This is a genomic window from Azospirillum soli (assembly GCF_017876165.1).
GTDB lineage: Bacteria > Pseudomonadota > Alphaproteobacteria > Azospirillales > Azospirillaceae > Azospirillum > Azospirillum soli.
Genome location: NZ_JAGINQ010000001.1, coordinates 563,734 through 620,930, shown reverse-complemented (window position 1 = coordinate 620,930; position 57,197 = coordinate 563,734). Strand labels below are relative to the sequence as shown.

Sequence of the window (57,197 nt, the reverse complement as noted above, 5' to 3'; positions counted from 1 at the left end):
GAAGGCTGGGGATCGCCGTACGAATGCGTCGCGTCCCAGAATGCGTCGCGTCCCAGCACGCGACCACGGCGGCCGGTCATTGACCGTTGGAAGTGGGCGCGACGCAGTTGCGTACGATGGGCGCGCAGTCGGACAGCCACGCGTCGGCCGGGTAGGCGACCTGCTCGACCGCTTCGTTGCTCAACACGATGCTCACCACGCAACTGCCCCCACCGCCGGCGACCAGCGGGGGATCGAGGTCGATTCCCAACGCCACGCCGGTGGAACTGCGCCCTCCATCGGCCAAGCTGGCGGATGGATCGAGGGCGCCGCTGGCTCGCCGCCGGTAGGTGAAGTATTCCTTGCCGTTGCGGGCGGCCCGATGATCCGGATATCCGGCGCAGGTCAGCAGCTGCTGCTTCGGCAGCCCGATCATCGCGCTCTGCGCGCGTTGCGCCACCTGAAGGTCGGCCTCCGTGGTACAGGATGTGGCACAGGACATGAGAAGCCCGCCGCACAAGACCTTGAGAACAGCGGCTTTCATCCGCATCCCCGGCATCGGCCAACCCTCCCTGGTGCACGGCCCCCCGAAACACGGTCTGAAACACGGTCCGCCGTGGCGAGATGAAGGGCGGATCGTGGTCAGTAGCCGGGGGGCGGGTTCACCGTGACGTAGGTGACGTTGTCCCCCACATAGCTGCGATTGTACCAAGTGCCGCCGCAGCCGTAGTAATTGACGCCACTCGCGACCACGACGTTCGGCGTGCAGGGAAGCACGGTCACATAGTTCGGAGTGGCCGTCGCGGCACCGGCGATGAAGCCTGCGGTCGCGCCGACCGCGGCACCGGCGAGCGCCCACCCCCAATCATTGTCATCATCGTCGTAGTAATGATGACCGTCCCAGTCGTTTGCGATGTTCTGCGCCGCGTAGGAGCGCGCTTCGGTCCGTTCCGTCTGGCCTTGCTGGCGGGCCTCGGTGCGCTCCGTCTGGCCCTGTTGCCGTTCGGACTGCCGTTCGGTCCGTTCCTGCTGCCCAGACGTGCGCGCCTCGGATCGTCCTTCCGAGCGGGTCTGCCGCGTCTCGGCACGCTGGCCCGAACGCTCCGTGGAGCCGAACTGGCGGCTGGCGGTTTGCGCGGTGGCCGCCCTTTGTCCGGATCGTTCGGTGGCTCCGGCCTGCCGGAAGCCCGCCCCGGCCGCCGAGGCGGAGCGTTGCGGGGCTGCCCGTTGCGAGGAGAAGCCGCCACCCGCTGCCGGGCCCGAGCGGGAAAAACCGCCTCCTCCCCCGCCGCCCGAGCGGGAGAAGCCGCCACCGCCACCTCGGCCTCCACCTCCGCCGCCGCCCCGGCCTCCACCGCGAGCGTAGGCATCCGCCACGGAACCGGCCACCAGAAGCATGGAGGCGGCGATCGAAAGCGCAATGCGTGTCGAGCGGGAGATCATTTCGGCGCTCCTTCCGTGTTGCCGGAAGTTCCTGAGGTTCCATGCGCCGCATCACCGGCCGCATCACCGGTTGAGGGCGTGGTGGCGGCCCGGCGGACGCGGATCATGACCGGAATCCGTTCGGCGCCGTCCGGCGGATGAAAGGCCAGCTGCGCCGGGACCACGTCGGGATTGAGGTTCCAATCGGTGAGGTCAGCCCGAAACTGCGGCTCGCCCTCGTCGTTCTTGTAGGTGATGGTGATGCGCTGCGGCAGAGGCGTGTCGTCCGTGGAGATCCAGACCTGGAAGTCCACGTCCTCGGCCTGTCCCACCAGATGGTCGGTGGGCACGGCGGTGAGGGTGTCGCGCTCCACAAAGGCAAGGCCTTGCAGGCGCTGTTCGAGTTCGTTCGGCAGCGTGCTGACCAGCAGCAGCGCCAGCGGCAGCCGTACGCGAAGATCCAGCGCCAGATAGCGGACCACGTCGTCCACGTTGCCCGCCTTCTCAAGCTGCGCGTAGACGTTCTCGGCCGGGTTGAACACGGTGATGGCCTTGCCGTCGAAAGTCACCACGGTGCGCTTCCCGTCGCTTTCCTGGGATTCGACCCGCAGCCCGTCAGGGCGGCTCAATGTGACGTTGCGCCGCTCGCCGAATTCGATCTTCTCACCGGTTTCCTGCACCACGTCGTAACTGGCGCGGATGGTGACGCTGAAGCGTTGCGCCCGCGCCAGGGTGTCGGCCATGCGCATCAGGGTGTCCATCGCCTCGGGCTCGATCGCCACGTCGTCGTCCGGAGCGGCCTCTTCCGCCGCCTGTGACGCCGCCTGTGACGAGGTGTCGGTTGCCGGTGCCTCCGCGCTCCACGCTGTTCCGGACAACAAAAAGGCGCAGAGCACCGGCCCGGTCAGCCACGTCAGCCTGCTCATCGATCGTCCTCCATGCCGAACCGGCACGTTGCTTCGCATGACTCAGAGAGTCATTGAGCCGCAGAATCGGGGAAGTTTAGAAGTAGCATCGGGCCAATTTCCGGCGTGCTACGGTAGCATCGCGCAGTGCTTGGAGAATAAATCACTCGAAAGTGGATCCCTCCATCTTTCGAGTGCCGCGCCATACCAAACGTTTGTTGCGGTATCGTAGGGTTTTCCGGCTGTTACGGTATCGCGGTCAACTGTTGCGCACTTTTGGGCGGTCGGCGGGCTAGGGCAGGATTTCCTCAGCCAATTTGCGCAAGAGCCCTCATTCTGGCCCTCATTCTGGATGAAACGTGACCGGAGATTGACCGCTTTCCCTAGTGATCGGCCCCAGCGATTGGGCCCAGCAGTTGGCCGGGCGATTGGCGCGGGTCATTCCGGCGTGCTCCGCCGTACGACGCGCGGCCCGCCTCTGAGCGGCCTTGATTATGCACCCGAAAAGATACGGCACGGACGAGGGCGTACACAAAAAGAGGACGCGTTATGAAAAACCGGCGTCAGCAGCCCCTGACGATGCAGCAGCCCCTGATGACTTGGCTTTCCGCCTGGAGCTCGGCATTTCCCTTCCTTGCGCCCCCCGACGACGGCAGCGGCCACCTTCCCGGCAAGGAGGATAAGGAGGCAACGGCCGGAGCACCGACTGCCGGATCACCAACGGATGGCTCCCCGACCTTTGCTTTTCCCTTTCCATTTGCCAATCCGGTTCAGGACGCCTTCGACTACGGCATCGACGCCATGCAGCGCTGGGTCTTGTTCCTGGACGTCCTGCGCCGCCGGGGGGACCAGTTCATCGCGCACGCCGAAAAGGGCAAGCCGCCGGTCCTGAGCTTCCCGCATGAAGTCCTGATCGACGGGCGCAAGCTGAAGCGGCCGTGCAACTACATGCTGCTGCGCATCCTGCCGGACCCCGCCGTCGGCACGGATCCGACCAAGCGCCCCTTCGTGATCGTCGATCCGCGCGCCGGCCACGGGCCGGGCATCGGCGGCTTCAAGCCGGACAGCCAGATCGGTGCCGCTCTGCGCGCCGGTCACCCCTGCTACTTTATCGGCTTCTATCCCGAACCGGTGCCGGGCCAGACCCTGGCCGACGTGGGCGAGGCCGAGGCCTTCTTCATCGAGCATGTCGGAAAGCTGCACGACGACGCGGAGGGCAAGCCGTGCGTCATCGGCAATTGCCAGGCCGGCTGGGCGGTGATGGCGCTGAGCGCGGTCCGGCCCGACCTGATGGGGCCGATCATCATCGCGGGCTCCCCGCTGTCCTACTGGGCTGGCGTGAAGGGGCAGAACCCGATGCGCTATCTGGGCGGGCTGTACGGCGGCGCCTGGCTTTCCGCCCTGGCCAGCGATCTCGGCAACGGCCGGTTCGACGGCGCCCATCTGGTCGGCAACTTCGAGAAGCTGGACCCGGCCAACACCTATTGGAGGAAGGCGTACAATCTGTACGCGTCCATCGACACGGAAGCGGAACGTTACCTTGAGTTCGAAAAGTGGTGGAGCGGCTTCTTCCTGATGAACGGGGAGGAGATCGAGACCATCACCGACGAGCTGTTCGTCGGCAACAAGCTGACCAGCGGCGGCATCGTCCGGAACGGGCGCCGGCTGGACCTGCGGAACATCCGCTCGCCCATCCTCGTCTTCGCGTCCTTCGGCGACAACATCACGCCACCGCAGCAGGCGCTGGGCTGGATCCTAGACCTTTACACCGACGTGGAGGACATCCGCGCCCACGAGCAGACCATCGTCTACAACCTCCATCACGACATCGGGCACTTGGGCATCTTCGTGTCCGGCCGCGTCGCCCGGAAGGAAACGTCGGAGTTCGTGGAGAACATCGACTTCATCGACCTGCTGCCGCCCGGCCTCTACGAAATGATCCTGCAGCCGAAGGATCCCAACGTCCCCGGCGCCGATCTGGTCGCGGGCAACTACGTCACGCGTTTCGAGCCGCGCACGCTCGACGACATCCGCGGGCTCGGCGGCAACACGCCGGAGGATGACCGGCGCTTCGCGACGGTGGCCCGCATCTCCGAGATCAACAAGGGCCTGTACGCCACCTTCGCTCGGCCCTTGATCCAGGCCGCCGTGACCGAGCCCTTCGCCGAATGGCTGCGGCTGACGAATCCGGCGCGCGGGCAATACTACCTGTTCTCGCACCTCAACCCCTTCATGGCGCCGGTCGAGCAAATGGCCGACTGGGTTCGCGAACACCGTCGCCCGGCGAGCGCCGAAAACCCGTACCTGAAGGCGCAGAAGCGGGTTTCCGACGAGATCGTGCAGGGGCTCGACCGCTATCGGGACGCGCGCGACGGCGCCGTCGAGCGCCTGTTCATGGGCCTCTACAACGCGCCGCTGCTCCAGGCTCTGGTCGGGCTGGCGGCGCCGGGCGAGGAAGCGCGGCCCCCGCACGTCCGTGACGAGGCGTTCGACGCGCTGGTCGAGAAGCGGATGGCCGAAATCCTGGCCCGTGTGGAGGAAGGCGGCCTGCGGGAAGCGCTGGTCCGCGTCCTGATCCACGCGCGGCGGGGCGAAGGCGCCCTCGACGAGCGCGCCTTCCAGATGCTGCGGAAAATTCGGGAGGAATACCCAGAGGCCCAGCACCTGTCCGTGGACGAGTTCCGCGCGGTCTTCCGCGAGCAGGTCTTCCTGATGCTGATGGACGAAGCGACGGCTATGACCGCGCTGCCCAAACTCCTGCCGAACGAGAAGGATCGCAAGGAGGTGATGGCGCTGGCCGAGCGCGTCCTGGAGGCCTCGGGGCCGCTGACCCCCGACCAGCGCGCCCGCCTGCGGCAGGTGGAAGCCCTGCTTCAGGACAAGGAAGAACGGATCGACGCCGAGCGCGAACCGCCCCTGCGCGTGCTGCCGGGGCCCCCCGGATCATCGACCGGCAAATCATCCCTAGCCAAGGCCGCGTCCGAAATCAGCAAGACAGAGCGGCGGCGGAGGGTGGCGCGCGCCGTAAAGGCCAAGTGAGGCTGACAAAAACAAGAGGAACACATCATGAGCAACGTCGATCAGACCAAGCCGGCCACGGCCGCTCCCGACATCGGTGACGACCTGATCACGCCCGACGAACTCCGGAAACTGACCGAAGAGCATGAGATGGCGCTGCTCCGGGAGGCCCAGGAGCGGGAAAAGAAACACATGAAGGAGCAGGACTCCGTCCGCGAAGCCTTCATGCATCAGCACATCCGCCCCGACGCCAAGGAGCGGTTCACGCGGGCGGTGCGCGACGCCGCCGCGCGCGGGGTGAAGGAAATCCAGGTGGCCCGCTTCCCCAGCAGCTACTGCACCGACGGCGGGCGGGCGATCAACAATTTCGAGCCGGACTGGCCGAACTCCCTGACCGGCTACGCCCGCGAAGCCTACGAGGTCTTCGACAAGAACCTGAGGGCGAAGGGCTACAAGCTGCGCGCGCAGATCCTGGACTATCCCGGCGGGATGCCGGGGGATGTCGGGCTCTACCTGCGCTGGTGAGGAGGGGGCGCCATGACCGACAGCCAAGCCCCGCCAGCACCCCGGCATGAGAAGTACGAGCGGCTGGTCGCCGCCTGCCGCGACATCTCCCCCGTCCCCACGGCGGTGGCCCACCCCTGCGACACCACGTCCCTCAGCGGCGCCGTCGATGCGGCCCGGCAGGGCTTCATCGCCCCGATCCTGATCGGGCCGGCCGCGCGCATCCGGGCCGTGGCGGACGAGGCCGGTCTCGACATCGCCCCTTACGAGATCGTGGACGTGCCGCACAGCCATGCCGCCGCCGCCACGGCGGTGGAACTGGTGCGCCAGGGGCGCGCCCAGCTTCTCATGAAGGGCAGCCTGCACACCGACGAGCTGCTGCACGAGGTCGCGCGGAAGGACACCGGGCTGCGCACCGAACGGCGCATCAGCCACGTCTTCATCATGGACGTGCCGACCTATTCCAAGCCGCTGTTCATCACCGACGCCGCGGTGAACATCGCCCCGTCGCTGGAGGACAAGCGCGACATCATCCAGAACGCCATCGATCTGGCGCGGGCGCTGGGGAACCCGCTGCCCAAGGTGGCGATCCTGTCGGCGGTCGAGACCATCAACCCGAAAATCCCGTCTACGGTGGAGGCCGGCGCACTCTGCAAGATGGCCGACCGGGGGCAGATCACCGGCGGCCTGCTCGACGGCCCGCTGGCGCTCGACAACGCCATCAGCCCCGAGGCGGTGAAGATCAAGGGCATCAAGTCCCCCGTCGCCGGACAGGCCGACATCCTCGTCGTGCCGGATCTGGAGGCGGGCAACATGCTCGCCAAGAACCTGACCTTCCTGGCGAACGCCGATGCGGCCGGCGTCGTGCTGGGCGCGCGGGTGCCCATCGTGCTGACCAGCCGGGCCGACAGCGTGATGACGCGCATGGCCTCCTGCGCCGTGGCGGCGCTGTACGCGCACCGCCTGCGGACGGCAGAGCCGGTGAAGGGATAAGCGCCATGGGCGAAACGCTTCTGGTCATCAACGCCGGCTCCTCCAGCATCAAGTTCCAGCTGTTCGCTCTGGCGGAGGACACGATGCCGGTGCGCCTGCGCGGCCGGATCGAGGGGATCGGCACGAACCCCTGGCTGATCTCCGACGACGAGAGCGTGCCCTTGCCCCCCGAAGCCGGCACCGGACTTTCCGGCGGCGTCCCCGGCGCGCTGGCCTTCCTCGGAACGTGGCTGCGCGAACGGCTGGGCGGCGCCATGCCGGTGGCGGTCGGGCACCGGGTGGTCCACGGCGGTCCGGTCTACGACACCCATGCGGCGGTGGACGATGGGGTGATCGCGACGCTGGAAAGCTACGTCCCGCTCGCCCCGCTCCACCAGCCGAACAATCTGGCGCCGATCCGGGCGATACGACGGCTGATGCCGGGCGTGCTCCAGGTGGCCTGCTTCGACACCGCCTTCCATCGCAATCATTCCGAGCTGGCCGACCGCTACGCCATCCCGGACGCCCTCTACCGGGACGGCGTGCGGCGCTACGGCTTTCATGGCCTGAGCTACGAGTACATCGCGCGGCGCCTGCCCGATCTCGCCCCAGAGGTCTCGGGCGGGCGTGTCGTCGTCGCCCATCTGGGCAGCGGGGCAAGCATGTGCGCCATCCAGAACGGGCGCAGCGTGGACAGCACCATGGGCTTCACCGCGCTCGACGGGCTGCCGATGGGGACGCGGCCGGGGCAGCTGGACCCCGGTGTCGTGCTGTACCTGATGGACAAGGGCATGGACGCCCGCGCCATTGAACGGCTGCTCTATCACGACTGTGGCCTGAAGGGCCTGTCCGGCATCAGCAACGACGTCCGCGACCTGCTGGCCAGCAGCGACCCGCGCGCCAAGCTCGCGCTGGATTGCTTCGTCTACCGGGCGAGCCTCGCCATCGGGTCTCTGGCCGCCGCCATGGGCGGCATCGACGGGCTGGTCTTCACCGCCGGAATCGGCGAGCGGGCACCGGCGATCCGCAAGGCCATAGCGGAGCGGACGCGCTGGCTCGGCCTTGATCTTGATGAGGCGGCCAACGGGGCGGGCGCGCTGTGCATCACGACGCCGGACAGCCGGGTCAGGGGCTACGTCATCCCGACCGACGAGGAACGGATGATCGCGCTCCACACCCGCGACATCCTCCGTCGGCAACGCTCCGCGTGAAACGGCCCCGAGAAGGAGAGAGGCGCCATGTCTTGGTCATCCAGGTCTTGGGTATCCAGATCGGCGGTCGTTGCCAGCCTCCTGCTTCTCGGCTGCGAGCAGCCAACGCCACCGCGGGCCGAGGCGACGCTGATCCGCGCGCTGCCGGTGCAGGTAACTCAGTTCGACCGCACCGCCGCGCTGACCGGCGAAATCCAGGCCCGCCATGAAAGCAACCTCGGCTTCCGCGTCAGCGGCAAGGTGGTCGAGCGGCTGGTGGACGTGGGGCAGACGGTCACGTCCGGCCAACTGCTGGCTCGGCTGGACAACCAGGACCAGACCAACGCCGTAAAGTCCGCCGAATCCGACGTGGGGGCGGCGCAGGCCGCCGTCGAGCAGAGCCGGACGCAGGAGGAGCGCCAGCGATCCCTGCTCGCCAACGGCTTCACCACCAGGGTCCAGTACGACAACGCCCAGAAGCGCTACCAGCAGGCGCAGGCCGAACTGAACTCCGCCGAGGCGCAACTGCGCTCGGCCCAGGACACGCTGTCCTACACCGAGCTGCGGGCCGATCGCGACGGCGTCATCACGGCGAAAGCAGCGGAGCCCGGCCAAGTGGTCGCCGCCGGCCAGATGGTGCTGCGGCTGGCCGATCCGGGAGAGCGGGAAGCGGTCTTCCAGGTGCCCGGCGCGAGCATCCGGCTGGAGGGGCAATCGGGCCTGCCGCCGGTCGAGGTGCGGCTGGTCAACGATCCGAAGGTCGTGGCCGAAGGAACGATCCGGGAGGTTTCGCCGGGGGTCGATCCGGTGACCCGGACCTACACCGTGAAGGTCTCACTCCCCAACGCCCCCGATGCCTTCCTGCTGGGGTCCTCCATCGTCGGGCGCGCCAAGCTGCCGGCGCGGCCGGTGGTCAATCTGCCGTCCTCGGCCCTGTTCCAGACGGGGCACGGCGAACCGGCGGTCTGGGTCGTGGCGAAACCGGCGGACACGGTGAGCCTGCGCCCCGTTTCCGTCGTGCAGTACGACACCGGCACGGTCACCGTTTCCAGCGGTCTCAACAGCGGCGATCTGGTGGTGGTCGGCGGCGTCCAGAAGCTGCGGCCGGGCCAGAAGGTCACCATCAAGCAGGGGAGCGGCGCATGACCCGCATCGCGCGACCCATCATGCGGCGGACACCCGCAAGCCCGCTTTCCATCGTGCTGCTGGCCCCGGCCCTGGCTTTGGCGTTGGCGGCCTGCGAGCCGCAGGGCGGGCATCAGGCGGACGCGGCGCCGGTGATCCGTCCCGTGCGGACCATCACCGTGGAGCCGGTGACCTTCCGGATGGCCGCCTCCGCCACCGGCACCATCGAGGCGCGCGCCGACGCCGACCTTGGGTTCCGCATCGCCGGCAAGCTGATCGAGCGCAAGGTCGATGTGAGCGATCAGGTCAAGGCCGGCGACGTGCTCGCCCGTCTGGACGACCAGGACCAGCGCAACGCGCTGCGGACCGCCGAGGCGAACCTCGCTTCCGCGCAGGCCGATCAGGTGCAGGCGCGCAACGAGGAGGCCCGCAAGCGGGAACTGCTGGCCAACGGCAACACCCCCCAGGCGCAGTACGACGCGGCGCTGCTGGCGATGCGCACGGCCGACGCCAAGGTCGTCGCCACGCAGGCGGCGCTGCAATCGGCCCGCGACCGGGTCGGCTACACCGAGCTGACGGCGGACCGGGACGGCGTTGTGACCACCGTCGGGGCCGAGCCCGGACAGGTGGTCGAGGCCGGCCAGATGGTGGTGCGCGTCGCCCAGCCGGAGGAACGGGAGGCCGTCTTCAACGTCCCCGAAACCGGCATCCGGGCCGCACCGAAGGATCCGGTGATCGAAGTCTCGCTGGCCGGCGCGCCGGACATCACGGCGGTGGGCCGCGTCCGCGAGGTCTCGCCCCAGGCCGATCCCGTCACCCGGACCCACACCGTCCGGATCGCGCTGGACAATCCGCCCGACGCCCTGCGCCTCGGCGCGACGGTCGTCGGGCGCCTGAAGCAGCCGCCCGCCCCGGTGGTCGAGCTGCCGGGAACCGCGCTGTTGGAGGATGCGGGACGGAGCTTCGTCTGGGTCGTCGATCCGAAGGCCCAGACCGTCCGGCGCCAGCCGGTGGTCATCCGGCCCAGGGAAGGTGACGGCCCGATTATCGTCACCGAGGGGCTGGCCCGTGGCGACGTCGTCGTGTCCGCCGGGGTGAACAGCCTCAGCGAAGGCCAGCGGATCCGGTTCAACCAGAAAATCGAAACGGCGGCTGCACCATGACCGGCTTCAATCTTTCCGAGTGGGCCCTGCGCCACCGCTCCTTCGTCTGGTACCTGATCATCTCCCTGACGCTGGCGGGCGGCATGGCCTACATGCGCCTCGGCCGCGAGGAGGATCCCGCCTTCACGATCAAGACCATGGTGGTCCAGGCCAACTGGCCCGGCGCCACCATCGAGGACACCATGAAGCTGGTGACCGACCCGATCGAGAAGAAGCTGGAGGAGATCCCCTATCTCGACTACGTCAAGAGCTACACAAAGCCCGGCATCTCGGTCGTCTACGTCAACCTGAAGGACTACACGCCGGCCGAGGCGGTCCCCGACCTGTGGTATCAGGTCCGCAAGAAGATCGCCGACATGAAGAGCACCCTGCCGCAGGGCGTTCTGGGGCCGGGCTTCAACGACGAGTTCGGCGACACCTTCGGCACGGTCTACGCCTTCACCGCCGACGGCTTCAGCTACCGCGAGCTGAAGGACTACGCGGAAACCGCGCGGGCGGAGCTGATGCGCGTGCCGGACGTCGGCAAAATCCAGTTCGTCGGCGTCCAGAACGAGAAGATCTACCTCGACTTCTCGACGCGCAAGCTGGCCGCGATGGGCATCGACCGCGAACAGGTCATCGCCGATCTCCAGGCGCAGAACGCCGTGGCCCCGGCCGGCGTGGTGCAGGCCGGCGACGAGAAGGTCTCGGTCCGGGTCAGCGGCGCCTTCACGTCGGAGGACAGCCTGCGCGCCATCAGCCTGCGCGCCAACGGCAAGTTTTACCGGCTGGCCGATCTGGCGGACATCCGGCGTGGCTACGCCGACCCGCCGTCGCCGCTGTTCCGCTACAACGGGCAGCCGGCCATCGGGATGATCATCTCCATGGCCGCCGGCGGCAACGTGCTGAAGTTCGGCGAGGGCATCCACGAGCGGATGCGGCAGGTCGAGGCGAACCTGCCGGTGGGCATCGGCGTCCATCTCGTCGCCAACCAGTCGGTGGTGGTCGAGGAGTCGGTCGCCGGCTTCACCAAGGCGCTGAAGGAAGCGGTCGTCATCGTCCTGGTGGTCAGCTTCATCAGTTTGGGGCTGCGTGCCGGGCTGGTGGTGGCGACCTCCATCCCGCTGGTGCTGGGGATGACCTTCATCGGCATGGAGTTCTACGACATCACGCTCCAGCGCATCTCGCTGGGCGCGCTGATCATCGCGCTCGGCCTGCTGGTGGACGACGCCATGATCACCGTGGAGATGATGATCACCAAGCTGGAGGAAGGCTTCAGCTTGGATAAGGCGGCGACCTTCGCCTACACCTCCACGGCCTTTCCGATGCTGACCGGCACGCTGATCACCGTGGCCGGCTTCATCCCCATCGGTTTCGCCCAGGGCGGTGCGGCGGAGTACTGCTTCACGCTGTTCGCCGTGGTGGCGATGGCGCTGCTGTTTTCCTGGATCGTGGCGGTTCTGTTCGCGCCGCTGATCGGGGTGAACGTGCTGCCCAAGACCATGAAGTCGAAGCATGGCGGCGAGCCCGGCCGCCTGATGCGGATGTTCCGGGGCAGCCTGCGCCTCGCCATGCGGGCGCGCTATCTGGTGATCGTCGCCACGCTGCTGCTGTTCGGCCTGTCGGTCTTCGGCATGCGCTTCGTCCAGCAGCAGTTCTTCCCCGCGTCGGACCGTCCGGAGCTGCTGGTCAACCTGACGCTGCCGCAGACGGCCTCGATCCGGGCGACCGAGGAGGTGGTGGACCGCTTCGAGAAGGTGCTGGCCGCCGACCCGGACGTCGCGCATTGGAGCTTCTACGTCGGTCAGGGTGCGATCCGGTTCTACCTGCCGCTCGACGTGCAACTGGCCAACGACTATTTCGCGCAGGCCGTGGTGGTGACCAAGGGCTACAAGGTCCGCGAGGCCGTCCGCGCCCGGCTGGAGAAGGTGCTGAACGAGGACTTCTCCGACCTGAACACGCGGATCAGCCCGCTGGAAATGGGGCCGCCGGTCGGCTGGCCGATCCAGTACCGCGTTTCCGGCCCCGACGTGGGCGAGGTGCGGTCCATCGCCGCCCGGATGGCCGACACCATCGGCACCAACCCCTACACGCTGCTGGTCAACTACGACTGGAACGAGCCGTCGAAGGTGGTGCGGGTCGATGTGGACCAGGACAAGGCCCGCCTTCTGGGGATCAGCTCCAAGTCGCTCAATCAGGCGCTGAACGCCACGGTGTCGGGTGCCGCCTTCACGCAGGTGCGCGACGACATCTACCTGATTGACGTGGTGGCCCAGGCGACCAACGCGGAGCGCAGCTCCATCGAGACGCTGCGCAACCTCCAGATCGCCATCCCGGACGGCCGCACCGTGCCGCTGGGCGAGGTCGCGGCCCTGCGCTACGACCTGGAACAGCCCGTGGTCTGGCGGCGGTCGCGCCTGCCGACCATCACCGTCCAGGCCGATCTGGTTCCGCCGCTCCAGGCCGCGACGGTGGTGCAGCAGCTGGCCCCGGCGGTGAACGAGCTGCGGCGCAGCCTGCCCCCCGGCTATTCCATCGAAGTGGGCGGCACGGTCGAGAACAGCGCCAAGGGCATGGCCTCGATCACCGCCGTCTTTCCGATCATGATCTTCGTCATGCTGACCATTCTGATGGTCCAGCTGCAAAGCTTTCAGAAACTGTTCCTGGTCATCAGCGTGGCGCCGCTGGGCCTGATCGGCGTCGTCGCGGCGCTGCTGCCGACCGGCACGCCGCTGGGCTTCGTCGCCATCCTGGGCGTGGTCGCGCTGATCGGCATGATCGTCCGCAACTCGGTCATCATGATCGCCCAGATCGACGAGCACTTGGAGGCCGGCGAGCATCCCTGGGACGCCGTCATCAACGCCACCATGCACCGCGTGCGGCCGATCCTGCTGACGGCGGCGGCGGCCAGCCTGGGCATGATCCCCATTGCGCCGGAGGTCTTCTGGGGCCCCATGGCCTACGCGATCATCGGCGGCCTGATCGTGGCGACTCTGCTGACGCTGCTCTTCCTGCCGGCGCTTTACGTCGCGTGGTTCCGGATCAAGGAGCCGGCGGCGGAGGAAATCGTCAAGCCCCGGCATGACGACGCCGTCCACCCGCAAGGCCCGGCCCCGACCAAGGGAGTGACGAGCGGTGCGTGACCACCGGCCAACCCACCCCCTGATGCGTCATGCCGCCGCCGGGCTTCTCCTGCTCGCGCTGGTGGTGGGCGTGGCCGGTGAGGCGCGGGCGGCATCCGCCAGCCCCCCAGGCAGCCCCGACGCGCAACTCGCCACCATGGACGACCGCGCGGTGCGCGAGGCGTTGCGCGCCCGCCTTCAGGCCGAAGCCGATGCCACCCGGACCGGACAGCCGCAAACGCAAACCGCCGCCACGGTTGAGACGCCCTTGCAGGAATACGCCCGCCGACTGGACGAGGTGGCCGACACCTATCCCCGCCTGCCCGGCATGCTGGCCGACGCCTTTCACCGCCCGAACGGCACGCAGCCGGCGATGTCGCCGCTGAGGCTGGGGGGCGCGCTGCTGATCCTGTTCGCGGCCGGCGGGGCGGCCATGGCCGTCGCCCGGCGGGCGCTGCGGATCCGGGAGAACACCGCGCCCCTGCTGCGGCTGACCGCCGGACTGGCGGAGATGGTCGCCTTCGCGCTGGGCGTGCTGCTGAGCTACGCGGCCCTGCGCCCCGCGCATCCGGCGGCACCGGCGATCCTGCTGGCGGTGCTGCAATTCGCCCTGACGGTCCTGCTGGCCGACCGGCTGCTGCGCGTGGTGACGGCGCCGGGGATGCCGGAACACCGGCCCTTGCCGCTGGACGAGGAGGCCGCGCGCGGGCTGCACCGCACGGCGTTGACCACGGTCGTGCTGATGGCCGGCATGCTGGGTCTGTTCGACCTGCTGCGGGCGTTGGGCATGCCGCGGGAGGGCGCCGTCGCACTGGGTCTGCCGCTGGGGACGCTGCCCTTCGTCTATCTGCTGTGGGAAATCTGGCGCCACCGCGCCGGGGTGACGGAAGCCCTGGCCGCCCCGCTGAACCTGGACATGCGGGCCTTGCCGTTGCTGTCGGCTTGGCCGGCGCTGGCGACGCTGTACCTGCTCGGGCTGTGGGTCACGGTCATCGCGGCGGCGCTGCGGCTGGAGCATGGGACGGGGCTGCGCCTGATGGCCAGCCTGCTGCTGGCCTTCGGCATGCCCATGGTCGCGCTGCTGCTGACGAAGCCTCTCGCGCGCTTCTACCGCGCGGGTTTGGAGGACGGGGAGGACGCCGGGCCGCAGCTCGCGCGGCTGATGCGGGCCGCTTGGCTGGCCCTGATGGTGCTGGGCGTCATCGGCACGGCGATGATCTGGGGCTTCGACCCGGAACGGCACACCGGCCCCGGCGTGATCCTGCTGCGCGTGCTGTTCAACGTCGCGGTCGTGCTGCTGATCGGTTACGTCGGCTGGGTGCTGATGATCCGGGCCACCGACCGCGCGCTGCGGGCCACGCGGCGCGAGGGAGCGTCCACGCGGGCGCAGCGCATGGCGACGCTGCTGCCGCTGCTGCGCAAGTTCCTTCAGGTGGTTCTGGTCGCCGTCCTGGCGATGATCGTGCTGTCGTCCATGGGGATCGAGATCGGTCCGCTGCTGGCCGGCGCCGGGGTCGTCGGCATCGCCATCGGGCTCGGCGCGCAATCGACCATCGCCGACATCCTGGCCGGCGTCTTCTTCCTGCTGGAGGACGCCTTCCACATGGGCGACTACGTGGAGGTCGGCAACCTGCGCGGCACGGTCGAGGGCATCTCCCTGCGCTCGCTGAAGCTGCGGCACCACCGGGGCGCCATCCACACGCTGCCCTTCGGCCAGATCAAGGCGCTGACCAACTACACGCGCGACTGGGCGCTGATGCGGCTGGAGTTCCGGGTGCCGCCCGACACCGACCTGTCGCTGGTGAAGAAGCTGGTGAAGGACATCGGCAAGGAACTGGCCGCCGATCCGGAGATGGGGCCGAACTTCCTTGAACCGCTGAAGTCCCAGGGCGTCCGGCGGGTCGAGGACGACGCGCTGATCATCGGCGTGAAGTTCATCTCAAAGCCCAACGAGCAGTTCGTCATCCGGCGCGAGGCGTACCAGCGCCTGATCCGCGCCTTCAACGAGCATGGCATCCATCTGGTCGGGCGCGGGGTGGTGGTGCGGGTGGACGATCCGAACGCCGCCTCCACCGCCATCGGCTTCGCCGCGCAGGAAGCCGTCCGGCGCGCCGCCGAGGACGTCTCCGTCGGCGCCAGATGAGCGGGAACATCAACAAACGGTCCAGCGAGGGAGGGGGGAATGCCTGATCGGGGGGAACGGCTGGAAAGCGGTCGGACGGCCGAGCATGCGCGGCTTGAGCAGGCGCGCGAACAGGGCATCCCCTGGAAGAAATGGGGACCCTACCTCAGCGAGCGGCAGTGGGGAACCGTGCGCGAGGACTACAGCGAACACGGCGACGCCTGGAACTACGTCCCGCACGACCACGCCCGCTCCCGCGCCTACCGGTGGGGCGAGGACGGCCTTGCCGGCATTTCCGACGACCGCCAGCGGCTCTGCTTTGCGCTGGCGCTGTGGAACGGGCGCGATGCCATTCTCAAGGAACGGCTGTTCGGGCTGACCAACAGCGAAGGCAACCACGGCGAGGATGTGAAGGAATACTACTACTACCTCGACAGCACGCCGACCCACTCCTACATGAAGTATCTGTACAAGTATCCGCAGGCGGCCTTCCCCTACAGCGACTTGGTCGAAACAAACCGCCGGCGGAGCCGCCAGGAATTCGAATACGAGCTGATCGAAACCGGTGTGTTCGACCAGAACCGCTATTTCGACGTGTTCGTAGAATATGCCAAGGCGTCCCCGGAACGCATCCTGATGGCGATCACGGTCTTCAACCGAGGCCCGGAAACGGCGGACCTGCATGTCCTGCCGACGCTGTGGTGGCGCAACCAGTGGTCACGGGACGACGGCTCGGAGGACGCGGAGCGCAAACCGTCTCTCCGCGAGGCCGCGCGGGGCCGCGGCATCGCCGCCCTCGACCCCGAGGAGGGGGAAAAGGCGCTGCACTGCGAGGGCGATCCGGAGTTGCTGTTCACCGAGAACGAGACCAACCGGCAACGGCTGTTCGGCGCCCCGAACCGCACCCCCTACGTCAAGGACGGCATCGACGCCTGTATCGTCCACGGACAGGCGGAGGCGGTGAATCCGGAGAGGACGGGCACCAAGGCGGCGGCCCACTATCGCCTGACGCTTGGCCCCGGCGAGAGCCGGACCATCCGCCTGCGCCTCGACCTGGACGGCGCCGCCCCGGCGACGGAAAACGAGGACGTCTTCGGCGCCGCTTTCACCGATCTGTTCGACGCCCGCCGGCAGGAGGCCGACGCTTTCTACGCGGCCATCACCCCGCCGTCCTTCAACGCGGACGAAATGCTGGTGTACCGTCAGGCGCTGGCCGGCATGCTGTGGAGCAAGCAGTATTACGAATACGACGTCGGCACCTGGCTGACGCAGCACGGGGCCAACCCCTTCGCGGCGGCGCACCGGGCCGGGCCGCGCAACAACCAGTGGCACCACATGCACAACGCCGACATCGTGTCGATGCCGGACAAGTGGGAATATCCCTGGTATGCGGCCTGGGATCTGGCCTTCCACGTCACCGCCCTGACGCTGGTCGATCCCGATTTCGGCAAGCAGCAGCTGGAGCTGATGCTGCGCGAGCGCTACCTGCACCCCAACGGGCAGATCCCGGCCTATGAGTGGAACTTCGGCGACGTGAACCCGCCGGTCCACGCCTGGTCCACCATCTTCACCTACCGGCTGCTGAAGTCGCGCGATCGCGAGGCGGATCATCACTGGCTGGAACAGACCTTCCACAAGCTGCTGCTGAACTTCACCTGGTGGGTCAACCGCAAGGACCGCGAGGGAAAGAACATCTTCGAGGGCGGTTTCCTCGGCCTCGACAACATCGGCGTGTTCGACCGCAGCGCGCCGCTGCCGACCGGCGGCCATCTGGAACAGGCGGACGGCACCGCCTGGATGGCGCTCTACTGCCTGAACATGCTGGAGATCGCGGCGGAGCTGACGAAGACCGATCCGCTCTACGCCGACATGGCCGTCAAGTTCACGGAGCATTTCCTGTGGATCGCGTCGGCGATGACCCGCATCGGCGACGACACCGGCATGTGGGACGAGGAGGACGGCTTCTTCTACGACGTGTTGCGGCTGCCGGACGGGCGGGCCGAGCGTCTGAAGGTCCGTTCGCTGGTGGGGCTGCTGCCGCTGTGCGCGACCTGCGTGTTCGACGGCGAGGTCCTGGCGAAGCATCCGGAGGTCGCGGCGCGCTTCCACGCCTTCCTGGCGCAACGTCCGGAACTGCTGGGGGCCATGCACGATCCCCGGCGGACCGGCGTCGAGGGCCGGCGGCTGGGCGCGATCCTGAACGAGACCCGCTTGCGCCGCGTCCTCGCGCGCATGCTGGACGAAGGGGAATTCCTCAGCCCCTACGGCATCCGGTCGCTGTCCCGGCACCACGCCGACCACGCTTACGTCTTCAATGTCGGGGGCCAGGACTTCCGGGTGCCCTATCTGCCGGCGGAATCCGACAGCGGCATGTTCGGCGGCAACTCGAACTGGCGCGGGCCGATCTGGATGCCGGTCAACGCGCTGATCGTTCGCGGCCTGCTGGAATATTACGCCTATTTCGGAAACGACTTCCTCATCGAATGCCCGACCGGATCGGGCCGGATGATGAACCTCTACGAGGTCGCCAAGGAAATATCGCGGCGTCTGGAAAGCATCTTCCTGCGCAACGAAAACGGCAACCGACCGGTGTTCGGCGGCGTGGAGACGTTCCAGAAGGATCCGCACTGGAACGACTGCGTCCTGTTCTACGAATACTTCCACGGCGACATCGGTGCCGGGATCGGGGCGAGCCACCAGACCGGCTGGACCGGGGTCGTCGCCCGTCTCATGCAGTTTTTCGCGACGACCACGGCGGAAGGGTATCTCGGCGGCGGGAAGGGCGCCTACGCCGCAACGTCGGTCAAGCAGGACCAGAACGCGTGACGCCGTGCCGCTTTTCTCAAGGAAACGAGGTGCATCATGACACCGACATCGCGCAGGCTGACGGTCACCGCCCTCTTCTTATGCATTCTGGGCGCGTCCGCGCCGGCCTTCGCGCAGTTCGCCTTCCTCTTCGGTGGGCGCGGCGGCACCGACTTCACATCGGAGGACTGGAGCATGTTCTCCGACGCCATGCGCAAGGTGCTGGACGAGGGGGAAACCGGCAGCCGGGGCGACTGGAGCAACCCCAAGACCGGCTTTCGCGGCGACATGATGGTCGAAGGCGCCTATGAGCGCGACGGCCTGTCCTGCCGCCACGTCCGGTTCAACATCATGCGCGCGCAGAACCAAGTCCCTTACCGGATGAACTTCTGCAAGACCGACCGGGGCACCTGGGCCATCGCACCCTGAACAGGGGACAAACGTCATGGCGGACTTCATTCACGACCGATTCATGCCGCGCGCCGACGCATCGGAATCTCCGGAACGGTACGAGATGAGCTATGTCCGCAAGGCGCTCGTCCTGTCCATGCTCATGGTTCTGCTGGTCGGCTGCTTCGTCGTGCTGCGCCCCTTCATCGCGGCGATCCTGTGGGCCATCATCCTGTCCTTCAGCACATGGCCGCTGCACGCACGGTTGGAACGGGCGCTCGGCGGCCGGACGACGCTGTCGGCGGCCATCATGACGCTGCTGGTCATGACGCTGCTGGTCGGCCCTCTCGTCGTGCTGGGGGTCAAGCTGTCGGAAAGCGTTCTCCAGGTCTTTGAATCGGCGCACACGGCGATGGACCGGGGCCTTCCGCCTCTGCCGGGCTGGCTGGCCGGCGTCCCGGTCCTCGGCGACCGCCTGCAGGAGATCTGGGGCGCGTTGATGACCGGCGAGGCCAATTTGCGCACGATGCTTCTGCCCTATGTCGGACGGGTTCGCGATTGGGTTCTGGCGACCGGTGGAAACCTTCTCTCCGGAACGTCGCTGATCGCGGTCAGTGTCCTGATCGCCTTCTTCCTTTATCGCGACGGCCGCGCCGCCGTGCACCGGCTGCGCAGCGTCATGGGGAGGATCGCCGGAATGCGCGCCCGGCAATCCCTGGACGTCGCGGCCGAAACGATCAACGGCGTCGTTCATGGCGTGCTCGGCACCGCGCTGGTCCAGGCCATCGCCGCGACGGTGGGCTATTGGATCGCCGGCCTTCCCGGCGCCTTCTTCCTCGGCTTCATCACCTTCTTCCTGACGCTGATACCGATGGGGCCGGCGGTGATCTGGCTGCCCGCCGCGATCTGGCTGGCCGCCCAGGGGCGCACGGGGATGGCGATCTTCCTGGTGGCCTGGGTCGGCCTGCTGGTCGGGAGCCTCGACAACATCCTGCGCCCGATCCTGATCGGCCGAAGCAGCGACCTTCCCTTCATCGTGATTTTCCTCGGAATCGTCGGCGGCCTCATCGCCTTTGGACTGATCGGCATCTTCCTCGGCCCGACGCTGCTTGCCGTGGCCTACGGCCTGATCCGGGAATGGAGCGGTGGCAACGAGCCGGGCGATGCCGTGGCCGAATAGGCGTCAGTCGCACCCCGAAGGGAAATGCCCAAAGAAAAATGCGGAGCAGCGTGTGCAAAAACAGGAGAACAGCATGAAACCCTGCGCAGCTTTCCCGACCTTTTCCATCGCGGCGGCTCTCGTTCTTTGCGGGGCGCTTGCCGTGCCAGCCATCCAGCCCTCGCCGGCGGCCGCACAGACCCGGCAGACCCTGACCAACATCGTGCCGGGTGACGCCGCCGTCACGATCCACGCCAAGATCACCGCCATCGACCCGGCCAAGCGGCAGGTGACGCTCACCGGACGGTCGCGCACGCCGGTCACCGTCACGGCCGGGCCTGACGTCCGCCTTGAAATGCTGAAGGTTGGGGACGTCGTCGATGCCCAGTACTACCGCTCCGTCGCGTTCCTGATTTCCGAGCCCGGCGAAAGCGTGCCCGAGGATTCGATCCGGCAGACCATCGCGCGGCCGGCCGAGGCACCGGGCGGGGTCGGCGTCCAGACGACGATGATCAGCGGGCTGGTGGTCGGCATCGACCTCGCCTCGCACAGCGTCGATCTCGTCAGTCCGCAGGGCGGCGAGGTCGTCACCGTCACCGTCACGGACCCGGTCCGGCAGGCCAAGCTTCCCTCGCTGAAGGTCGGCGACACCATCACCGCCGTGGTCAGCGAAGCGCTTGCCGTGTCGATCCAGCCGTCAGCCAAGAGCTGGTTCTGAGCGTCTGCCCCGAGAGGTTGAAACATGCGACCTTTGCAGCCTGCACCGAAACGTCGCGCTGCCATGACGGCCCTGGCGGGCTTGCTGTTCGCCGTGCTTGGCATCGCGGGCTGCTCGTCGCCCACCCGCCTCGAAGCGGTGCCCGCCGGCATCCAGGCGAAAGCCAGCGTCGAGGGCATGCCCGATGTCCGCTATTGGGCGGATGGCGATAGCAGCGAGTTCCTGCGCGACGGCCTTGAGACCGTGCGCCGCGAGCGGGACCTGCTTCAGCAGGCGGGCCACCGGGGACCGCTTCCCCCGGCGGATTTCCTGGCGATTTCGGGCGGCGGCGAGGATGGCGCCTTCGGTGCCGGCCTGCTGGTGGGCTGGACGGCGGCGGGAACGCGGCCCCGCTTCAAGGGGGTCACCGGCATCAGCACCGGGGCGCTGATCGCGCCCTTCGCGTTTCTGGGGCCGGAATACGACGACAAGCTGAAGGAGGTCTACACGACCATCACGGGCAAGGACATTCTCGAACAGCGCGGCTTCATGGCCGCCATTAACAACGACGCCATGGCGGACACCGCGCCGTTGAGGAAGCTGGTCCGGCGGATCTTCGATCAGAACATGCTCGACGCCATCGCGGCCGAACACGAGAAAGGCCGCATGCTGCTCATCGGCACCACCAACCTCGACGCGCGCCGCCCGGTCATCTGGAACGTGACCAAGATCGCGGCCACCCACAATCCGCAGGCGCTTGAACTGGTCCAGACTCTGCTGGTGGCCTCGGCCGCCATTCCGGGGGCGTTCCCGCCCGTCATGATCGACGTCGCGGCGGATGGACGCAAGTTCGAGGAAATGCATGTGGACGGCGGCGCCACGGCGCAGGTGTTCGTCTATCCCCCCAGCCTGAACCTGCGGACGGAAGCGCAGCAGGCGGGGATCACGCGCCAGCGGCGGCTGTTCGTCATCCGCAACGCGCGGCTCGATCCGGACTGGGCGCAGGTCGAGCGCCAGACGCTGAGTATCGCGAACCGGGCCGTCTCGTCGCTGATTCAGACGCAGGGGGTGGGGGATCTGTACCGCATCTACATCACCACGCAGCGCGACGGCATCGACTTCAACCTCGCCTACATCCCCGAGACCTTCAAGACCCCGCTGAAGGAGCCGTTCGACCCGGTCTACATGAAGGAGCTGTTCAAGGTCGGTTACGACCTGGCGGTCAACGGCTATCCCTGGGCCAAGACCCCGCCCGGCTATGCCGCGCCGGAAATCGAACCGCCGGTTCCGGCGCGAGCCGCCAAGGCCGTGAAGGAGAAGAGGCGCGGGGCGGTAGCATACTGACGTTTGGAAAGGGCGGGCGACCTCGGCGCCCGCACTTTCCTACCACCAGTGGGGCATGCCCTGCATGCGGCAATTGCCCGTCGTATAGGTCTGCTCGTAACCGCACATGCTGTCAAAGTTCATCACTACATAGCCGCCGCAGTTCGGGTTGTAATAACGCGCCCGATAGCCGGACGGGATGGTGACGCCGCTGCGGATTTCCGACGGCATGCCGCGGGTCACCGCGTTGGCCAGCCCCATCGCGCTGAGGCGTTCGGTCGCCGCCTGCTCGCATTTTTGAGGCAGGGTGGCGAGCGGCGCATCCTGGGCCCGCGCGGGGGACAGGCCACCGAGCACGACCGCACCGAGCACGACCGCCAAGGTGCCGATCATCACGCGCGTTGCGTGCTTGTTCGTCGTTTCCGTTTGTACGCCTTCGTTCGCCATCTCCGATGCCCTCCCTCATGGCTCTTTAAAAAATGGCCCGGATCAGCTTGCGCCCGGCATCGGCAGGTCTTGAAGTGTGCAACCGTTGGTCCCGTTACGGTAACGAACCGCATCAGGCGGACATCGTCCAACAAATGCAGGCGTGCCCTAATGTTCGCGGCGGAAGAGTTACGGTAGCAGGGGGTGCGCGGGGTGGAATGATACTTCCAATTCTCCACCCGTGCGCGGATCAATAGTCTCAGGACTCCATGACTCATCACCATCAACGGCGTGATGACCGAATGGTGCCGCACGCGAAGAGTGTGCAAGGCGATTTCCGATTTGGGGATTCCCTTGCGTCGTCCTTTTTAAAGCGCCGCGTGCAAAGCCGGCTTCGACAATGTCGGGAGCACACGATGAAACAGCGAACCAAGCTTGCTCTTGCGGCCATCATCACCGCCGCAGCCACCTCGACCGTCGGCGCGCAGACGGTGCCGACCCCCACGGAAACCAACTTTCAGGTCCGGACGACGGGCGATCTCATACGGCTGTGCGAGGCTTCGCCGACCGATCCGACCGGCATCGCGGCGCTGCATTTCTGCCACGGCTTCGCCGTCGGCGCCTACCAGTACCACCAGATCGCGGCGGCGGCCGAAGGCAAGCGCCGGTTGATCTGCGCGCCGAACCCGCCGCCCTCGCGCAACGAGGCCATCGCGGCCTTCGTCGCCTGGGCGAAGCAGAATCCCAATCAGATGAACACGCCTCCGGTGGAAGGGATGTTCCGCTTCCTGGCGCAGCGCTACCCCTGCCAGGGCTGAGCGCGGCGCCAGACCATCTTTCATCCGCCATCCTCCACCCGACCAGAGGCCAACCAAGATGGGCACGGACATGACGCTCAAACACATCGTTCGGGTCGCCGCCCTGGCGCTTCCCCTTGCCGCCTGCTCCGACATGTCGGCGACGCAGCAGCGGGCCCTCACCGGCACGACCGGCGGTGCGGCCGGCGGTGCGCTGATCGGGGCCATCGCCGGCAACGCCGGCATGGGTGCCGCCATCGGCGCCGGCGCCGGCCTGGCCGGCGGCCTGCTCTACGACTACCACAAGAAGACCGAGGCTTCGGCCTACGAGCGCGGCGTGCAGCAGGGGTCGCAATCCCAGAAGAGCCGGAGTTCCTCGGGCTATTGACGGTCGTTCCGGGGATCAGGATGACGCCATGCTTGCACCCGTGCGCCTGGAAACGCCCGACGACCGGACCCTGGCGGTTCTCTGCACCGGCGATTGGGTCGTGCGGCACGGTATGCCGTCCGTGGCGGAGGCGGCGATGTTCCTGGACGGCCGCCCGTCCCTGAACCACGTCGCGGTCCAAGCCCCCGGCCTCGGCCGCTGGGACTCCTCCCTGGTCTCCTACGTCGCGGCTCTGGAATCGCTGTGCCGGACGCGGAACATCGCGTTCGACAAGGCGGACCTGCCGCCCGGCGTCCGGCGGCTGGTCGATCTGGCGCTGGCCGTGCCGGAAAAGACCGGAACGGGCCGCGCCGGGGCGGGCAAATCCCCGCTCGTCCTGGTGGGCGAGGCGACCTTGCGCGCCTGGAAGGGATGGCAGGGCACGCTGGCCTTCCTGGGTGAGGCGACCCTGGCCTTTCTCCGCCTGCTCGCCGGAAAGGCCCGCTTCCGCAGGTCCGACCTGATGCTGACCATTCAGGAATGCGGGGCGGAGGCGCTGGCCATCGCGTCGGTCATTTCGCTGCTGGTCGGCTTGATTCTCGCCTTCGTCGGCGCGGTGCAGCTGCGCACCTTCGGGGCGGAGATCTACGTGGCGAACCTCGTCACCGTCGCGATGACCCGCGAGATGGCGGCGATCATGACCGCCATCGTGCTGGCCGGGCGAACCGGGGCGGCCTTTGCAGCACAACTCGGCACCATGCAGGCGAACGAGGAGATCGACGCGCTGACCACGCTGGGCGTCTCGCCCGTCGATTTCCTGGTGCTGCCGCGCATGCTGGCCCTGATGCTGATGATGCCGCTGCTCTACCTCTATTCGGCCTTCGCCGGCATGTTCGGCGGGTTTCTGGTCGGCATCGGGATGCTGGACCTGACCGGCACCGTCTATCTGGAACAGACACGCGCCAGCTTCACCTTCTCCGACTTCTTCATCGGCTGGGGCAAGAGCGTTCTGTTCGGCGCGCTGGTCGCCATTGCCGGCTGCATGCGCGGGATCCAGTCGGGACGCAGCGCGGCGGCGGTGGGCAACGCCGCGACCTCGGCCGTGGTGACCGCGCTGGTCTACATTATCATCAGCGACGCGGTGCTGGCCGTGCTGCTCAACATCGTCGGGCTGTAGGAGGGCGCCATGGAACCGCTCCCCCAAGCTCCACCAAATCCCCCGCCACATCCCCCGCCGGAACCGCGCATCGTCGTCCGCGACCTGGAGATGGCGTTCGGCTCCTACGTCGTGCAGCGCAACGTCAGCTTCACCGTCCGGCGTGGCGAGATCTTCGTCATCATGGGCGACAGCGGCTGCGGCAAGAGCACCATGCTGAAGCACATGATCGGGCTGAACCGGCCGGCGCGCGGCGACGTCCTCTACGACGGCGAGAGCTTCTGGACCGTCGATTCCGACCAGCGGATGGCGATCAGCCGGCGCTTCGGCGTGCTGTTCCAGAGCGGCGCTCTGTGGAGTTCGATGACCCTGGCCGAGAACGTCGCGCTGCCGCTGGGGCTCTACACCCGGCTGGACGCCCGCGAGGTGACGGAGATGGTGGCTCTGAAGCTGGCGCTGGTCGGCCTGCGCGGCTTCGAGGAGTTTTACCCGTCGGAGATCAGCGGCGGCATGCGCAAGCGGGCCGGGCTCGCCCGCGCCATGGCGCTCGACCCCGACATCCTGTTCCTGGACGAGCCGTCCGCCGGCCTCGACCCGCTCAGCTCCCGCCGGCTGGACGATCTCATTCTGGAACTGCGGGACAATCTCGGCGCCACCGTGGTCATCGTGACCCACGAACTCGCCAGCATTTTCGCCATCGCCGACGACGCGGTGTTCCTGGACGCGGAAACGCGCACGGCCATCGCGCACGGCAATCCACGGACCCTGATCGACCATGCGGAAAGCCCGAAGGTGCGGGAGTTCCTACGCCGGGGCGCCACCGAACCGGCACCCGCCTGACGATTCCCGTGGACCGGAAGGAGGCACCCCATGGCAGCGCATGCAAATCCAAAGGTGGTCGGCGGCTTCGTCGTCGGTGCCGTGGTGTTGCTGGTCGCGACCGTCGCCCTGTTCGGCGGCGGCAACCTGTTCGCCAAGCGCCCGCGCGGCGGCGCCTATTTCCAGGGCTCGGTCGCCGGGCTGGAGGTGGGTGCGCCGGTGACCTACCTCGGCGTGCGGATCGGTGAGGTGAAGTCGATCCAGCTGGTCGCGGACAACACGACCCTGGCCGCGCGCATGCCGGTGGAGTTCGAGTTCGTTCCCGGCTCCGTCCGGTGGACCGACCGCCCGCTCCGCGCCGACGAGTTCAGACGGCTGGTCGACAAGGGGCTGCGGGCCAAGCTGGTGTCGCAGAGTCTGGTAACCGGCCTGCTGGCCATCGAACTCAGCTTCTATCCGGACACTCCGGCCACGCTGGTCGGCGGACTGCCCCCCAACGTGGTCGAGATCCCGTCGGTCCAGTCGGATCTGGAAACGCTGAAGCAGACGCTGGGCAACCTGCCCCTGGAGAAGATCGCCAGCTCGGCCGTTCAGGTTCTGGAACGCGTTGACGCTCTGCTCGGCGAACCGGAACTGAAGGCCTCCATCGTCGCCCTCGCCGGCGGGCTGCAACAGTTCGAGTCCCTCATGGCGACGGCGAACGACCAATCGAAGCCGCTGCTGGGCGACGTCGCCCGCATCACGAAGGAGACCGGGGACGCGCTGACCGCCTTGCAGACCGACCTGCAAGCGGCGGTCGGCGATCTGCGCGGTCTCATCACCACGGTCGATGGCGAGATCCGGCCGCTGAGCACCCGCGTGCAGGGAGCCGCAACTGCGGCGGAGAAGGCCATGCGGCAGGCCGACGCCACGCTGCGGACGGTCGATGCCGCGCTGGACCAGCGCTCTCCACTGCGCGGCAACCTGGAACAGACCCTCGCCAACCTGTCCGCCGCCTCGAAATCGCTGCGTTCCTTCGCCGACCAGCTCGACCGCAGACCGAACGTACTGATAACAGGACGGTGAACCTCATGCGCCCACCCGTACCGATCGCGCGTCGGCGTGTCCTGTGGGGTTTGCTGGCGGCAGCCTCTCTGTCCAGCTGCTCCAGCGCGCCGCAGCGCCTTTACGTCCTCACTCCGATGACGGGGGGCAGCGCGAAGAATTTTGGAAAGCGGTCGGTCGGTGTTCAGCCCGTTGTTATGCCAGAGTATCTCGACCGTCCGGAAATCGTGTCCTATGCCGGTCCTCACGAGCTTGCGGCGAACCGCGACGACCGGTGGGCCGAACGGCTGCCGGCCAACATCACGCGGGTGCTGGCGGAAAACCTGTCCATCCTCCTGGGTTCGGATCGCGTCGATGTCCTGCCGTCCCGGCGCAACGACCGCCACGATTACGAAGTCACCGTCGAGTTCGACCGCTTCGAGCAAACCGTCTCCGGCGACAGCGTTCTCGAAGCCCATTGGACCATCCAGAACGGTACGACGGAAAAGGTGCTCGTCCGGGAGAAAACCCGCCTGGCGAACCGTGTGCCGGGGAGCGGCTACGCCCCGGTGGTCGCGGCCATGAACGACAATCTGACGGTGCTGAGCCGCGACATCGCGGCGGCGCTCGAAAAGCTGTCGAAGAGCGGCCACAACCGGACGGGTTGAGGTCGGGCGACGTGAACGCCGCGCCGGGGGCGTGCCATGCAGGGATGTCGCTTGTCCTTGGTACGCTGATATACCAGGGTGTCCCGCCGGTTTCGCCGGAGCGGACGAGGACCCCCACACATCATGAGCATGGCCGAGAAGACGTCCTCCGGGCGGGCTGGAATCGCCTGGATGACGGTGACCACCCTGCTGTTCGTCACCCAGGATGCGACGATGCGCGTCCTGACGCAGAGTTACCCGATCTTCGAGGTGGCCTGGGCGCGGTTTGCCGTGCACATGCTGTGGGCGCTCCTTCTCGTCGGGATCCCCTCGCCGCGGCTGATGGTGTCGAACCGGCCTGGATTGCAGCTCGCGCGTTCGGGGCTGCTGGTCGGCCTGACGCTGATCGTGGCGCTGTCGATCAGCCTGCTGCCCTTCGTGGACGTGGTGACCATCTCCAACGCGGCGCCGGTCGTGGTGACGGCCCTGTCCGTTCCGCTGCTGGGCGAGAGGGTGGGGTGGCGGCGCTGGATGGGTGTGCTCGCCGGGTTCATGGGGGCGCTGATGATTGTCGGGCCGGCCAGCATCACGTTCCAGTGGGCCATCCTCCTGCCGGTGTGCGCCACCTTCGCCAACGCGCTGTATCAGATCACCACGCGCCTCCTGAGCAGCGGCGATCAGCCCCTGACCACCTTCTTCTACACGGCTCTCGTCGGCACGGTGGTGTGCTCCCTGGCGCTGCCCTTCGTCTGGGTCACGCCGGATGCGACCGGCTGGGCGCTGATGCTGCTGATCGGGTCGGCCGGGGCTCTGAGCCACTTTTGCATGATCCGCGCCTACACGGCAGCACCCGCCGCGACGGTCGCCCCGTTCGGCTACACGACGCTGGTCTGGGCGCTGCTCTGCGGCGTCTTCATCTTCGGCGAGGTGCCCAGCCCCTCGACGCTGGCCGGCGGCCTCGTCATCGTCGGCAGCGGCCTTTACATCCTCTACCGCGAAAAGGTCCGCGTCCGCGAAGGCTGATCACAAGGTTACCGTCTCGCCGGTTTCGGCGGTGCGCAGCAGGGCTTCGATGAGGCGGTGAACCTTCAGCGCCTCGCGCCCGTCCACGCGGGGGCGGCGGCCCCGGTCCAGCGCGTCGAGGAAGTCGGACAGCACCGCCCGGTGATGCGCGTTGGAAAAGGCCATGGGATCGGCTCCGCCGCCCAGAGTCCCGCCCTCGCCGCCGTCCCGGATGGTCTCGCCGGATTTCCGGTGCACCTCCAGCCGGTCGCCGGACAGCAGGGCGGACCCTTCCGTGCCGGCGATCTCGATGCGCTCGGGGAAGCCGGGGTAGGCGACCGTCGTCGCGTCCAGGGTGGCCAGCATCCCGTTGCCGTAGCGCAGCGCCGCCGCGACCACATCCTCCGTGTCGATGCGGCGCAGCGGGCTGGTCACCGCGTAGCCGGCGATCTCGCGGGGCAGGCCGAGCAGGCCGACGAACAGGTCCAGCGTGTGGATGGCCTGGGTCAGAAGCACGCCGCCGCCGTCGCGCGCCTTCATCCCACGTCCTGGCTGGGCGTAGTAGGCGTCGTCGCGCCACCAGCGGATGGCGACCGAGGCGGACAGCGGCTCGCCCAGCGCGCCCGTCCGCAGCAGCGCCGACAGCCGCTCGGCGGCGGGGCGGAAGCGGTGTTGCAGCACGACGCCCAGCGTCAGCCCGGCCGCCTCCATGCTGTGAACGACGGCGCGGGCGCCCTCCGGCGTGGCGTCCAGCGGCTTTTCCAGCAGGACATGCTTGCCGGCGACGGCGCAGCGGGCGACCAGCTCCGCGTGCGTGTCGGGCGGCGTCAGCACCAGCAGGGCGGTCACGGTGGGATCGCCCAGCAGGTCGTCCAGCCGCTCCACCACCGGCAGCCCGTGGCGCCGGGCGAAGGCGGCGCGGCGTTCGGCGCTGGGGCTGAAGGCGCCGGCGACCTCGACCCGGTCCGCCAGATCCAGAAGGCTCTGCACGTGCGGGGCCGACGCCATGCCCAGCCCGATCACGCCGACGCGACGGCGTGTGGTCATGGCTGGGCCTCCACGGTGCGGCGGGCGCCATCGGCCAGCAGCCGGCCCAGCGCCTTTGTCACGGAGCCGGTGAAAGCGGGGTTGCCCGGCAGGTCGTCGCCGAACACCTCGCGCACGCCGAGCAGCGCGGGGGCGAGCGTTTCCGCCGACCGTCGGGCACCATCGGCCACGGCCTTCAAGCGGGCGGCCAGCGGGTCGCGCACGTCGATGGGCTGGCCCGTCTCGTCCTCGCCGGTGACGTAGCGCATCCAGCCCGCCACCCCCAGCGCCAGCCGGTCGATGGGGGCGCCGGCGGCCAGCCGGTCGCGGATGGTGCCGAGCAGCCGTTGCGGCAGCTTCTGCGTTCCGTCCATGGCGATCTGCCAGGTGCGGTGCTTCAGCGCCGGGTTGGCGAAGCGCTCCAGCAGCGCCGCCTTGTAGCGGTCGAGGTCGGCGCCCGGCGGGACGGGCAGGGTGGGCGTCACCTCCTCGTCCATCAGCCCGCGGATCAGCCGGGCGAAGGCCGGGTCGGCGACGGTCTCCGAAATGGTGGCGTAGCCGGCCAGATAGCCGAGGTAGGCCATGGTCGAATGGCTGGCGTTCAGCAGCCGCAGCTTCATGAACTCGTAGGGGCGGACGTCCTCGACCAACTGGGCGCCCTCCAGCTCCCACGCCGGGCGGCCGGTGGGGAAGCGGTCCTCGATGACCCACTGGGAGAAGGGCTCGGTCACCACCGGCCACGCGTCCTTCCAGCCGAGGTGCCGGGAGACGGCCTCGCGATCCTCGTCGGTGGTGGCGGGGACGATGCGGTCCACCATGCTGTTGGGGAAGGCCACATTGTCCTCCACCCAGCGGCCCAGGGCGGGATCGCGCAAGGAGGCGAAGCGGCGCAGGATGCCGGCGATGGTATCGCCGTTGCTCGGCAGGTTGTCGCAGGACAGCACCGTGAAGGGCGCCGTGCCCGCCCGCCGTCGCCGCTCCAGCGCCTCCGTCAGCAGGCCCGGCGCCGTCTCCGGCCGGTGCGGGTTGGCGAGGTCGTGGCGGATGCCCGGATGATCCTCGTTCAGCGCGCCGGTCGCCGGGTCGTGGCAGTAGCCCTTCTCGGTCACCGTCAGGGTGACGACGCGGACCGTCGGACGGGTCAGCCGTTCCAGCACCGCCTCCGGATCCTCGGGCGCCACCAGCACTTCGGTGACGGAGCCGACGACGCGCAGGTGTTCGCCCCCGGCATCGCGGACCGCCACGGTGTAGAGCCCGCCCTGCGGCGCCAGTGCGTCGTAGGTGTCGGGGCTGCGCAACGACACGCCCGTGATGCCCCAGGGGCCGAAATCTCGGTTCAGGGCGTCGTCGGTGTAGACGGCCTGATGCGCGCGGTGGAAGGCGCCTATGCCCAGATGGACGATGCCGATGGTCAGGCGGCTCCGGTCGTAGCGGGGCCGCGCGATGTCGGCGGGAAGGGTGGAAAGGCAGCCCGGATGCAGTCTCATGCCTCCCAGATCCTTTGTTCCTTTGGTGGTCCGCGCGTGGCGGCTTGTTTGAGTATTCTAGTATATCAAGCGCACGCGGCAAGCGCGATCCGGAAGCCGGGCGGATAAAGTTCCCGTCCTTAAGTCCGTATGCAGGAGGTCCAGGTACCCGAATTATCACGGGCCGGAAGCGCCAAACTGTCACATCCTGCGCGTAGGGTGCGGCCGCTGGGGAAAAGGCCGGCACCTTCCTGAACCACTGCAACGAGCACAGCAATGAACGGACTGCCCAAGCAGACGTGGCGCTTACGCGTTGCCGAACTACTCAACGATCCCATCGCCCAGGCGGTGCTTCGCCGCGACCGCCTGACTCACGATCAGGTTCTGGCGCAATTGACGCCGATTGCGGAGCACCTGCGCCGCAGCAATCCCAACACCCGGCTCCGTTCGGAAGCCGCATAACACACGAGGGAGAAGGGCCGCCCCGCATTCCGGGCGGCCCTTTCCTTTATCCCATCTCGAACTTGATGCCCTGCGCCAGCGGCAGGTTGTTCGAATAGTTCACCGTGGCGGTCTGCCGGCGCATGTAGGCCTTCCAGCTGTCCGACCCGGACTCGCGCCCGCCGCCGGTCTCCTTCTCACCGCCGAAGGCCCCGCCGATCTCCGCGCCCGACGGGCCGATGTTGACGTTGGCGATGCCGCAGTCGCTGCCCGCCGCCGACAGGAACCGCTCCGCTTCGCGGATGTCGGTGGTGAAGATGCAGGACGAAAGCCCCTGCGGCACCGCGTTCTGCAACGCGATGGCCTCTTCCAGGGTCTCATAGCCCAGCACGTAGAGGATCGGCGCGAAGGTCTCGTGCCGGACGATGTCGGTCTGCGCCGGCATCTCCACGATGGCGGGCTTCACGTAATAAGCGTCGGGGAAGCGGTCGGCCAGCGTGCGCTCGCCGCCGGTCACGGTGCCGCCGTAGGCCTTGGCCTGCTCCAGCGCGCGCTGCATGGCCTCGAATGCGCCCTTGTCGTTCAGCGGGCCGACCAGCACGCCGGATTCCAGCGGGTTGCCGATGGGCACCGAGCCGTAGGCCGACTTCAGGCGCGGCAGCAGCTTGTCGCGCACGTCCTTGTGGACGATCAGGCGGCGCAGCGTGGTGCAGCGCTGGCCGCAGGTGCCGACCGCCGCGAACAGGATGGCGCGCACCGCCATGTCGAGGTCGGCCGAGGGCGCGACGATCATCGCGTTGTTGCCGCCGAGTTCGAGGATCGACTTCCCGAACCGCTCCGCCACCTTCACGGCGACCTCGCGGCCCATGCGGGTGGAGCCGGTGGCCGACACGATGGGCACCAGCGGGTTGGCGACCAGCGCCTCGCCCACGTCGCGCCCGCCATTCACCACCTGCAAAAGATTGTCAGGCGCACCCCCAAACCGCTCCAGCGCGCGTTCGAAGATGCGCTGGCAGGCGAGCGCGGTCAGCGGGGTCTTTTCCGACGGCTTCCAGATCACCGGGTCGCCGCAGACCAGCGCCAGCGCCGCGTTCCATGACCACACCGCGACCGGGAAGTTGAAGGCGGAGATCACCGCGCAGGGGCCCATTGGATGCCAGGTCTCGCGCATGGCGTGGCCCGGCCGCTCCGACGCGATGGTCAGGCCGTAGAGCTGGCGCGACAGCCCGACCGCGAAGTCGCAGATGTCGATCATCTCCTGCACTTCGCCGAGGCCCTCTTGCAGGATCTTGCCCATCTCCAGGGTGACGAGCCGGCCCAGATCCTCCTTGGCGGCGCGCAGCTCCTCGCCCAGCAGGCGGACCAGCTCGCCGCGCCGGGGGGCGGGCACCTCGCGCCACGCCTCGAAGGCGCGCATGGACTTGGCGGCGATGTCCGGAATGGCCGAGGCCGGCGTCTCCGGCACGACGCCCAGCGGCGCGCCGTCGATGGGCGAACGGACGGCAATGCCCTGACCATTGGCGGAAAGCTCAAGGCCGAGGCGGGAGAGAAGATCGCGGTGCTGCATGGGGCGTGTCCTCGGTATGAATTAGCGCGGCCGGCCGGATGCCCGGATCTCGGACAGGGTCCGGCTCGGCGTCAGGGCCTCGGGGTCGAGCTTGATATGGAGAATGGCGGGCAAACCGGAAGCCTTGGCGCGCTGGAAGGCGGGGGCGAACTCCTCCGTGCGCTCCACCGTCTCGCCATGGCCGCCGTAGGCGCGGGCGAAGGCGGCGAAGTCCGGGTTGCGCAGCGCGGTGCCGGAAACGCGGCCGGGATACTCCCGCTCCTGGTGCATGCGGATGGTGCCGTACATGCCGTTGTCCACGACCAGCACGATGACGGCGGCCCCCTCCTGCACGGCGGTGCCGAACTCCAGGCCCGTCATCTGGAAGCAGCCGTCGCCGGCGAAGCACAGCACGTCGCGCTCCGGATGCGCCAGCTTGGCGGAAATCGCCGCCGGTAGCCCATAACCCATGGAGCCGCAGACCGGCGCCAGCTGCGTCCCGAACCGGGCGAAGCGCCAGAAGCGGTGAACCCAGGTCGCGTAGTTGCCGGCCCCGTTGGTCAGCACCGCGTCGTCGGGCAGGGTGTCGCGCAGCCACGCCATGACGCTGCCCATCTGCACCGCGCCGGGGATGGCGGTGGGCGGCTCGCTCCACGCCAGATAGGCCGCGTGTGCCGCCTCCGCCTGACCGTCCCACGCCGGGGCGGGCAGGGCGGACAGCCCGGCCACCGCGTCCAGAAAGGCGCCCGGCGTGGCGTTGACGGCGAGGTCCGGACGGTAGACGCGCCCAAGCTCCTCCGCGCCCGGATGGACGTGGATCAGCGTCTTGCCCGCCTCCGGAATGCCCAGCAGTTCATAGCTCTGCGACGGCACCTCGGAGAAGCGGCCGCCCAGCAGCAGGATCAGGTCGCTGTCCTTGACCAGCCCGACCAGCTTCGGGTTGATGCCCAGCCCGATGTCGCCCGCGTAGTTCGGGTGCGCGTGGTCGAACAGCATCTGCCGGCGGAAGGTGACGGCGACCGGCAGGTCGAACCGCTCGGCGAAGCCGCGCAGGCTGGCCACCGCCTCCGGCGACCAGCGGGAACCACCGGCGATCACCAGCGGGCGCTTGGCCCCGGCCAGCAGCCGCTCGAACTCGGCGACCTGCGCGGCGGTCGGCGCGCTCTCCACCGGCTCCGCCCGCCGCGCAACGGGAATGTCGGCGGTCTCCACCAGCATGTCCTCGGGCAGGGCCAGAACCACCGGGCCGGGGCGGCCGGACATGGCGGTGTGGAAGGCGCGGCTGATCATCTCCGGCACGCGGTCGGCGCTGTCGATCTCCGCCACCCACTTGGCCATGCCGCCGAACATCCGGGTGTAATCCACCTCCTGGAAGGCGTCGCGCCCGCGCATGCCGCGCTCGATCTGGCCGATGAACAGCACCATCGGCGTCGAATCCTGCTGCGCCACATGCACCCCGGCCGAGGCGTTGGTGGCGCCCGGCCCGCGCGTGACGAAGCAGACGCCGGGCCGCCCGGTCAGCTTGCCCTGCGCCTCCGCCATCATGGCCGCACCGCTCTCGTGGCGGGTGACGACGGTGCGGATGCTGGAATCGTGCAGCGCGTCCAGCACGGCGAGGAAGCTTTCGCCCGGCACACAGAACAGGCGCTCGACGCCCTGCGCCTCCAGCGCCTCGACGATCAACTGGCCTCCGGTCTTCATGGCGTCTTCGCCCCTCTCATGAATTTTCCTCCGAATGTGTCCGCTGGCGGGTCCGGCCGCAACCGACTTTCTTTCCAGGAGTCATGAGCTGGCGTCATGACCTCGGGGCTCAGCGTTCGAACTTCGTCGCCATGATGATGGAGGACATGGTGCGCTCGATCCCGTCGATGGCGCCGATGCGGTCGATCAGAGCGTCCATGTCCTCCATGGTCTCGGTGCGGATCACCGCGATCAGGTCCTGCGCCCCGCTGACCGCGTGCAGCGCCCGCACCTCCGGAATGCGCTTCAAGGCCTGCACCACGGCAGCGGTGTGTTTCGGCGACAGGCTGATGGAGACATGGGCGCGGATCAGCCGGCGCGCAAACGCGTCGGACAGCCGCACCGTGTAGCCGGCGATCAGCCCGCGTTCCTCCAGCCGCTGGATGCGGCTCTGCACCGTGCTGCGCGACACGCGCAGGCGGCGGGCCAGCGCGGCGGTCGGTTCCCGCGCGTTGTCCTGAAGCGCGTCGAGCAGCCGTTGGTCCAGCTCGTCCATCAGATCGCCACCCGTTTCGTCATTCCGCCATCGCGCAAGCGTCAATATGGCAGGTTGTGCGGTGCAAATCGACGGCCCGACCGATCAGATTCGAGGTGAATGGGATCAAATCAACGAGGGGAACGGGACATGCGCGACATCCTCCTGCTGGGCGGCGGCAAGATCGGCGAGACGATCTGCGATCTTCTGAAGGGCACGGGCGACTATCGGGTGACCGTGGCCGACCGGTCGGCGGAGGCTCTGGACTGGCTGCCCGACCATCCGCGGGTGGCCACGCGCGTGCTGGACGCCGCCGACCCGGCGGCGCTGGCCGAGGCCATGCAGGGCAAGTTCGCGGTGATGAGCGCGCTGCCCTTCCACCTGACGGTGGGCGTGGCCGAGGCGGCGCGGGCCAGCGGCACCCATTACCTCGACCTGACGGAGGACGTCGCCAGCACCCGCCGCGTGAAGGAACTGGCCGACGGCGCGCCGTGCGCCTTCGTCCCGCAATGCGGTCTGGCGCCGGGCTTCATCTCCATCGTCGCCTACGACGTGGCGTCCCGCTTCGATTCCCTGGACACCGTGCGCATGCGCGTCGGCGCCCTGCCCAAATACCCGTCCAACGCCCTGAACTACAACCTGACCTGGAGCACCGAGGGCGTCATCAACGAGTATCTGGAGCCCTGCGAGGCCATCGTCGAAGGCCGCCTCGTCTCCGTTCCGCCGCTGGAGGAGCGGGAGGAATTCTCCCTCGACGGCGTCCTGTACGAGGCGTTCAACACCTCCGGCGGGCTCGGCACGCTGTGCGAGACGCTGGCCGGCAAGGTGCGGACGCTGAACTACCGCTCCGTCCGCTATCCGGGGCACCGCGATATCATGAAGGCGCTGCTGCACGACCTGCGGCTCGGCAGCCGGCGCGAGCTTCTGAAAGACATCCTCGAACACTCGCTGCCCGCCACCATGCAGGACGTGGTGTTGATCTTCGTGACCGTCACGGGCATGAAGCGCGGCCGGCTGTTGCAGGAGACCTACGCGAACAAGATCTACGGCCGCGAGACCGGCGGGAAGCACTACAGCGCCATCCAGATCACCACGGCCTCGGGCATCTGCGCCGTGCTGGACCTTTTGTCCGAAGGGCGCTTGCCGCAGCAGGGCTTCGTCCGCCAGGAGGACGTGCCGTTCAACGACTTCATCACGAACCGCTTCGGCCGCAACTACGCGGGCGAGGACTTCGCGCCGCAGACCATCAGCCGCGCGGCGTAAGAGCCATTGTCCCCTCCCTAACCCTCCCCCGCCTTTGGCGGTGGAGGGGGCCGTTCTCCCTCTCCCGCGCAGTGGGGGAGGGTCGGGGAGGGGGCAACCGCAAACCTCACCGCCCCCGCGCCAAATCCAACACTTCGTCCGTCGCGGGCAGCGGCGGTCGCTCGCGATCCGCACCCCGCCGGCTCCGGTAGGTCCGGAACGCGACGGTCATCCACGTTGCGTGAAAGACCAGCCCGCACAGCAGCACGATCTGCCCCGGCACCGGCCCGATGGTCGCCCGCGCGAAGAACTCGTCCAGCGAGGTCAGGGGCACGGGGTGGATCATCAGCTTTCCAAGATAGGCCACCACCTGGATCATGAAGATCCAGCCGTAGTTCCGCCGCAGCCGTCGCCCGGCCGCCTCCGTGAAGGTGATGTGCAGATGTGGCGAGCGATAGTCCTGGTACAGGATCTCGTTCCACCCGCTGTCGATCCGGGCACCCTGACCACGCAGCATCGGGCCGAAGAAATACAGCTCCAGCACATGGGCGCGGATGCGCCAGAAGTCGAAGAAGCGGTAGCGCCGCGCCTCGATGTAGAGGAACACGGCGACCAGCAATCCCACCAAGACCAGCGGTAAGGGCGAGGCCGTGTCGCTGCTGAAGGTCAGCGACAGCGCGATTCCCGTGGTAACTACCGCCCAGTTGGTGGTGGCGTCCAGCCGCGTCCGCCAGACGGTGCTGCGGTAAATCTCCGCGCGGTAGAGATGCGACAGGGCCGTGATCTCGGCCGAGCTGAACTGCTGTTTCGGTGCTTTGAGGGCGCTGTCGTCCATCGCCGCTTCCTCCCCCGGCATTGTTTTACGGATAAACACGCGAGGGGGAGGAGTCGGGCGCTTGTTCGGCCTACTTAATGATGACCACCACCAGCCGCTTCGGGCCGTGGACGCCGTAGGCCAGCGTCTGCTCGATGTCGGCGGTCTTGGACGGGCCGGAGATCAGCAGGGCGTTGGTCGGCATACCCGCAGCCCAGCCCTTCTCGGTCATCACCTGCCAGAGGGTGTCGTGCAGCTGGTCGGCGCGCAGCAGTGCCAAGTGCATGTGCGGCACCAGCGACAGAAGGCGCGGCTCCTCGGCGGTCGGCCACAGCACGAGACTGCCGGTCTCCGCGATAGCGCCGAGCGTCGAGGTGATGCCGGCGTCGATGCCGTCGAACAGACGCTCCTTGAAGGTCTCGACCTCCCCGTCGTATGGCACCAGTTCCGGCTGGTTGGCCGTCCAGCCCTTGGCGAGCGCCGCCCCGTCCGGCGTCGCCGGGGCGAACAGCAGGGTGCGGGCACCTTCACGAGCCAGGAAGTCCTGCACGACGGCGGGCCAGTCCTGCTCAGTCGCCTCGATGAACTCGGTGTGGACCGCTTCCATCAGGCGCTTGATGCGCTCCAGCCGTTCGGCCGGATCCCAGCGCTTCTCGCGCAGGACGGTGAAGTCAGAGGCGACCGGCGGCACGGGATGGGCGTCGCGGCTGGCCCGCAGCTTGGACAGGATGGTGTTGCGGGCCCCGGAATTTTGCGGCTCAGACATCGGGAATCCCCTTCTCGCGGGCCAGATCGTGCAGGGTGCGGGCGGCGAAGCGCGGCTTGCTGCGGACGTTCGTCCATTCCTTCAGCAGTGGCAGGCTGCTCGGGGCGGCGTTGCCCAGCTTCGCCAGCAGCGCCGTCGCGAAGCGGTAGGCGGTGGGGGAGGCGTAGGTCGTGGACCAGCCCTTCCACACCATTGCCTCCGCCTTGCTGCCCCTAGCCCCGGCGTCCTTCACGGCGTTGCCGGGGTGGACGGCCTCCGCGCGCAGGCGGCCCATGATCTCCACGATGGGGATCTTGACCGGGCAGATCTCGACGCAGGCGTTGCACATGGTGCAGGCGTGCGGCATCTCGCCCCGTTTGGCGAGGCCCTCCATCTGCGGCACCAGGATCTTGCCGATGGGGCCGGGGTAGGGCGCCTCGTAGGCGTGGCCGCCGACCTTGGTGTAGACCGGGCAGTGGTTCATGCAGGCGCCACAGCGGATGCAGCGTAGCGTGTCGCGCAGCTCCGCGTCGGCGTAGACGTTGGACCGGCCGTTGTCGAGGATCACCAGATGGATCTCGCGCGGGCCGTCCTTCTCGCCGGGCTTGCGGGGCGAGGTGATCATGTTGACGTAGGTCGTGATCGGCTGGCCGGTCGCCGAGCGGGGGAGCAGGCTGATGATCGGCGGCACGTCCTCCAGCTTCTCGACTACCTTCTCCAGCCCCATCACCGCGATGTGGACCGGGGGCACGGTGGTGCACATGCGCCCGTTGCCCTCGTTCTCGATCAGGCAGAGCGTGCCGGTTTGCGCCACCGCCGCGTTGACGCCGGACATGCCGACGTCGGCCGTCGCGAACTTCCGGCGCAGGACGCGGCGGGCGAGGTCGGTCAGCTGCGCCACGTCCTCGGTGTACTCGGCCTCTTTGATCTTCTGCTTGAAGAGGTGGGCGATCTGCTTCGTGTTCATGTGGATCGCCGGCATGATGATGTGCGAGGGCATCGCCTCATCAAGCTGGACAATGTATTCGCCGAGGTCGCTTTCCAGGCTCTCGATGCCGTGCTGTTCGAGGAAGGCGTTGAGGTGCATCTCCTCCGTCACCATCGACTTGCCCTTGACCACCAGCTTCGCGTTCACGCGCTGCATGATGGACAGGACGATGGCGTTGGCCTCGTCGGTGGTGGAGGCCCAGTGAACCTGAATGCCGTTCTTGGTGCAGTTGGCCTCAAGCTGTTCCAGCAGCTCCGGCAGCTTGGACAACGCCCGCATGCGCACCGACGCGGCCAGCGTCCGCACGCCGTTCCATTCGGCGGTATCGGCGAACTGGACGGCGCGCTTGGACATCAGCCCGTCCATGGCGCGGCGGAAGTTGGCGCGCAGCTGCGGGTCCTTCAGCGCGGCGCTGGAGGCCTTGGCGAAGTTGACCGAGGATTCAACCATTGGTCCGCTCCTTCAGGAACTGGGCGATGTGCACGCCGCGCACCGGCTTCTGTCCGGCGTCAAGGGCGCCGTTGATGTTCATCAGGCAGCCGCAGTCGCCGGACACCACGGACTTGGCCCCGGTGCCCTCGATGTCCGCGACCTTGTCGCCGACCATGGCGGCGGAGATTTCCGGGTGCCGGACCGCGAAGGTGCCGCCGAAGCCGCAGCATTCCTTCTCCCGCTGCAACTCCACCAGCTCCACGTTGGCGAGCTGGCGGAGCAGGGCCTTGGGCTCGTCAACCACGCCCATCTCGCGCTGCGCGTGGCAGGAGGCGTGCCATGTGATGCGTACGGGCTCGCCCTGGTCCTCGAACGTGACGTTCAGGACGTGGACGAGGAACTGGGTCAGCTCCCACACGCGGGCCGCGACCTGCCGGGCGCGGGCCTCGTCCGGCTCGCCCTTGAACAGGTCGGGCCAGTGCTTGTGCATCATGCCGGCGCAGGAGCCCGACGGCACGACGATGGGCCAGTCACCGGGGAAGAAGTCCAGCTGCGCGCGAGCCACCTTCAGCGCCTCATCCCGGTAGCCGGAGTTGTAGGCGGGCTGGCCGCAGCAGCTTTGCCCCTGCGGGAAGACGACGCGGATGCCCTGCGCCTTCAGCAGGTCGATGCCGGCCATGCCGGCCTCCGGGTAGAACAGGTCCACCAGACAGGTGCCGAAGTAATAGACGCTTTCCGGCCGGGGCGGGATCGCGCGGGTGCTTTGTTCCATCTTGTGTTCCCTCCCGGCCCGATCAGAAGGCGGGTTCTTGTGCGTGCGCGTCGGTCCGTGCGGGCGTCTTGGGACGCGAGCAGGCATCGACGAGATAGACGATCGAACGGTACGGCATCCCGCTGTGGTGCGACAGGCCGATCTCGCAGGTCCGGCTGCTCGAATAGCCGGCGGAGCATCCCTGCGGAATGTCCTTGGTGAGATGGCGCAGCGCGTGGGCGTTCAGCTCCGGCTGGGTGAAGCCTTTGTCGCCGGCGAAGCCGCAGCAGCCCACGTCCTCCGGCACCACGATCTTGCTGGAACAGGCCGAGGCGACGGTCTTCAGTTTGGCGTCCAGGCCCATGCGCCGGGTGCTGCAGGTGGTGTGCAGGACCACCGGCTCGGCCATCTTCTCGAACTCCAGCCGGTCGAGCAGGCGGTCGTGGATGAACTCCACCAAATCCAGGACCTCAAGCCCGTCGTCTGCCAGCCGCTTCTTGAGGCGGAAGGCGCAGGGGCTGGTGTCGATGACTACCGGCAGCCGGCCGCCGCAGCTGGCGGCACGGACCGCCGCGATCATCTCGTCGGCCTTGGCGTCGGCTTGGGCGAGGAGGCCCTTGCTCTCCAGCGCCATGCCGCAGCAGAGCGAGGACAGGCTGTCGGGATAGATGACCCGGAAGCCGGCCTTGCGGAGCAGCCCTTCCACCTTCACCGGCAGCGGGGTGCTTTCCGGATCGTCGGCGGCCGGTCCCATGGTGCGGCTGGTGCAACTCGGCACATAGACCACGGCGGGGGCCTCGGCCGGGCCGACGATGGGGGCGTCGGGGACGAAGTTGGTGGCGGTCGGCAGCGCGCGCGGCAGGTGCGGCAGCCGGTCGCCGGACAGGGCGCGCAGCCCCTTGGCCGTTGCCTCCACCGTCCCGGCCCCGAGCGTGCGCTTCGCCAGATCGGTGATCCTCAGCCCGAAGCGGGCGGCACCCAGGACGGCCGAGGTGTGGTCGGCGACGAAGTTGCCCACCGCCTGCGCCACGGCGCCGCGCCGCTCGCCCCGGATGGCCTTGACCAGCAGCCCCGTCTCGATCCCCACCGGGCAGGCGGTGGAGCACAAGCCGCAGGCAGCGCAGGTGTCGATGCCCTGGTGATCGTAGGCGGCGTGCAGCGCGCCCAGCCGCGCGGCGTCGCCACCATCCGCCTCCAGCCGGGCGATCTCGCGCCAGCCGACGATGCGCTGGCGGGGGGAGAGGGTCAGTGTGTGCGACGGGCAGGTCGGCTCGCAGAAGCCGCACTCGATGCACTTGTCGACCAGCGCGTGGGCGGCGGGCAGATCCTTCAGGTTCTTGAGGTGCGCCTCCGGATCGTCGTTCAGGATGACGCCGGGGTTCAGGAGGTTTTCCGGATCGAAGAGGGCCTTGATCTCCTTCATCAGGCCATAGGCCTGGGTGCCCCATTCCATCTCCACGAAGGGGGCCATGTTGCGGCCCGTGCCGTGTTCGGCCTTCAGAGAGCCGTCGTACTTGCGCACGACCATCTCGCACACCGCGTCCATGAAGCGGCTATAGCGCAGAACCTTGGCGTCGGTGCCGAAGTCCTGCGTGAAGACGAAGTGCAGGTTTCCTTCCAGCGCGTGGCCGAAGATGATCGCCTCGTGATAGCCATGCTCGACGCACAGGGCTTGCAGCTCCACGGTCGCCTCGGCCAGCCGGTCGAGCGGGAAGGCCACGTCCTCGATGATGACCGTGGTCCCCGTGGCGCGCATGGCGCCGACCGCCGGGAACAGCCCCTTGCGGATCTTCCAGAAGCCCTCGCAGGCCTTGGCGTCGGTGGTGAAAGCCACGTCGAACAGGGTGCGGGTGCCGGCGAGCACGCCGGTGATGATCCCGAGGTTGCGGTCGAGCGCCGCCGCGTCCTCGCCGCGCGTCTCGACCAGCAGGGCGGCGGCGTTGCCGTCCAGCCCCGCGATAAAGTCCGGCATGCCCGGCTTGCCCTCGACCGAGCGGAGCGCCGGGCGGTCCATCAGCTCAACCGCCGACACCGGCGTCGGCTTCAGCAGGGCGACGGCGCGGCAAGCCTCGGCGATGTCCGGGAAAATCAGCAGGGCGCTGGCCTTGTCGGCGTGCTCCGGCACCGTGCGGAAGGTGATCTCGGAGATGAAGCCCAGCGTGCCTTCCGACCCGATCAGCAGGTGCTGGAGGATGTCGATGGGATCCTTGTGGTCGACCAGCGCGTTCAGGCTGTAGCCGGTGGTGTTCTTGATGCGGAACTTGGCGCGGATGCGCTCGGCCAGGGCCTCGTCGGCGCGCGTGCGCGCGGCCAGATTGGCGAGGCCGGCGAGCAGGGCGCCGTGGCTCCTGGCGAAGGCGTCGCGGCTGTGCGCGTCGGCGGTGTCCAGCAGCGTGCCGTCGGCCAGGACAAGGCGCATGGAGGACAGCGTGCGGTAGCTGTTCTGCGCCGTGCCGCAGCACATGCCGCTGGCGTTGTTGGCGGCGATGCCGCCGATCTTCGCGGTGTTGATGGAGGCCGGGTCCGGCCCGATCTTGCGCCCGAAGGGGGCGAGCTTGCGGTTGGCCTCGGCGCCGATGACGCCGGGCTGAAGGGTCACGGTCTCCGCCCCCGGCGGGATGGTGCAGCCGCGCCAGCCGTCGCCCAGCAGGACCAGGACGGAATCGGTGACCGCCTGCCCCGACAGGCTGGTGCCGGCGGCGCGGAAGGTGACCGGGGCCTGGGCGGCGCGGCAGGCGTGCAGCAGGCGGACCACCTCGCCCTCGTTCTCGGCGACGGCGACGATCTTGGGGATCAGGCGGTAGAAGCTGGCGTCGGTGCCGTAGGCCAGCGTGCGCAACGGGTCGGTGATCAGGCGGTCGGCCGGGATGAATTCCCGCAGCGCGGAGAGAAGGCGCTCGTAGGCAGGGGTCAGCATCGGCCGGGGGCTCCTGATCGAAAGGGATTGGGAAAGAAAAGAGGGGCCGGCCGGATCGACCGGCCCCAGGCAGAGGCGCACGTTTGTCAACGGTGCAGCCAGGAGCCCTCTATCGGCCGATCACCATCTGGGTGAAGGGCCACAGGTAGGCCTGCGCCATGATCAGCAGGCCGATGAGGCTTGCCAGCGCGATGGAGTGCCAGAAGACGTAGCGCAGGATCGTGCCCTCGTGCCCATGCCACTTGGTGGCGACGGCGGCGACCACGATGGACTGCGCGTCGATCATCTTGCCCATGACGCCGCCGGAGCTGTTGGCGGCGGCCATCAGCGTGGGCGGCAGGCCCAGCTGTTCGGACGAGACGCGCTGCAGGCTGCCGAACAGGACGTTCGAGGCGGTGTCCGAACCGGTCAGCGCCACGCCCAGCCAGCCGAGCAGGGTGCCGAAGAACGGATACAGGAAGCCCGTGTTGGCGAAGGCCAGACCCAGCGTGGTGTCCAGGCCCGAGAAGCGGGTAGTGTAGCCCAGCGCCAGCATGGCGGCGATGGTCAGCAGCGAGTAGCGGATGGCCACCAGCGTGCGCCAGTAGGTCTTCGCCATCTCCTTGGGCGAGTAGCCCATGACGAAGCCGGAGATGATCGCCGCGACGAAGATGCCCGAGCCCGTGGCCGACAGCCAGTTCAGGGTGTAGACGGCGGCTTCCGGGTGCGGCTTCGGCACGACCGGCGGCACGCGCATGATCTGGTTGTGCAGCCCCTCGATCGGGAACTTGAAGACCGACAGGCCGTCCAGGAAGGCCTTCACCTCCGGGACGCCCCAGATGAAGACCACCACCGACAGGATCGCCCAGGGCGTCCAGGCGCGGCGCACCTCGGCGGCGGTGTAGCCGTGGGACTTGCGGGCTTCGCCCTCGACGACGGCGGCACCGACGCTGTTCGTCATGGCGGCCGCACCACCGGCGGTGTGCCAGATGGTCTTCGGATGCCAGACCTTCAGGAACAGGCTCACCGCGACCAGCGACACGATGGCGGCGACCACGTCCACCAGCCAGGGGCCGTGGAAGTTGGAGACCAGGAACTGCGGCACCGCGAAGGTGACGCCGGCGACCAGGATGGCTGGCCAGATCTGGAGCATGCCGCGCCAGCCGGCGAAGGCCACGATCAGCCAGAAGGGAACGATGACCGAGAAGAACGGCAGCTGACGGCCGATCATCGCCGACAGGTCCAGCAGCGGCAGCCCCGTCACCGCGGCCAGCGCGATGACCGGCGTGCCGAGCGCGCCGTAGGCCACCGGGGCGGTGTTGGCGATCAGCGACAGGCCCGAGGCGGCGAGCGGCGTGAAGCCGAGGCCGATCAGCATGGCGCCGGTCACCGCCACCGGCGTGCCGAAGCCGGCCGCGCCCTCGAAGAAGGCGCCGAAGCAGAAGGCGATCAGCAGGAGCTGGAGGCGCCGGTCGTTGGTGATGCCGGTGATGCTCTCCTGCAGGATCTTGAACTGCCCGCGCTGTTCGGTCAGGTGGTAGAGGAAGATGATGTTGAGGACGATCCAGCCGATGGGCAGGAGCCCGTAGGCGGCGCCGAACACGGCGGTCTTGCCGGCCATGGCGACCGGCATGCCGAACGCCGCGATGGCAACAGCCAGCGCCACGGCTAGGCCCAGCAGGGCGGCCAGATGCGCCTTCATGTGAAAGATGCCGAGCCCGCCCAGCATGACCAAAACCGGCAGCGACGCGAGCAGCGTCGACAGCCACATGCTGTTCATTGGGTCATAGACTTGTGACCACATTCCCGAGGTCTCCTACGCCAGGACGTTTGCCGATGGTCGGGGCGTGGAGGGGGCGTCATGCCCGGCCGGGTTCTTCGACCGCGCGCGTTCGCGCAACCGCCCGCCGGCGGTGCCGCGGAAGCCACCAGGGCATTTCCGTCCGTCCCCACAACCATGGGCACCTTTGTCGCCCTGAACGTTGGGTTCCCCCACAGTCCGGGTGGTGCCTCTTTTTCCAACTCTGATCGTTGGATAAAAGATTTGACCAAGGCGCGCAACGGTAAAATTATATGCGTGCTTCTGGGGCGGTGGACGCACTGAAATTGCGGCGTTATTCAGAAACCCGGAATATCGGGTGGGGGGCAGGGGGTACGTTGTCGATGCCTGGGACGATCAAGCCGGCGAAGCTCGCCGACGCCATTGCCGATCACCTGGAGAAGCTGATTCTGGAAGGCGTTCTGCGGCCGGGGGAAAAGCTGCTGCCGGAACGGGAGCTGGCCTTGAAGCTCGACGTGTCGCGGCCCTCGCTGCGCGACGCCATCGCCAAGCTGGAGGAGCGCGGGCTTCTGGTGACCGGCCGCACGGGCAGCTACGTCGCGCAGTTCCTGGCCCCCATCGCCGTGCCGCTCGCCTCCCTGCTGCAGGCCAACCCCGAGACCACCTTCGACTATCTGGAGTTCCGCTGCTCCATCGAGGCGGAGGCGGCGGCCCTGGCGGCGCAGCGGGCGACCGACGTGGACCGCGACACCATCCGGCGCACCATCGAGCGGATGAAGGCGGCGCACGGCCAGGACGACGCGACGGAGGAGGCGGACGCCGACGCGCAGATGCACCTCGCCGTCTACGAGGCCGCGCACAACGTGGTGATGCTGCACATCATGCGGACGCTGTCCGACATGCTGCGCAACGACGTGTTCTACAACCGCGCCCGGCTCTACGCGCGGCCGGGGGTGCGCGACATCCTGCTGGGGCAGCACCTCGCCATCGCCGAGGCCGTCGTGGACGGCGACGCCACGCGGGCGAAGGCGGCGGCGGCGGCGCACGTCAACTACACCTTCCAGACGCTGCGCGAGATCCGCGACGACGACGCGCGGTTGCAGGTGTCGCTGCGGCGCATCGGGCGGTCCGACCTCGTCGATCTGGAGGGCTGAGCGTCGCGGCGGTGACATCGGTTCCTCCCTTAACACAAGTTTCATAGGGCAGCCTCAGACTAAGGTTCCGTTGCGCCCGAGACCTTGGACTGAGCCGCCGGAATCATGCCGGGACTGCCCACCGACGCCGCCTTCTTCGAACGCCTCGTCTCTATGACGCCGGCCATCCTGTTCGCGGCGGATGCCGCCGGGACCTGGACCTTCCTCAGCCCCGCTTGGACGACGGTGACCGGCTTCGCGGTCGAGGAAAGCCTCGGCCGGCCGTGCCTGGAGGTCATCGATCCGGCCGACCATGAGCGCTGGCCGTCGCTGACCGCCAAAGGGGCCGGACGGGCGGCGGTGCCGCACGGCACGCCTTGCCGGCGGGAGCTGCGCATCCGCACCCGGGACGGCGGGCTGCGCTGGGTCGAACTGCACGCCGTGGCCAATTACGGATCCTCCGGCCGGCTGGAACATCTGCACGGCACCATGATCGACGTGACCGAGCGCAAGCGGTCGGAAGAGGCGCTGCGCTGGAGCGAGCGCCGCGTCCATGACTTCGCGTCGGCCGCGTCCGACTGGTTCTGGGAGATGGACGCCGGTCTCCGCTTCACCTACTTCTCCGAGCGGATGGCCGACCTGCTGGGCAGCGACCCGACCGATCTGCTCGGCAAGACCCGGCAGGAGCTGACGTCCGAGACGACCGCCGATCCGAAATGGCAGGCCCATTTCGAGGACTTGGCAGCGCGTCGCCCTTTCCGCGACTTCGAATACCGGCACCGCAACAGCGGCGGAGACATCCGCTACATCCTGACCAGCGCCAAGCCGGTGTTCTCGGCGGACGGCGCCTTTCTCGGCTATCGCGGGGTCGCCGCCGACGTGACCGCGCAACGGCTGGCCGAAGCGGCGCTCCGCGAGACGCAGGCCCGCGCCCGCCGCGCCGAGCAGCTGCTGGCCGAGGCGATCGAAAGCCTGTCGGAAGGCTTCATCCTGCTGGACGCCGAACGGCGCTTCGTCCTGTGCAACCGCCGCTACCGGGAGCTTTACCCGACGCTGGTCGATCATCTGGTGCCGGGCACGCCCTACGCGACGCTGATGCAGCGGTTCTACGAGACGGACACCGACCTGCCGCCCGACCAGTGGAACGCGGTGCTCGCCGCCCGCCTCAACGCCGACGCGGACCAGTATGTCGCCGAGCAGAAGACCCGGTCCGGGCGCTGGACCCGGATCAGCGACTACCGCACCAAGGACGGCGGCATCGTCGGCATCCGCACCGACATCACGCTCGCCAAGCAGCACGAGGAGGCGTTGCGCGCGGCCAAGGACGCGGCGGAGACCGCCAGCCGGTCCAAGTCGGCCTTCCTCGCCTCCATGAGTCACGAACTGCGCACCCCGCTGAACGCCATCATCGGCTTCAGCGACCTGCTGGCCGCCGAGTTCTCGGAGACCGTGGGCGAGCCGGTCTTCACCGAATACATCGATGACATCCGGCGCAGTGGCCGGCACCTGCTGGCCCTCATCAACGACATTCTCGACGTCGCCCGCTTCGAGGCCGGCCGGCTGGACCTGGACGAGGAGCCGCTCGACCTCGGCCGGGTGATCGCCGAATCGGTCCGGCTGACCCAGCATGCCTTCGCTTCCGACAGCCACCGGCTGGACGTGTCGGTGCCGAACCCGGCGCCGGTGCTGGTCGGCGACCGGCGGCGCCTGAAGCAGGTGATGATCAACCTGCTGGGCAACGCCCTGAAGTTCACGCCCGAGGGCGGGCGGGTCGGCGTCGGCGTGGCGGTGGCGAGGGATGCCCTGATCATCACCGTGACCGACACCGGCATCGGCATCCAGACCGACCGTCTGGCCCACGTCGGCCAGCCCTTCATCCAGCTGGACGAGGCGTTGACCCGCCGCTATCCGGGCTCGGGCCTTGGCCTGCACATCTCGCGGGCGCTGGTCGAGCAGCACGGCGGCAGCCTCGCCATCGAGAGCCAGTCGGGCGTCGGCACGACCGTCACCGTCCGTTTGCCCACGTCGAGGCTTCTGGCCGCGGTTCGCAGGGCGTAGTCTGCGGGGCATGCAGCCCTTTCCGGACACCTCTTTCCATCGCGGTCCCGAGCGCCTTCCGGCAGTGCCGGGGGCCTATGTGCTGCTCATCGAACTGGACCGGGCCTTGGCGCTCGCCCTGCCGGGCAAGCCGGCGGCGGTGCTGGCGCCGGGGCGCTATCTCTACTGCGGCAGCGCCCGTGGGGCCGGGGGCCTGCGGGCACGGGTCGGGCGGCACTTCCGCCGGGAAAAGCCGGTGCGCTGGCACATCGACCGGCTGACCGGTGCCGGGCGTCTCGTCGGCGCCTGGATCCTGCCCGATGGCGACGAGTGCGCGGCGGTCGCGGTGCTGGCCGGACTTCCGGTGCCGGTTCCGGGTTTCGGCAGCAGCGATTGCCGGGCTTGCGCCAGTCACCTGCTGGCTTGGCCGGAAGGCGCGGATATTCCGTTCAGGCCGGGCCCGTTCAGGCCGGACGACAGCGATGCCGATCCGGCATGACGTTGTTGTGCGCCGTTGTGCAGTTTGGGCGGACCCGCATATCTGCACAATGGGCAAAAACGGCGATTGCGTGTGTTTCGTCAGTGACTTGCGGCGCATTGTTCGTAGGCGGTCATTGTGCATCGATGCACAACGATGTGCGTACGTCATGATGCGATGCCTGCATGGTGCGGACGCAGGTCGGGCGTTGACGGTGAAAGGGTACGCGGCGTTCCGGGACAAAGCAAGAACTCGGGGTGATTGGGCAATCGCATTACGAAAGAGCCTCCCTTTGTGAAGGAAGATCGTCATTCCCGCGAAATCGGGAATCCAGAAGCGAGCGTCTGCGAGCCTTATGACTCATGTCGCCGCTGACGCGGCTCTCGCTGGATCCCCGCCTGCGCGGGAATGACGTTGAGGGGAGGTGGTTGCCTCCTGGAAATGCCCCGATCTGCTCAAGCCAGCGCCTATGCGCCTTCGCGGGGATGGGGGATAGGGGAGGTGGCTGCCGGCAGGAGGGCCAAGAGACCCCGGTCGGGATTTTTCATCCTGAAAAGGGGGCGTTCCGGTGTATCAAGACGGCCCAGTCCGCACCGGGGTCGCTGCATCGCATGCTGTTCCACTCGCAAGCCTTCCTGCTCGGTTTTCTGCCGGCCGTGCTGATCCTTTTCTACGCCGTGGCGCGGCGGGAGGCGGCGCGCGAGTGGGTGATGGTCATCGCCTCCGTGGTCTTCTACGGCTGGTGGGACGTGCGGTTCGTGCCGCTGCTGCTAGGCCAGACGCTGGCGACCTGGGGGCTGGCGCATGTGTACCGGCGCTGGCCGGTGTCGTGGATCGTGACGGCGGGGGTGGTGGTGAACCTCGCCATCCTCGGCTGGTTCAAATACGCCAACTTCTTCATGGACAGCCTGTCGGCGTTGCTGGGGGCGGACCTGCCGCGCAGCGACGTGCTGCTGCCCATCGGCATCAGCTTCTTCACGTTCGAGCTGATCTCCTATCTGGTCGATCTGCGGCGGGGGAGGGTGCCGACCTATCCGCTGCGCGGTTTCTGCCTGTTTGTCTTCTTCTTTCCGCATCTGGTCGCCGGCCCCATCGTCCGCCACAACGAGCTGATCCCGCAGCTGGCCGACGATCCGCTGCGGTCGGGCTTCGCCGAGCGGTTCGGCAAGGGGCTGGCGCTGTTCATCCTGGGCTTCGCCAAGAAAGTGCTGCTGGCTGATCCGCTGGCGCGCGTCGCCGACCCGATCTTTGCCGGGGCGGGGAGCGGGGTTCTGGGTTTCGGCGAGGCCTGGACGGGGGCGCTGGCCTTCAGCTTTCAGCTGTTCTTCGACTTTTCCGCCTACACGGAAATGGCGCTGGGCATTGCGCTGCTGTTCGGCATCCGGCTGCCCATGAACTTCGACGCGCCGTACAAGGCGCTGTCGGTGCGCGATTTCTGGCGGCGCTGGCACATGACGCTGTCGCGGTATCTGCGCGACTATCTCTACATCCCGCTGGGCGGCAGCAAGGCCGGGTTCGGGCGCTACGTGCTGGCGACGATGGCGACCATGGGGCTGTGCGGGCTGTGGCACGGAGCGGCCTGGACCTTCGTGGCCTGGGGGCTGATCCATGGCGTGGGGCTGATCGTCTGCCATGTGTGGCAGGGCCCACTGAGAAAAATAACCAAGCGGCCCATGCCGGTGCCGGCGGCGTGGCTGCTGACCATGCTGTTCGTGGTGGCGGGCTGGGTGCTGTTCCGCGCGCCGGATTTCACGGTGGCGGGCAACATGCTGGCCGGGATGGTCGGGGCGGGCGGCCTCGGCGGCGGGTTGCAGAAGCCGCTGCTGATGGGCGCCGCCTTCGCCGTGTCGGTGCTGGGGCCGACCAGCCTCGCCTTCGTGGACGAGCTGTTGAAGCCGCGCCGGGCCGTGGCGGCGGCCTTCGCCGTGGTGGCGGTGGTCTGCCTGCTGGAGGTCGGCAAGGGCCAGCCCATCAACTTCATCTATTTCCAGTTCTGAGGGCGGCGCGATGAGGAAACCGCAGGGCTGGGCCGGGTTCGTGAAGACGCTGCTGCTGACCGCCGGGGGGCTGGTCGCGGCGCTGTTCCTGTTCGTGCTGCTGGTCGATCCCTACGACAACGTGCCCTTCTCGCCGCCCATCGAGCGGCCGATGATGGACGACAACCAGCGCTTCCTCTATCCGGGGCTGGTGCGCAGTGGACAGTTCGACAGCGCGGTCTTCGGCACCTCGACCTCGCGGCTGTTGCAGCCGGCGCATTTGAACGGGCAGTTCGGCGGTCGCTTCGCCAACCTCGCCATGAACAGCGCGACGGCGTGGGAGCAGTACCGCATCGCCGACCTGTTCCTGCGCACGGTGCCGGCCCCGCGCACGGTGGTCTTCGGCCTGGACCGCGTGTGGTGCGAGCCGGACGCCGACACCCAGCGCCTGACCTTCCGGCCCTTTCCGCCGTGGATGTACGACGACGACCGCTGGAACGACCTGGCCTATCTGCTGAACGGCAAGACGCTGGAGATCGCCGGACGGCTGGTCGAATACCATCTGGGCCTGCGCCCGCCGCGCCTGGGGCCGGACGGGTACGAGCGCTTTGTGCCGCCGGATTCCGAGTGGGATTGGGGCAAGGTCGAGCCGATGATCTGGGGCGGACCGAAGAAGGCCATCGTGCCGGTCGATCCCCCCTATGTGCCCGGCGAGGCGGAGCGGCAGGGCTGGCGCTATCCCGCGCTGGCTTGGCTGGAGGAGTTGGTCGACCGGCTGCCGGCCGAGACGCAGCCGATCCTGGCCTTCATGCCGGTGCATGTCGCGGCGCTGCCGCAGCCGGGCTCCGTCCTCGCGGCGCGGGAGCAGGAGTGCAAGGACCGCATCGCCCGCATCGGGGCGGCGCACGGGGCGGCCGTGGTGGACTTCCGGTTCGCCTCCCGGATCACCACAGAGGACACCAACTACTGGGACAGCCTGCATTACCGCGTCGGGATCGCCGATTGGATCGAGCAATCGCTCGGCATGGCGATGCGGGAGCGGCGGGACGACCCCGAAGGGGCATGGCGCCTGTTGGTGGCACCGGTTCGGCGCACCCCCCTCTCCTGACGCCTGGTCTCATCGTTGTCGCCGCACGGCGGCGCTCAGCCCCGTTAGCCTGGACACAGGCCGACAGTGGGGGAGGGAGCGCGCGTGTCCGACTGCATCGAGTGTTTCGCCCATCTTCAAACCCAGGCTCATGCCGAAGCGGAGGCGTGGTCGGGCCTGGACCTGACCCAGCAGCCGCTGGGGATGCTGGTGGCGGTTCTGCTGGTGGTCTACGCCGTGCTGACCCTGGCCCGCCGCCTCGCCGACCGGGTCGATCCGCCGCCCGTGGAATGGCGGCCCTTGCCCATCGACGTGCCGCCCCCGTCACGCGTCTGGAGGTTCCCTCAGAACCGGCGCGCCGGACCGTGGGGACGGATTTGAGGCGATTTGTTTGGTCCCGCCGCCCCCAAAGGGTATAGTCCCCCACATCGATGGAGGCGGCCATGACCAAAATTTTTCCAAACCGCCGGGGGGTGCTCAAGGCTTTCGGGGCGGCGTCGGTGTTGCTGGCGACCCCCAATGCGTGGGGCAACGCACCGGCTGGAAGCGCGCCGGAGATCGCACAGGTCGGCGTCGGCGTCCTCTACGGGGGAAACCGGACGGACTTCGGCTACAACCAGGCCCACGCCGAAGCGGTTCGCGCGCTGGCCGCGCTTCCCGGCATCCGGATTGAGGAGCGCGAGGATGCCGCCGGCAATCTTGCCGCCGTGGCCGAGGAGCTGGTCAATGAAAAGGATTGCCGGGTCGTCTTCGTGACCGCGCCCGGCGGGGAGGCGCTGCCGAGCCTGCTGGCCCAGGCCGACGCCAACCGCGACACCGCATTCCTGTTCTGCGGCGCTCCCCTGGACGAGGCGCGGCTGCCGATGAACGTCGGCTTTTACGAAGGCTTTCTGGACGAGGCCCAGCACATCTCCGGCATCGTCGCGGGCTACGCCAGCCGGGCCAAGTCCATCGGCATGGTCGCTTCCCACGCCGCGCCGGCGGTCCTGCGCTGCGTGAACGCTTTCGCGCTGGGCGCCCGGCGGGCCGATTCCGCCGTGACGGTGCGGGTGGCCTTCGTCGGCGAGGGCGCCTCGCCGGAGGCGGTGGCAGAGGCGGCGCGCGGGCTGGCCGCCGGGGGCGTGGACGTGCTGGCCGCCCACCTCGATGCGCCGCGCCCGGTCTGCGAGGTGGCGGAGTCCCACGGAATCCTGTGCTGCGGCGTGCACACCGACCTGTCGGCCATCGCGCCGCAGGGCTTCCTGACGGGGGCGGAATGGGATTGGGGCCGCGCCTATGAGGAGACGGTCTCCATGGTGGCCACCGGCAAGCCGTGGAAGCGCCAGCGGCAAGGTGGCTTCGGGGCGGGCTTTGTCAGGAACACCGCCTACGGTCCGGCCGTGGGGGTGGAGGCGCGGGCGCACGCCGACGCGGCGCGCATGCAGCTCGCCAACGGCAACGCGGCGGTGTTCCGCGGGCCGATCGTGGACAACACCGGTCGCACCGTGCTGGCCAAGGGCAAGACGATCGCCAGCGCCGACCCGGCGCTCGACCGCATGGTGTGGCTGGCCGAAGGCGTCAGCGAGGTTGGGCGGTAGAGCGGTTTAGCCGTCCCACCCGCAGGCCGCCAGCGCGTCGCGCATGTGCGGCGGGGGCGGGGCGAGGGCGGCGACCGGTTCCCGGTCGAAGGCCAGCGTGAAGGACACGGAACGCGCCAGAAGGTGAAGGTTGCCGGGCGGGATGCGCTCGGGACCGTAGTAGGGTTCGCCCAGCAGGGGGCAGCCGATGGCGGCGCAGTGCACACGGATCTGGTGGGTGCGCCCGGTGCGTGGCTTCAGCTCCAGCCACGCCCGGCCGTTGCCGGTGCCCAGCACGCGGTAGTCGGTGATCGCCGGCTGCCCGGTCGGGTGCGTCACGATGTTCCAGGAGCCGGGGACGACCAGCTTCAGCAGCGGGTAATCGATGGTTCCCTCGGGTTCCTCCGGGATGCCGTCGCTGACCGCCCAGTAGGTTTTCTCCACATGCCCGGCCGCGAACATGTCGCCGAGCCGCTTCAGCGCCCAGGGCGAGCGCCCCAGCACGAGGCAGCCGGCCGTGTCGCGGTCGAGCCGGTGCGCCAGCCGGGGCGGCATGCCGTCCTCCCCGGCGAGGTGGGGCAGGTAGAGGTCGAGGTGGTCGGTGATCTTCCCGGCCTTGTGCACGGCGAGGCCGGCCGGCTTGTCGATCACGAAGACGTCGGGATCCTCGTGCAGGATGCGGGAGCGGAGGTCGGCCGGGGTCAACGCAGGAGTCGATGCGGGGGTCATGCCGGCAACGAAGCACGGGGACAAGGCGGGGTCAAGGAACCCGCCCCCGCGCCGGCCTGTTCCCGAATCGGGTGTGAACCATGGGCATACTCGACCGGGCGCGCGGAGTGGTCCATCTTCTCAAGCTGAAGGCTCGTTGAAAGCTTGTTGAGAATGGGGGCGGGGCGATGGGGGAGCGCGATCAACTGCCGGCACAGCAACGGTCCTCGCAGGCCGACGTCGATGCTTTCCTGAGACAGGTGGCGGCGATCCCGAGGACGGCGACGGGCAAGCGCGGGCGGTTGATGTTCGCCATGGACGCCACCGCCAGCCGCGAACCCACCTGGGACCGCGCCTGCCAAATCCAGGGCGAGATGTTCCAGGCGACCTCAACGCTGGGCGGGCTGGACATCCAGCTCGTCTACTACCGGGGTTTCCGGGAATGCCAGGCGAGCCCGTGGGTCGGCAACTCCCAGGATCTGCTGCGGCGGATGACCGCGGTCAGCTGCATGGCCGGGCAGACGCAGATCGCCCGCGTGCTGGGCCATTGCATCAAGCAGACCAAGACCCAGAAGGTCAACGCGCTGGTCTTCGTCGGCGACTGCATGGAGGAGGACATCGACCAGCTCGCCCATCAGGCGGGGCAGTTGGGCTTGCTCGGCGTGCCGGTCTTCATGTTTCATGAGCGTGGCGATCCCATCGCCAAGCGCGCCTTCCAGACCATCGCGCGGCTGTCCGGCGGGGCCTATTGCCCCTTCGACGGGTCGTCGGCGCAGCAGTTGAAGGATCTGCTGAGCGCCGTCGCGGTCTACGCGGCCGGGGGGCGGGCGGCGCTGGAGAATTACAGCAAAGGCCGGGGCGAGACGGTGCGGCTGCTCACCAGCCAGGTGGGCCACGGTCAACCTCACGTGTAGACAAAGTTTCGATCATGGAAACGGGGCAGGGCGGGATGTTTGGGTACTTTCTCCTGGGCATCGCGCTGGTGGTCGGCTTCTACATGCTGGCCCGCGCCTTCGTGTCGGCCGACCCGCGCACGCTGGCCTATACGGTGCGCTACGGCGGTGTGGCGCTGGGCGTCACGGTCGTGGTGTTCCTGACGCTGACCGGGCGGCTGGGCACGGCGCTGATGCTGGGCGCGGTGGCCTTCCCGCTGTTCACGCGCTGGCGAACGCTGCGCGATTCCTTCCGCGCCGCGCGCGGGCCGTCCGGCGGGCAGACCTCCCGCGTCGAGACGCTCTATCTGCGCATGACGCTGTCGCACGACACCGGCACCATGTCCGGTGAGGTGCTGCACGGGCCGTGGCGCGGGCGGACGCTGGACTCCCTGACCATCGGGCAACTGCTGTCGCTGCTGGAGGAGTGCCGCCGCGACGACGCGCAGTCGGCCAGCGTGCTGGAGGCGTGGCTGGAGCGCACGCACCCCGACTGGCGGGAGCGGGCGGAAGAGGCGGTCGGTGCAGCCGGGAGTGGCGGCGGGAGCGGTGCGAACAACGGTGGCGGGCGCGGGGGCGGCCCCATGACCCGCGAAGAGGCGTATGACATTTTGGGGCTATCACCGGGGGCTACACCCGATCAGGTGAAGGAAGCGCACCGACGGCTGATGATGAAAGTGCATCCAGACCACGGCGGATCAACCTATTTGGCCGCCAAACTCAACCAAGCGAAGGATTTGCTGTTGCGCACCTAGCCTTTCGCTGGGTCCCGGAAGGGCGGTTGCGCCCCATGAGTCCGTGTGGCAGAAAACCTTACAGGCGGACCGCGCGGAATAAGTCGGCTCGCCTGACGTTCATTTCGACATAGAATTCAACCACAAGAGAACCCCAATGCGAAAACCCGTGCGCAAGGTGGTGTTCCCCGTCGCCGGTCTTGGTACGCGCTTCCTGCCGGCCACCAAGGCGATCCCGAAGGAGATGCTGCCCCTGGTCGACCGGCCGCTGTTGCAGCACGCCGTTGAAGAGGCGCGGGCCGCCGGCATCGAGGATTTCGTGTTCGTGACGGGCCGCAGCAAGCGCGCCATCGAAGACCACTTCGACGCCGACACGGAGCTGAACCGCACCCTTGAGGAGCGCGGCAAGCAGGACGCCCTGGAAGAGGTGCGCGGCAGCGAGATCGCGCCCGGCCGCTGCTTCTACACCCGCCAGCAGGTGCCGCTGGGCCTCGGCCACGCGGTGTGGTGCGCGCGGGCGCTGATCGGCAACGATCCCTTCGCCATCGTGCTGCCCGACGACTTCGTCCAGGCCGATACCCCCTGCCTCAAGCAGATGGTGGATGCCTACAACGAGGTCGGCGGCAACGTCGTCGCCGTCGTGGACGTCCCGCGCGAGCGCACCAGCAGCTACGGCATTCTGGACGTGGAGAAGGACGACGGCCGTCTGGCCACCGTGCGCGGCCTCGTCGAGAAGCCGAAGCCGGAAGAAGCTCCCTCCACCCTGTCGATCATCGGCCGCTACATCCTCCAGCCGGAGGTCTTCGACCATCTGGAGAAGCAGCAGCGCGGCGCCGGCAACGAAATCCAGCTGACCGACGCCATGGCCAAGCTGATCGGCAACCAGCCGTTCCATGGCCTGCGTTTCGAAGGCGAGCGCTTCGACTGCGGCGACAAGGTCGGCTTCATCGAGGCGACCCTCGCCCACGCGCTGAAGCGGCCGGACATGTCCGCCAAGGTGCGCGAGATGCTTCGGAAGTACTGCTGACACACTGTTCTGCTATGATCCGCGCGCCCGCCGTACCCGTTCATTCGGGTGCGGCGGGCGACGTGTGCCGGGACACCGCCGCTTCGACGATGAACCGCCGGCAGAACGGATCGAGGCTACGAGGGTTCTCATGCGCATTGCGATGATCGGTACTGGGTATGTCGGTCTTGTGTCCGGCGCCTGTTTTTCTGAATTCGGCGTCCACGTCTGCTGCGTCGACAAGGACGCCGGCAAGATCGAGCGCCTGAAGCGCGGCGAGATCCCCATCTACGAACCGGGCCTGGACGATCTGGTGGCCCGCAACGTCGCCGCCGGGCGGCTGTCCTTCACGCTCGACCTCAAGGAAGCCATGCAGGGCGTGGACGCGGTGTTCATCGCGGTCGGCACGCCCTCGCGGCGCGGCGACGGCCACGCCGACCTGTCCTACGTCTACGCGGCGGCCGAGGAGATCGCGCAGAACCTCGACCACTACACGGTGGTGGTCAACAAATCGACCGTTCCCGTCGGCACCGGCCGCGAGGTCGAGGCGATCATCCGCCGGGTCCGTCCGGACGCCGAGTTCGACGTCGCCTCCAACCCCGAGTTCCTGCGCGAGGGTTCGGCCATCGGCGACTTCATGCGGCCCGATCGCGTGGTCATCGGCACCACGTCGGACCGCGCGTCGGAGGTGATGCGCAAGCTGTACCGGCCGCTCTACCTGATTGAAACGCCGATCGTGCTGACCTCGCTGGAGACGGCGGAGTTGACCAAGTACGCCGCCAACACCTTCCTGGCCGCCAAGATCACCTTCATCAACGAGATCGCCGATCTGTGCGAGAAGGTCGGCGCCAACGTGCACGACGTGGCGCGCGGCATCGGCCTGGACGGCCGCATCGGCAAGAAGTTCCTGCACCCCGGTCCGGGCTACGGCGGGTCGTGCTTCCCCAAGGACACGCTGGCGCTGGTCCGCACCGCCCAGCAGGTGGGCAGCCCGCTGCGCATCATCGAGACGGTGGTGGACATCAACGACAAGCGCAAGAAGCAGATGGCCGAGCGGATCATCGCGGCCTGCGGCGGCACTGTCGACGGCAAGACC

The 57,197-nt window shown here is 68.2% G+C and carries 48 protein-coding genes and 1 pseudogene (1 of these 49 running past the window's edge); 33 read left to right on the top strand and 16 right to left on the bottom strand.

The genetic code is table 11. The features are described from left to right. Nucleotides 1–76: 76 nt before the first annotated feature. From J2852_RS02930 to J2852_RS02920, 3 genes are all read right to left on the bottom strand, one after another. A complete protein-coding gene (locus J2852_RS02930; RefSeq protein WP_209870608.1) occupies nt 77–481 on the bottom strand; it encodes a hypothetical protein in 405 nt (134 codons plus the stop codon). A 140-nt stretch (nt 482–621) separates the two neighbouring features. Next, nucleotides 622–1,422, bottom strand: a complete 801-nt coding sequence (locus tag J2852_RS02925) for a hypothetical protein (RefSeq protein ID WP_209870606.1) — start codon at nt 1,420–1,422, stop codon at nt 622–624. Continuing rightward, nucleotides 1,419–2,327 (bottom strand): DUF2092 domain-containing protein, encoded by a 909-nt coding sequence (locus tag J2852_RS02920; RefSeq protein WP_209870604.1) that lies wholly within the window; start codon nt 2,325–2,327, stop codon nt 1,419–1,421. The genes J2852_RS02925 and J2852_RS02920 overlap by 4 nt, the downstream gene beginning before the upstream one ends. A 780-nt stretch (nt 2,328–3,107) precedes the next feature. On the opposite strand from J2852_RS02920, the gene J2852_RS02915 reads away from it, so the two are divergent. The 13 genes and pseudogenes from J2852_RS02915 (at nt 3,108) to J2852_RS02855 (ending at nt 21,896) form a co-directional block, all read left to right on the top strand. Beyond that, nucleotides 3,108–5,345, top strand: coding sequence for a DUF3141 domain-containing protein (locus J2852_RS02915; protein WP_246499250.1), 2,238 nt, complete (start codon nt 3,108–3,110; stop codon nt 5,343–5,345). 27 nt (nt 5,346–5,372) lie between these two features. Beyond that, nucleotides 5,373–5,849 carry a hypothetical protein gene (locus tag J2852_RS02910; RefSeq protein WP_209870601.1) on the top strand — a complete coding sequence of 159 codons (477 nt, stop codon included), beginning with the start codon at nt 5,373–5,375 and terminating at the stop codon, nt 5,847–5,849. A gap of 42 nt (nt 5,850–5,891) precedes the next feature. Then, nucleotides 5,892–6,821: pseudogene (locus tag J2852_RS02905) on the top strand (bifunctional enoyl-CoA hydratase/phosphate acetyltransferase); the annotation flags it as partial. Between the two features lie 5 nt (nt 6,822–6,826). Beyond that, nucleotides 6,827–8,011, top strand: coding sequence for an acetate/propionate family kinase (locus tag J2852_RS02900; RefSeq protein ID WP_209870596.1), 1,185 nt, complete (start codon nt 6,827–6,829; stop codon nt 8,009–8,011). 27 nt (nt 8,012–8,038) lie between these two features. Beyond that, nucleotides 8,039–9,136, top strand: coding sequence for an efflux RND transporter periplasmic adaptor subunit (locus J2852_RS02895; protein ID WP_209870593.1), 1,098 nt, complete (start codon nt 8,039–8,041; stop codon nt 9,134–9,136). Beyond that, a complete protein-coding gene (locus J2852_RS02890) occupies nt 9,133–10,278 on the top strand; it encodes an efflux RND transporter periplasmic adaptor subunit (protein WP_209870590.1) in 1,146 nt (381 codons plus the stop codon). The genes J2852_RS02895 and J2852_RS02890 overlap by 4 nt, the downstream gene beginning before the upstream one ends. Next, nucleotides 10,275–13,400 (top strand): efflux RND transporter permease subunit, encoded by a 3,126-nt coding sequence (locus J2852_RS02885; protein WP_209870588.1) that lies wholly within the window; start codon nt 10,275–10,277, stop codon nt 13,398–13,400. Before J2852_RS02890 ends, J2852_RS02885 begins: the two co-directional genes overlap by 4 nt. Next, nucleotides 13,393–15,522 carry a mechanosensitive ion channel domain-containing protein gene (locus J2852_RS32205; protein ID WP_209870585.1) on the top strand — a complete coding sequence of 710 codons (2,130 nt, stop codon included), beginning with the start codon at nt 13,393–13,395 and terminating at the stop codon, nt 15,520–15,522. The genes J2852_RS02885 and J2852_RS32205 overlap by 8 nt, the downstream gene beginning before the upstream one ends. A gap of 39 nt (nt 15,523–15,561) precedes the next feature. Continuing rightward, nucleotides 15,562–18,327 (top strand): MGH1-like glycoside hydrolase domain-containing protein, encoded by a 2,766-nt coding sequence (locus J2852_RS02875; protein WP_209870582.1) that lies wholly within the window; start codon nt 15,562–15,564, stop codon nt 18,325–18,327. 36 nt (nt 18,328–18,363) lie between these two features. Then, nucleotides 18,364–18,735: a hypothetical protein gene (locus tag J2852_RS02870; protein WP_209870579.1), complete on the top strand. Its 372-nt coding sequence runs from the start codon at nt 18,364–18,366 to the stop codon at nt 18,733–18,735. A gap of 16 nt (nt 18,736–18,751) precedes the next feature. Beyond that, a complete protein-coding gene (locus J2852_RS02865) occupies nt 18,752–19,876 on the top strand; it encodes an AI-2E family transporter (RefSeq protein WP_209870576.1) in 1,125 nt (374 codons plus the stop codon). A gap of 73 nt (nt 19,877–19,949) precedes the next feature. Further along, nucleotides 19,950–20,573, top strand: a complete 624-nt coding sequence (locus J2852_RS02860; protein ID WP_209870573.1) for a hypothetical protein — start codon at nt 19,950–19,952, stop codon at nt 20,571–20,573. A gap of 63 nt (nt 20,574–20,636) precedes the next feature. Continuing rightward, nucleotides 20,637–21,896 carry a patatin-like phospholipase family protein gene (locus tag J2852_RS02855; RefSeq protein WP_209870571.1) on the top strand — a complete coding sequence of 420 codons (1,260 nt, stop codon included), beginning with the start codon at nt 20,637–20,639 and terminating at the stop codon, nt 21,894–21,896. Between the two features lie 39 nt (nt 21,897–21,935). Here J2852_RS02855 and J2852_RS02850 read toward each other — a convergent pair whose 3' ends face one another. After that, nucleotides 21,936–22,322, bottom strand: coding sequence for a hypothetical protein (locus J2852_RS02850; RefSeq protein WP_209870568.1), 387 nt, complete (start codon nt 22,320–22,322; stop codon nt 21,936–21,938). A 395-nt stretch (nt 22,323–22,717) separates the two neighbouring features. On the opposite strand from J2852_RS02850, the gene J2852_RS02845 reads away from it, so the two are divergent. The 7 genes from J2852_RS02845 (at nt 22,718) to J2852_RS02815 (ending at nt 28,133) form a co-directional block, all read left to right on the top strand. Further along, on the top strand, nt 22,718–23,119 hold the full coding sequence (locus tag J2852_RS02845; RefSeq protein WP_209870565.1) for a Rap1a/Tai family immunity protein: 402 nt from the start codon (nt 22,718–22,720) through the stop codon (nt 23,117–23,119). Between the two features lie 70 nt (nt 23,120–23,189). Then, the gene (locus J2852_RS02840) at nt 23,190–23,486 is read left to right on the top strand and encodes a glycine zipper family protein (protein ID WP_209870563.1); all 297 of its coding nucleotides are present in this window, start codon (nt 23,190–23,192) and stop codon (nt 23,484–23,486) included. A 28-nt stretch (nt 23,487–23,514) separates the two neighbouring features. After that, the gene (locus J2852_RS02835; RefSeq protein WP_209870561.1) at nt 23,515–24,642 is read left to right on the top strand and encodes an MlaE family ABC transporter permease; all 1,128 of its coding nucleotides are present in this window, start codon (nt 23,515–23,517) and stop codon (nt 24,640–24,642) included. Between the two features lie 9 nt (nt 24,643–24,651). Further along, a complete protein-coding gene (locus J2852_RS02830) occupies nt 24,652–25,461 on the top strand; it encodes an ABC transporter ATP-binding protein (protein ID WP_209870558.1) in 810 nt (269 codons plus the stop codon). A gap of 30 nt (nt 25,462–25,491) precedes the next feature. Beyond that, on the top strand, nt 25,492–26,505 hold the full coding sequence (locus tag J2852_RS02825) for an MlaD family protein (RefSeq protein ID WP_209870555.1): 1,014 nt from the start codon (nt 25,492–25,494) through the stop codon (nt 26,503–26,505). Between the two features lie 5 nt (nt 26,506–26,510). Further along, nucleotides 26,511–27,131 (top strand): PqiC family protein, encoded by a 621-nt coding sequence (locus tag J2852_RS02820; protein WP_209870553.1) that lies wholly within the window; start codon nt 26,511–26,513, stop codon nt 27,129–27,131. Between the two features lie 123 nt (nt 27,132–27,254). Further along, entirely contained in the window at nt 27,255–28,133 is an 879-nt protein-coding gene (locus J2852_RS02815; RefSeq protein WP_209870550.1) for a DMT family transporter, read from the top strand. Here the strand turns inward: J2852_RS02815 and J2852_RS02810 are convergent, their stop codons facing one another. Together J2852_RS02810 and J2852_RS02805 are read right to left on the bottom strand one after the other, a co-directional pair. After that, on the bottom strand, nt 28,134–29,159 hold the full coding sequence (locus J2852_RS02810) for a Gfo/Idh/MocA family protein (RefSeq protein WP_209870547.1): 1,026 nt from the start codon (nt 29,157–29,159) through the stop codon (nt 28,134–28,136). Then, nucleotides 29,156–30,625 carry a mannitol dehydrogenase family protein gene (locus tag J2852_RS02805; RefSeq protein WP_209870543.1) on the bottom strand — a complete coding sequence of 490 codons (1,470 nt, stop codon included), beginning with the start codon at nt 30,623–30,625 and terminating at the stop codon, nt 29,156–29,158. Before J2852_RS02805 ends, J2852_RS02810 begins: the two co-directional genes overlap by 4 nt. A gap of 255 nt (nt 30,626–30,880) precedes the next feature. On the opposite strand from J2852_RS02805, the gene J2852_RS02800 reads away from it, so the two are divergent. Then, nucleotides 30,881–31,066 carry a hypothetical protein gene (locus tag J2852_RS02800; RefSeq protein ID WP_209870541.1) on the top strand — a complete coding sequence of 62 codons (186 nt, stop codon included), beginning with the start codon at nt 30,881–30,883 and terminating at the stop codon, nt 31,064–31,066. Nucleotides 31,067–31,112: 46 nt separating this feature from the next. On the opposite strand, the gene amaB is transcribed toward J2852_RS02800, so the two are convergent. The 3 genes from amaB to J2852_RS02785 form a co-directional block, all read right to left on the bottom strand. Beyond that, nucleotides 31,113–32,612 (bottom strand): L-piperidine-6-carboxylate dehydrogenase, encoded by a 1,500-nt coding sequence (gene amaB / locus J2852_RS02795; protein ID WP_209870539.1) that lies wholly within the window; start codon nt 32,610–32,612, stop codon nt 31,113–31,115. Between the two features lie 21 nt (nt 32,613–32,633). Next, nucleotides 32,634–34,292: a thiamine pyrophosphate-binding protein gene (locus J2852_RS02790; protein WP_209870536.1), complete on the bottom strand. Its 1,659-nt coding sequence runs from the start codon at nt 34,290–34,292 to the stop codon at nt 32,634–32,636. A 109-nt stretch (nt 34,293–34,401) separates the two neighbouring features. Further along, the gene (locus J2852_RS02785; protein WP_343206669.1) at nt 34,402–34,827 is read right to left on the bottom strand and encodes an Lrp/AsnC family transcriptional regulator; all 426 of its coding nucleotides are present in this window, start codon (nt 34,825–34,827) and stop codon (nt 34,402–34,404) included. Nucleotides 34,828–34,956: 129 nt separating this feature from the next. Here J2852_RS02785 and J2852_RS02780 point away from each other — a divergent pair, with 129 nt between their 5' ends. Next, nucleotides 34,957–36,069, top strand: a complete 1,113-nt coding sequence (locus tag J2852_RS02780) for a saccharopine dehydrogenase family protein (RefSeq protein WP_209870533.1) — start codon at nt 34,957–34,959, stop codon at nt 36,067–36,069. 106 nt (nt 36,070–36,175) lie between these two features. Here the strand turns inward: J2852_RS02780 and J2852_RS02775 are convergent, their stop codons facing one another. From J2852_RS02775 to J2852_RS02750, 6 genes are all read right to left on the bottom strand, one after another. Further along, complete coding sequence (locus J2852_RS02775; protein ID WP_209870531.1) at nt 36,176–36,883, bottom strand: DUF2270 domain-containing protein; 708 nt, start codon at nt 36,881–36,883, stop codon at nt 36,176–36,178. A gap of 70 nt (nt 36,884–36,953) precedes the next feature. Beyond that, nucleotides 36,954–37,628: a LutC/YkgG family protein gene (locus J2852_RS02770; RefSeq protein WP_209870529.1), complete on the bottom strand. Its 675-nt coding sequence runs from the start codon at nt 37,626–37,628 to the stop codon at nt 36,954–36,956. Beyond that, nucleotides 37,621–39,045 carry a LutB/LldF family L-lactate oxidation iron-sulfur protein gene (locus J2852_RS02765; RefSeq protein WP_209870526.1) on the bottom strand — a complete coding sequence of 475 codons (1,425 nt, stop codon included), beginning with the start codon at nt 39,043–39,045 and terminating at the stop codon, nt 37,621–37,623. The genes J2852_RS02770 and J2852_RS02765 overlap by 8 nt, the downstream gene beginning before the upstream one ends. Beyond that, a complete protein-coding gene (locus J2852_RS02760; RefSeq protein ID WP_209870523.1) occupies nt 39,038–39,799 on the bottom strand; it encodes a (Fe-S)-binding protein in 762 nt (253 codons plus the stop codon). The genes J2852_RS02765 and J2852_RS02760 overlap by 8 nt, the downstream gene beginning before the upstream one ends. 22 nt (nt 39,800–39,821) lie before the next feature. After that, nucleotides 39,822–42,695: an FAD-binding and (Fe-S)-binding domain-containing protein gene (locus tag J2852_RS02755; RefSeq protein WP_209870520.1), complete on the bottom strand. Its 2,874-nt coding sequence runs from the start codon at nt 42,693–42,695 to the stop codon at nt 39,822–39,824. Between the two features lie 109 nt (nt 42,696–42,804). Beyond that, a complete protein-coding gene (locus tag J2852_RS02750) occupies nt 42,805–44,478 on the bottom strand; it encodes an L-lactate permease (protein WP_209870517.1) in 1,674 nt (557 codons plus the stop codon). 359 nt (nt 44,479–44,837) lie between these two features. On the opposite strand from J2852_RS02750, the gene J2852_RS02745 reads away from it, so the two are divergent. The 7 genes from J2852_RS02745 (at nt 44,838) to J2852_RS02715 (ending at nt 52,742) form a co-directional block, all read left to right on the top strand. Then, a complete protein-coding gene (locus J2852_RS02745; protein ID WP_209870515.1) occupies nt 44,838–45,608 on the top strand; it encodes an FCD domain-containing protein in 771 nt (256 codons plus the stop codon). Between the two features lie 105 nt (nt 45,609–45,713). Continuing rightward, complete coding sequence (locus tag J2852_RS02740; RefSeq protein ID WP_209870512.1) at nt 45,714–47,645, top strand: sensor histidine kinase; 1,932 nt, start codon at nt 45,714–45,716, stop codon at nt 47,643–47,645. 79 nt (nt 47,646–47,724) lie between these two features. Further along, nucleotides 47,725–48,123 (top strand): GIY-YIG nuclease family protein, encoded by a 399-nt coding sequence (locus tag J2852_RS02735; RefSeq protein ID WP_343206668.1) that lies wholly within the window; start codon nt 47,725–47,727, stop codon nt 48,121–48,123. 590 nt (nt 48,124–48,713) lie between these two features. Then, the gene (locus J2852_RS02730; protein ID WP_209870507.1) at nt 48,714–50,099 is read left to right on the top strand and encodes an MBOAT family O-acyltransferase; all 1,386 of its coding nucleotides are present in this window, start codon (nt 48,714–48,716) and stop codon (nt 50,097–50,099) included. A gap of 10 nt (nt 50,100–50,109) precedes the next feature. Beyond that, entirely contained in the window at nt 50,110–51,186 is a 1,077-nt protein-coding gene (locus tag J2852_RS02725; RefSeq protein WP_209870504.1) for a hypothetical protein, read from the top strand. An 84-nt stretch (nt 51,187–51,270) separates the two neighbouring features. Then, a complete protein-coding gene (locus tag J2852_RS02720) occupies nt 51,271–51,546 on the top strand; it encodes a hypothetical protein (RefSeq protein WP_209870501.1) in 276 nt (91 codons plus the stop codon). Between the two features lie 62 nt (nt 51,547–51,608). Beyond that, entirely contained in the window at nt 51,609–52,742 is a 1,134-nt protein-coding gene (locus tag J2852_RS02715) for a BMP family ABC transporter substrate-binding protein (RefSeq protein WP_209870495.1), read from the top strand. A gap of 6 nt (nt 52,743–52,748) precedes the next feature. Here J2852_RS02715 and J2852_RS02710 read toward each other — a convergent pair whose 3' ends face one another. Then, nucleotides 52,749–53,450: an RluA family pseudouridine synthase gene (locus tag J2852_RS02710; protein WP_209870492.1), complete on the bottom strand. Its 702-nt coding sequence runs from the start codon at nt 53,448–53,450 to the stop codon at nt 52,749–52,751. Between the two features lie 167 nt (nt 53,451–53,617). Between J2852_RS02710 and J2852_RS02705 the strand changes: the two genes are divergently transcribed. The 4 genes from J2852_RS02705 to J2852_RS02690 all read left to right on the top strand — a co-directional run. Continuing rightward, nucleotides 53,618–54,343, top strand: coding sequence for a VWA domain-containing protein (locus J2852_RS02705; RefSeq protein ID WP_209870489.1), 726 nt, complete (start codon nt 53,618–53,620; stop codon nt 54,341–54,343). Nucleotides 54,344–54,378: 35 nt separating this feature from the next. Continuing rightward, complete coding sequence (locus tag J2852_RS31385; protein WP_246499249.1) at nt 54,379–55,116, top strand: DnaJ domain-containing protein; 738 nt, start codon at nt 54,379–54,381, stop codon at nt 55,114–55,116. Nucleotides 55,117–55,252: 136 nt separating this feature from the next. After that, a complete protein-coding gene (gene galU, locus J2852_RS02695; protein WP_209870487.1) occupies nt 55,253–56,122 on the top strand; it encodes a UTP--glucose-1-phosphate uridylyltransferase GalU in 870 nt (289 codons plus the stop codon). A 130-nt stretch (nt 56,123–56,252) separates the two neighbouring features. Beyond that, nucleotides 56,253–57,197, top strand: partial view of a UDP-glucose dehydrogenase family protein gene (locus J2852_RS02690; RefSeq protein ID WP_209870485.1) — the 5' portion only. It continues 381 nt past the right edge of the window; 945 of the gene's 1,326 nt are visible here — the first part of the coding sequence; it begins with the start codon at nt 56,253–56,255; its stop codon lies off the right edge, out of view.

What these genes read in the sequence shown, in the direction of transcription:
- J2852_RS02900 (WP_209870596.1), top strand. Translation starts at nt 6,827, where the DNA reads ATGGGCGAAACGCTTCTGGTCATCAACGCCGGCTCCTCCAGCATCAAG.
- J2852_RS02785 (WP_343206669.1), bottom strand. Translation starts at nt 34,827, where the DNA reads ATGGACGAGCTGGACCAACGGCTGCTCGACGCGCTTCAGGACAACGCG.
- J2852_RS02750 (WP_209870517.1), bottom strand. Translation starts at nt 44,478, where the DNA reads ATGTGGTCACAAGTCTATGACCCAATGAACAGCATGTGGCTGTCGACG.
- J2852_RS02820 (WP_209870553.1), top strand. Translation starts at nt 26,511, where the DNA reads ATGCGCCCACCCGTACCGATCGCGCGTCGGCGTGTCCTGTGGGGTTTG.
- J2852_RS02710 (WP_209870492.1), bottom strand. Translation starts at nt 53,450, where the DNA reads ATGACCCCCGCATCGACTCCTGCGTTGACCCCGGCCGACCTCCGCTCC.
- amaB (WP_209870539.1), bottom strand. Translation starts at nt 32,612, where the DNA reads ATGCAGCACCGCGATCTTCTCTCCCGCCTCGGCCTTGAGCTTTCCGCC.
- J2852_RS02760 (WP_209870523.1), bottom strand. Translation starts at nt 39,799, where the DNA reads ATGGAACAAAGCACCCGCGCGATCCCGCCCCGGCCGGAAAGCGTCTAT.
- J2852_RS02730 (WP_209870507.1), top strand. Translation starts at nt 48,714, where the DNA reads ATGCTGTTCCACTCGCAAGCCTTCCTGCTCGGTTTTCTGCCGGCCGTG.
- J2852_RS02845 (WP_209870565.1), top strand. Translation starts at nt 22,718, where the DNA reads ATGAAACAGCGAACCAAGCTTGCTCTTGCGGCCATCATCACCGCCGCA.
- J2852_RS02755 (WP_209870520.1), bottom strand. Translation starts at nt 42,695, where the DNA reads ATGCTGACCCCTGCCTACGAGCGCCTTCTCTCCGCGCTGCGGGAATTC.
- J2852_RS02725 (WP_209870504.1), top strand. Translation starts at nt 50,110, where the DNA reads ATGAGGAAACCGCAGGGCTGGGCCGGGTTCGTGAAGACGCTGCTGCTG.
- J2852_RS02875 (WP_209870582.1), top strand. Translation starts at nt 15,562, where the DNA reads ATGCCTGATCGGGGGGAACGGCTGGAAAGCGGTCGGACGGCCGAGCAT.
- J2852_RS02805 (WP_209870543.1), bottom strand. Translation starts at nt 30,625, where the DNA reads ATGAGACTGCATCCGGGCTGCCTTTCCACCCTTCCCGCCGACATCGCG.
- J2852_RS02870 (WP_209870579.1), top strand. Translation starts at nt 18,364, where the DNA reads ATGACACCGACATCGCGCAGGCTGACGGTCACCGCCCTCTTCTTATGC.
- J2852_RS02740 (WP_209870512.1), top strand. Translation starts at nt 45,714, where the DNA reads ATGCCGGGACTGCCCACCGACGCCGCCTTCTTCGAACGCCTCGTCTCT.
- J2852_RS02895 (WP_209870593.1), top strand. Translation starts at nt 8,039, where the DNA reads ATGTCTTGGTCATCCAGGTCTTGGGTATCCAGATCGGCGGTCGTTGCC.
- J2852_RS02930 (WP_209870608.1), bottom strand. Translation starts at nt 481, where the DNA reads ATGTCCTGTGCCACATCCTGTACCACGGAGGCCGACCTTCAGGTGGCG.
- J2852_RS02770 (WP_209870529.1), bottom strand. Translation starts at nt 37,628, where the DNA reads ATGTCTGAGCCGCAAAATTCCGGGGCCCGCAACACCATCCTGTCCAAG.
- J2852_RS02890 (WP_209870590.1), top strand. Translation starts at nt 9,133, where the DNA reads ATGACCCGCATCGCGCGACCCATCATGCGGCGGACACCCGCAAGCCCG.
- J2852_RS02705 (WP_209870489.1), top strand. Translation starts at nt 53,618, where the DNA reads ATGGGGGAGCGCGATCAACTGCCGGCACAGCAACGGTCCTCGCAGGCC.
- galU (WP_209870487.1), top strand. Translation starts at nt 55,253, where the DNA reads ATGCGAAAACCCGTGCGCAAGGTGGTGTTCCCCGTCGCCGGTCTTGGT.
- J2852_RS02830 (WP_209870558.1), top strand. Translation starts at nt 24,652, where the DNA reads ATGGAACCGCTCCCCCAAGCTCCACCAAATCCCCCGCCACATCCCCCG.
- J2852_RS02920 (WP_209870604.1), bottom strand. Translation starts at nt 2,327, where the DNA reads ATGAGCAGGCTGACGTGGCTGACCGGGCCGGTGCTCTGCGCCTTTTTG.
- J2852_RS02715 (WP_209870495.1), top strand. Translation starts at nt 51,609, where the DNA reads ATGACCAAAATTTTTCCAAACCGCCGGGGGGTGCTCAAGGCTTTCGGG.
- J2852_RS02810 (WP_209870547.1), bottom strand. Translation starts at nt 29,159, where the DNA reads ATGACCACACGCCGTCGCGTCGGCGTGATCGGGCTGGGCATGGCGTCG.
- J2852_RS02825 (WP_209870555.1), top strand. Translation starts at nt 25,492, where the DNA reads ATGGCAGCGCATGCAAATCCAAAGGTGGTCGGCGGCTTCGTCGTCGGT.
- J2852_RS02865 (WP_209870576.1), top strand. Translation starts at nt 18,752, where the DNA reads ATGGCGGACTTCATTCACGACCGATTCATGCCGCGCGCCGACGCATCG.
- J2852_RS02800 (WP_209870541.1), top strand. Translation starts at nt 30,881, where the DNA reads ATGAACGGACTGCCCAAGCAGACGTGGCGCTTACGCGTTGCCGAACTA.
- J2852_RS02855 (WP_209870571.1), top strand. Translation starts at nt 20,637, where the DNA reads ATGACGGCCCTGGCGGGCTTGCTGTTCGCCGTGCTTGGCATCGCGGGC.
- J2852_RS02765 (WP_209870526.1), bottom strand. Translation starts at nt 39,045, where the DNA reads ATGGTTGAATCCTCGGTCAACTTCGCCAAGGCCTCCAGCGCCGCGCTG.
- J2852_RS02745 (WP_209870515.1), top strand. Translation starts at nt 44,838, where the DNA reads ATGCCTGGGACGATCAAGCCGGCGAAGCTCGCCGACGCCATTGCCGAT.
- J2852_RS02840 (WP_209870563.1), top strand. Translation starts at nt 23,190, where the DNA reads ATGACGCTCAAACACATCGTTCGGGTCGCCGCCCTGGCGCTTCCCCTT.
- J2852_RS31385 (WP_246499249.1), top strand. Translation starts at nt 54,379, where the DNA reads ATGTTTGGGTACTTTCTCCTGGGCATCGCGCTGGTGGTCGGCTTCTAC.
- J2852_RS02790 (WP_209870536.1), bottom strand. Translation starts at nt 34,292, where the DNA reads ATGAAGACCGGAGGCCAGTTGATCGTCGAGGCGCTGGAGGCGCAGGGC.
- J2852_RS02910 (WP_209870601.1), top strand. Translation starts at nt 5,373, where the DNA reads ATGAGCAACGTCGATCAGACCAAGCCGGCCACGGCCGCTCCCGACATC.
- J2852_RS02780 (WP_209870533.1), top strand. Translation starts at nt 34,957, where the DNA reads ATGCGCGACATCCTCCTGCTGGGCGGCGGCAAGATCGGCGAGACGATC.
- J2852_RS02915 (WP_246499250.1), top strand. Translation starts at nt 3,108, where the DNA reads ATGCAGCGCTGGGTCTTGTTCCTGGACGTCCTGCGCCGCCGGGGGGAC.
- J2852_RS02850 (WP_209870568.1), bottom strand. Translation starts at nt 22,322, where the DNA reads ATGGCGAACGAAGGCGTACAAACGGAAACGACGAACAAGCACGCAACG.
- J2852_RS02835 (WP_209870561.1), top strand. Translation starts at nt 23,515, where the DNA reads ATGCTTGCACCCGTGCGCCTGGAAACGCCCGACGACCGGACCCTGGCG.
- J2852_RS02775 (WP_209870531.1), bottom strand. Translation starts at nt 36,883, where the DNA reads ATGGACGACAGCGCCCTCAAAGCACCGAAACAGCAGTTCAGCTCGGCC.
- J2852_RS02815 (WP_209870550.1), top strand. Translation starts at nt 27,255, where the DNA reads ATGAGCATGGCCGAGAAGACGTCCTCCGGGCGGGCTGGAATCGCCTGG.
- J2852_RS02860 (WP_209870573.1), top strand. Translation starts at nt 19,950, where the DNA reads ATGAAACCCTGCGCAGCTTTCCCGACCTTTTCCATCGCGGCGGCTCTC.
- J2852_RS02925 (WP_209870606.1), bottom strand. Translation starts at nt 1,422, where the DNA reads ATGATCTCCCGCTCGACACGCATTGCGCTTTCGATCGCCGCCTCCATG.
- J2852_RS02885 (WP_209870588.1), top strand. Translation starts at nt 10,275, where the DNA reads ATGACCGGCTTCAATCTTTCCGAGTGGGCCCTGCGCCACCGCTCCTTC.